General features: G+C 68.7%; 56 protein-coding genes (2 of these 56 cut by a window edge). 30 read left to right on the top strand and 26 right to left on the bottom strand.

The annotated features are described in order from the left end of the window. From LZ686_RS10480 to LZ686_RS10440, 9 genes are all read right to left on the bottom strand, one after another. Window positions 1–97: the 5' end (the start) of an alpha-1,4-glucan--maltose-1-phosphate maltosyltransferase gene (locus tag LZ686_RS10480; protein ID WP_349547823.1), read on the bottom strand. It extends 1871 nt beyond the left edge of the window; 97 of the gene's 1968 nt are visible here — the first part of the coding sequence; the start codon lies at window positions 95–97; the stop codon falls past the left edge of the window. A gap of 205 nt (window positions 98–302) precedes the next feature. Beyond that, entirely contained in the window at window positions 303–509 is a 207-nt protein-coding gene (locus tag LZ686_RS10475; protein WP_349547730.1) for a hypothetical protein, read from the bottom strand. Between the two features lie 10 nt (window positions 510–519). Then, window positions 520–1377, bottom strand: coding sequence for an SDR family oxidoreductase (locus LZ686_RS10470; protein ID WP_349547729.1), 858 nt, complete (start codon window positions 1375–1377; stop codon window positions 520–522). Window positions 1378–1457: 80 nt separating this feature from the next. Then, window positions 1458–2021, bottom strand: a complete 564-nt coding sequence (locus LZ686_RS10465; protein ID WP_295169313.1) for a response regulator — start codon at window positions 2019–2021, stop codon at window positions 1458–1460. Window positions 2022–2137: 116 nt separating this feature from the next. Further along, complete coding sequence (locus LZ686_RS10460) at window positions 2138–2884, bottom strand: DUF2243 domain-containing protein (RefSeq protein ID WP_349547728.1); 747 nt, start codon at window positions 2882–2884, stop codon at window positions 2138–2140. Beyond that, on the bottom strand, window positions 2881–3852 hold the full coding sequence (locus LZ686_RS10455) for an NAD(P)/FAD-dependent oxidoreductase (RefSeq protein WP_349547727.1): 972 nt from the start codon (window positions 3850–3852) through the stop codon (window positions 2881–2883). The genes LZ686_RS10460 and LZ686_RS10455 overlap by 4 nt, the downstream gene beginning before the upstream one ends. Before the next feature lie 210 nt (window positions 3853–4062). Beyond that, window positions 4063–4887 (bottom strand): manganese catalase family protein, encoded by an 825-nt coding sequence (locus tag LZ686_RS10450; RefSeq protein ID WP_045981831.1) that lies wholly within the window; start codon window positions 4885–4887, stop codon window positions 4063–4065. A gap of 55 nt (window positions 4888–4942) precedes the next feature. Then, window positions 4943–5434, bottom strand: coding sequence for a YciE/YciF ferroxidase family protein (locus LZ686_RS10445; protein ID WP_046001510.1), 492 nt, complete (start codon window positions 5432–5434; stop codon window positions 4943–4945). A 75-nt stretch (window positions 5435–5509) separates the two neighbouring features. Then, window positions 5510–5767 (bottom strand): hypothetical protein, encoded by a 258-nt coding sequence (locus LZ686_RS10440; protein WP_349547726.1) that lies wholly within the window; start codon window positions 5765–5767, stop codon window positions 5510–5512. Window positions 5768–5935: 168 nt separating this feature from the next. Here LZ686_RS10440 and LZ686_RS10435 point away from each other — a divergent pair, with 168 nt between their 5' ends. Beyond that, window positions 5936–6385 carry a DUF892 family protein gene (locus tag LZ686_RS10435; RefSeq protein ID WP_045981834.1) on the top strand — a complete coding sequence of 150 codons (450 nt, stop codon included), beginning with the start codon at window positions 5936–5938 and terminating at the stop codon, window positions 6383–6385. 163 nt (window positions 6386–6548) lie between these two features. Further along, entirely contained in the window at window positions 6549–7340 is a 792-nt protein-coding gene (locus LZ686_RS10430; protein ID WP_349547725.1) for a hypothetical protein, read from the top strand. Between the two features lie 107 nt (window positions 7341–7447). Here LZ686_RS10430 and LZ686_RS10425 read toward each other — a convergent pair whose 3' ends face one another. Further along, a complete protein-coding gene (locus tag LZ686_RS10425) occupies window positions 7448–7921 on the bottom strand; it encodes a sigma-70 family RNA polymerase sigma factor (protein ID WP_349547724.1) in 474 nt (157 codons plus the stop codon). Window positions 7922–8239: 318 nt separating this feature from the next. On the opposite strand from LZ686_RS10425, the gene LZ686_RS10420 reads away from it, so the two are divergent. After that, window positions 8240–8401 (top strand): hypothetical protein, encoded by a 162-nt coding sequence (locus LZ686_RS10420; protein ID WP_349547723.1) that lies wholly within the window; start codon window positions 8240–8242, stop codon window positions 8399–8401. Here the strand turns inward: LZ686_RS10420 and LZ686_RS10415 are convergent. Beyond that, window positions 8398–8820, bottom strand: a complete 423-nt coding sequence (locus tag LZ686_RS10415) for a response regulator (protein ID WP_349547722.1) — start codon at window positions 8818–8820, stop codon at window positions 8398–8400. The genes LZ686_RS10420 and LZ686_RS10415 overlap by 4 nt on opposite strands. 190 nt (window positions 8821–9010) lie before the next feature. On the opposite strand from LZ686_RS10415, the gene LZ686_RS10410 reads away from it, so the two are divergent. Further along, on the top strand, window positions 9011–10255 hold the full coding sequence (locus LZ686_RS10410) for a glycosyltransferase (protein WP_349547721.1): 1245 nt from the start codon (window positions 9011–9013) through the stop codon (window positions 10253–10255). On the opposite strand, the gene LZ686_RS10405 is transcribed toward LZ686_RS10410, so the two are convergent. Further along, window positions 10218–10793, bottom strand: a complete 576-nt coding sequence (locus LZ686_RS10405) for a DUF2585 family protein (protein WP_349547720.1) — start codon at window positions 10791–10793, stop codon at window positions 10218–10220. The genes LZ686_RS10410 and LZ686_RS10405 overlap by 38 nt on opposite strands. A 1-nt stretch (window position 10794) precedes the next feature. Beyond that, window positions 10795–10947, bottom strand: a complete 153-nt coding sequence (locus tag LZ686_RS10400) for a hypothetical protein (protein WP_157001368.1) — start codon at window positions 10945–10947, stop codon at window positions 10795–10797. Window positions 10948–11089: 142 nt separating this feature from the next. Here LZ686_RS10400 and LZ686_RS10395 point away from each other — a divergent pair, with 142 nt between their 5' ends. The 3 genes from LZ686_RS10395 to LZ686_RS10385 all read left to right on the top strand — a co-directional run bounded on the left by LZ686_RS10395 (window position 11090) and on the right by LZ686_RS10385 (window position 13822). Then, window positions 11090–11632 carry a cysteine hydrolase family protein gene (locus tag LZ686_RS10395; RefSeq protein ID WP_045981838.1) on the top strand — a complete coding sequence of 181 codons (543 nt, stop codon included), beginning with the start codon at window positions 11090–11092 and terminating at the stop codon, window positions 11630–11632. A gap of 163 nt (window positions 11633–11795) precedes the next feature. Further along, window positions 11796–12896 carry an HPP family protein gene (locus LZ686_RS10390; RefSeq protein ID WP_349547719.1) on the top strand — a complete coding sequence of 367 codons (1101 nt, stop codon included), beginning with the start codon at window positions 11796–11798 and terminating at the stop codon, window positions 12894–12896. A gap of 83 nt (window positions 12897–12979) precedes the next feature. Next, a complete protein-coding gene (locus LZ686_RS10385) occupies window positions 12980–13822 on the top strand; it encodes a DUF1206 domain-containing protein (RefSeq protein WP_349547718.1) in 843 nt (280 codons plus the stop codon). 16 nt (window positions 13823–13838) lie between these two features. Here LZ686_RS10385 and argE read toward each other — a convergent pair whose 3' ends face one another. Together argE and LZ686_RS10375 are read right to left on the bottom strand one after the other, a co-directional pair. Then, complete coding sequence (argE, locus tag LZ686_RS10380) at window positions 13839–15005, bottom strand: acetylornithine deacetylase (RefSeq protein WP_349547717.1); 1167 nt, start codon at window positions 15003–15005, stop codon at window positions 13839–13841. A 10-nt stretch (window positions 15006–15015) separates the two neighbouring features. Next, window positions 15016–15972, bottom strand: a complete 957-nt coding sequence (locus LZ686_RS10375; RefSeq protein ID WP_349547716.1) for a LysR substrate-binding domain-containing protein — start codon at window positions 15970–15972, stop codon at window positions 15016–15018. 144 nt (window positions 15973–16116) lie between these two features. On the opposite strand from LZ686_RS10375, the gene LZ686_RS10370 reads away from it, so the two are divergent. From LZ686_RS10370 to LZ686_RS10345, 6 genes are all read left to right on the top strand, one after another. After that, window positions 16117–17721 (top strand): ABC transporter substrate-binding protein, encoded by a 1605-nt coding sequence (locus tag LZ686_RS10370; protein WP_304615041.1) that lies wholly within the window; start codon window positions 16117–16119, stop codon window positions 17719–17721. Window positions 17722–17785: 64 nt separating this feature from the next. Further along, entirely contained in the window at window positions 17786–18763 is a 978-nt protein-coding gene (locus LZ686_RS10365; RefSeq protein ID WP_045981844.1) for an ABC transporter permease, read from the top strand. Next, window positions 18760–19674 carry an ABC transporter permease gene (locus LZ686_RS10360; protein WP_148911576.1) on the top strand — a complete coding sequence of 305 codons (915 nt, stop codon included), beginning with the start codon at window positions 18760–18762 and terminating at the stop codon, window positions 19672–19674. The genes LZ686_RS10365 and LZ686_RS10360 overlap by 4 nt, the downstream gene beginning before the upstream one ends. Continuing rightward, a complete protein-coding gene (locus LZ686_RS10355) occupies window positions 19671–20651 on the top strand; it encodes an ABC transporter ATP-binding protein (protein WP_045981845.1) in 981 nt (326 codons plus the stop codon). The genes LZ686_RS10360 and LZ686_RS10355 overlap by 4 nt, the downstream gene beginning before the upstream one ends. Further along, window positions 20648–21649, top strand: coding sequence for an ABC transporter ATP-binding protein (locus LZ686_RS10350; protein WP_349547715.1), 1002 nt, complete (start codon window positions 20648–20650; stop codon window positions 21647–21649). Before LZ686_RS10355 ends, LZ686_RS10350 begins: the two co-directional genes overlap by 4 nt. 16 nt (window positions 21650–21665) lie before the next feature. After that, window positions 21666–23081, top strand: a complete 1416-nt coding sequence (locus tag LZ686_RS10345) for a M20 family metallopeptidase (protein WP_046001500.1) — start codon at window positions 21666–21668, stop codon at window positions 23079–23081. A 334-nt stretch (window positions 23082–23415) separates the two neighbouring features. Here the strand turns inward: LZ686_RS10345 and LZ686_RS10340 are convergent, their stop codons facing one another. Both LZ686_RS10340 and LZ686_RS10335 read right to left on the bottom strand, forming a co-directional pair. Next, on the bottom strand, window positions 23416–24525 hold the full coding sequence (locus LZ686_RS10340) for a ParB/RepB/Spo0J family partition protein (RefSeq protein ID WP_349547714.1): 1110 nt from the start codon (window positions 24523–24525) through the stop codon (window positions 23416–23418). Further along, complete coding sequence (locus LZ686_RS10335; protein ID WP_045981848.1) at window positions 24503–25909, bottom strand: AAA family ATPase; 1407 nt, start codon at window positions 25907–25909, stop codon at window positions 24503–24505. Before LZ686_RS10335 ends, LZ686_RS10340 begins: the two co-directional genes overlap by 23 nt. A gap of 518 nt (window positions 25910–26427) precedes the next feature. On the opposite strand from LZ686_RS10335, the gene LZ686_RS10330 reads away from it, so the two are divergent. Beyond that, window positions 26428–27594 (top strand): replication initiation protein, encoded by a 1167-nt coding sequence (locus LZ686_RS10330; protein ID WP_148911573.1) that lies wholly within the window; start codon window positions 26428–26430, stop codon window positions 27592–27594. On the opposite strand, the gene LZ686_RS10325 is transcribed toward LZ686_RS10330, so the two are convergent. The 7 genes from LZ686_RS10325 to LZ686_RS10295 all read right to left on the bottom strand — a co-directional run bounded on the left by LZ686_RS10325 (window position 27591) and on the right by LZ686_RS10295 (window position 34556). After that, window positions 27591–28664, bottom strand: coding sequence for a Fic family protein (locus LZ686_RS10325; protein ID WP_349547713.1), 1074 nt, complete (start codon window positions 28662–28664; stop codon window positions 27591–27593). The genes LZ686_RS10330 and LZ686_RS10325 overlap by 4 nt on opposite strands. A 69-nt stretch (window positions 28665–28733) precedes the next feature. Next, window positions 28734–29951, bottom strand: coding sequence for a mannonate dehydratase (uxuA, locus tag LZ686_RS10320; RefSeq protein ID WP_349547712.1), 1218 nt, complete (start codon window positions 29949–29951; stop codon window positions 28734–28736). Further along, window positions 29948–31021, bottom strand: coding sequence for an L-idonate 5-dehydrogenase (locus LZ686_RS10315; RefSeq protein WP_349547711.1), 1074 nt, complete (start codon window positions 31019–31021; stop codon window positions 29948–29950). Before LZ686_RS10315 ends, uxuA begins: the two co-directional genes overlap by 4 nt. A gap of 10 nt (window positions 31022–31031) precedes the next feature. Beyond that, window positions 31032–32309, bottom strand: coding sequence for a TRAP transporter large permease (locus LZ686_RS10310; RefSeq protein ID WP_045981853.1), 1278 nt, complete (start codon window positions 32307–32309; stop codon window positions 31032–31034). Beyond that, complete coding sequence (locus LZ686_RS10305; protein WP_349547710.1) at window positions 32309–32809, bottom strand: TRAP transporter small permease; 501 nt, start codon at window positions 32807–32809, stop codon at window positions 32309–32311. Before LZ686_RS10305 ends, LZ686_RS10310 begins: the two co-directional genes overlap by 1 nt. A gap of 51 nt (window positions 32810–32860) precedes the next feature. Then, a complete protein-coding gene (locus tag LZ686_RS10300) occupies window positions 32861–33826 on the bottom strand; it encodes a TRAP transporter substrate-binding protein (RefSeq protein WP_217846402.1) in 966 nt (321 codons plus the stop codon). A gap of 37 nt (window positions 33827–33863) precedes the next feature. Beyond that, entirely contained in the window at window positions 33864–34556 is a 693-nt protein-coding gene (locus LZ686_RS10295; RefSeq protein ID WP_295166549.1) for a GntR family transcriptional regulator, read from the bottom strand. A gap of 118 nt (window positions 34557–34674) precedes the next feature. Between LZ686_RS10295 and map the strand changes: the two genes are divergently transcribed. The 9 genes from map (at window position 34675) to LZ686_RS10250 (ending at window position 45905) form a co-directional block, all read left to right on the top strand. Continuing rightward, window positions 34675–35424, top strand: coding sequence for a type I methionyl aminopeptidase (map, locus tag LZ686_RS10290; RefSeq protein ID WP_349547709.1), 750 nt, complete (start codon window positions 34675–34677; stop codon window positions 35422–35424). 103 nt (window positions 35425–35527) lie between these two features. Continuing rightward, a complete protein-coding gene (locus tag LZ686_RS10285) occupies window positions 35528–36109 on the top strand; it encodes an ANTAR domain-containing response regulator (protein WP_045981857.1) in 582 nt (193 codons plus the stop codon). After that, window positions 36106–37278, top strand: coding sequence for an ABC transporter substrate-binding protein (locus LZ686_RS10280; RefSeq protein ID WP_349547708.1), 1173 nt, complete (start codon window positions 36106–36108; stop codon window positions 37276–37278). The genes LZ686_RS10285 and LZ686_RS10280 overlap by 4 nt, the downstream gene beginning before the upstream one ends. Window positions 37279–37545: 267 nt before the next feature. After that, window positions 37546–38850 carry a CmpA/NrtA family ABC transporter substrate-binding protein gene (locus LZ686_RS10275; RefSeq protein ID WP_349547707.1) on the top strand — a complete coding sequence of 435 codons (1305 nt, stop codon included), beginning with the start codon at window positions 37546–37548 and terminating at the stop codon, window positions 38848–38850. 4 nt (window positions 38851–38854) lie between these two features. After that, complete coding sequence (gene ntrB, locus LZ686_RS10270; protein ID WP_349547706.1) at window positions 38855–39742, top strand: nitrate ABC transporter permease; 888 nt, start codon at window positions 38855–38857, stop codon at window positions 39740–39742. Between the two features lie 11 nt (window positions 39743–39753). After that, on the top strand, window positions 39754–40548 hold the full coding sequence (locus LZ686_RS10265) for an ABC transporter ATP-binding protein (RefSeq protein ID WP_349547705.1): 795 nt from the start codon (window positions 39754–39756) through the stop codon (window positions 40546–40548). A 5-nt stretch (window positions 40549–40553) separates the two neighbouring features. Continuing rightward, window positions 40554–42983: a nitrite reductase large subunit NirB gene (nirB, locus tag LZ686_RS10260; RefSeq protein WP_349547704.1), complete on the top strand. Its 2430-nt coding sequence runs from the start codon at window positions 40554–40556 to the stop codon at window positions 42981–42983. A gap of 10 nt (window positions 42984–42993) precedes the next feature. Further along, complete coding sequence (nirD, locus tag LZ686_RS10255) at window positions 42994–43320, top strand: nitrite reductase small subunit NirD (RefSeq protein ID WP_349547703.1); 327 nt, start codon at window positions 42994–42996, stop codon at window positions 43318–43320. Then, window positions 43317–45905 carry a nitrate reductase gene (locus tag LZ686_RS10250; protein WP_349547702.1) on the top strand — a complete coding sequence of 863 codons (2589 nt, stop codon included), beginning with the start codon at window positions 43317–43319 and terminating at the stop codon, window positions 45903–45905. Before nirD ends, LZ686_RS10250 begins: the two co-directional genes overlap by 4 nt. 4 nt (window positions 45906–45909) lie before the next feature. Here the strand turns inward: LZ686_RS10250 and LZ686_RS10245 are convergent, their stop codons facing one another. Then, a complete protein-coding gene (locus tag LZ686_RS10245) occupies window positions 45910–46545 on the bottom strand; it encodes a TetR/AcrR family transcriptional regulator (protein ID WP_349547701.1) in 636 nt (211 codons plus the stop codon). Window positions 46546–46682: 137 nt separating this feature from the next. Between LZ686_RS10245 and hpbA the strand changes: the two genes are divergently transcribed. The 5 genes from hpbA (at window position 46683) to LZ686_RS10220 (ending at window position 52895) form a co-directional block, all read left to right on the top strand. Beyond that, the gene (gene hpbA, locus LZ686_RS10240; RefSeq protein WP_349547700.1) at window positions 46683–48719 is read left to right on the top strand and encodes an N-methyl-L-proline N-demethylase HpbA; all 2037 of its coding nucleotides are present in this window, start codon (window positions 46683–46685) and stop codon (window positions 48717–48719) included. A gap of 42 nt (window positions 48720–48761) precedes the next feature. Next, window positions 48762–49748, top strand: coding sequence for an ABC transporter substrate-binding protein (locus LZ686_RS10235; protein WP_148911559.1), 987 nt, complete (start codon window positions 48762–48764; stop codon window positions 49746–49748). A 67-nt stretch (window positions 49749–49815) separates the two neighbouring features. After that, the gene (locus LZ686_RS10230) at window positions 49816–50859 is read left to right on the top strand and encodes an ABC transporter permease (RefSeq protein WP_349547699.1); all 1044 of its coding nucleotides are present in this window, start codon (window positions 49816–49818) and stop codon (window positions 50857–50859) included. Further along, on the top strand, window positions 50859–51896 hold the full coding sequence (locus LZ686_RS10225; protein WP_349547698.1) for a quaternary amine ABC transporter ATP-binding protein: 1038 nt from the start codon (window positions 50859–50861) through the stop codon (window positions 51894–51896). The genes LZ686_RS10230 and LZ686_RS10225 overlap by 1 nt, the downstream gene beginning before the upstream one ends. A gap of 48 nt (window positions 51897–51944) precedes the next feature. Beyond that, window positions 51945–52895, top strand: a complete 951-nt coding sequence (locus tag LZ686_RS10220) for a 2-hydroxyacid dehydrogenase (protein ID WP_349547697.1) — start codon at window positions 51945–51947, stop codon at window positions 52893–52895. Here LZ686_RS10220 and LZ686_RS10215 read toward each other — a convergent pair. After that, on the bottom strand, window positions 52892–53830 hold the full coding sequence (locus tag LZ686_RS10215) for a LysR family transcriptional regulator (RefSeq protein WP_139597990.1): 939 nt from the start codon (window positions 53828–53830) through the stop codon (window positions 52892–52894). The two genes, LZ686_RS10220 and LZ686_RS10215, sit on opposite strands and share 4 nt — an antisense overlap. Before the next feature lie 119 nt (window positions 53831–53949). Here LZ686_RS10215 and chvE point away from each other — a divergent pair, with 119 nt between their 5' ends. Both chvE and mmsA read left to right on the top strand, forming a co-directional pair. Beyond that, window positions 53950–55005 carry a multiple monosaccharide ABC transporter substrate-binding protein gene (gene chvE / locus LZ686_RS10210; protein ID WP_084693901.1) on the top strand — a complete coding sequence of 352 codons (1056 nt, stop codon included), beginning with the start codon at window positions 53950–53952 and terminating at the stop codon, window positions 55003–55005. Window positions 55006–55054: 49 nt separating this feature from the next. After that, window positions 55055–55781: the 5' end (the start) of a multiple monosaccharide ABC transporter ATP-binding protein gene (gene mmsA, locus LZ686_RS10205; RefSeq protein WP_349547696.1), read on the top strand. 791 nt of this gene lie beyond the right edge of the window; only the first 727 of its 1518 coding nucleotides appear in the window; the start codon lies at window positions 55055–55057; its stop codon lies beyond the right edge, outside the window.

Here is a 55781-nt window from a genome sequence, read left to right as displayed (position 1 = left end):
GGTCCGGCTGCCCGGCCACGACCTTTGCCGCAAAGCGCCCGCCATCGACCTGATGGGAAATCCCCTCGATCGCCAGACGCGCGGCGGCAAGGCGCAGCAGGGTCGGATCGGCATCGGCCGCCCGTCGCGGCGATCGCCGGGGGGTGCGGGCCTTGGCGGGGGATGGCGTGGCGGGCTGGTCGTTGGACACGGATATGCCTCCTTGGATCGGACAGGAACAGAACAGGCGCCGCCCGCGAATGTTCCGGCAGAAGGCGAAACAAGGGTCGATTTGCCCGCACCAAAGGCAGGAAGGCCGGGCCCTAGTAGGTGCCCGGCGGATCGCTGGCCGGAAAGGATTCGTCCCCGCGTTCATCGACATCGGACCAGTCCGGGGGCGGATCGCGCATCTGGTCGGGCCCGGCAGGACGGATCGCGTCGTCCGCGCCAGGGCCGGATCGGCGCGCCGCGGACCGGACCAGCAGCGCGACCCCCGCAAGGGCCGCGACAAGGGCAAGGGTTCTGGTCATGGCATCCCCCTCAGATGATCGGCTGGCCGCCGGTGACCGCGATGGTCGCCCCGGAGATGTAGCTGGAGGCCGCCTCCGCCAGCATCACATAGGCCGATGCCAGTTCCGCAGGCTGCGCCGGCCGCCCGATGGGATAGTTCTGGCCGAAGGTGGCGACCTTGTCGCCCGGAAAGCTGGCCGGGATCAGCGGCGTCCAGACCGGCCCCGGCGCCACGACATTCGCGCGGATGCCGCGATCGGCCAGCATCTGCGCAAGGCCCGCGGTGAAGTTCTGGATCGCGCCCTTGGTCGTGGCATAGGCCAGCAGGTCCGGGCTGGGCTTGTCGGCATTCACCGACGCGGTGTTGATGATCGCGGCCCCCCGACCCATATGCGTGACCGCGGCCTTGGTCAGATGGAACATCGCGTCGACGTTGGTGGCGAAGGTATAGCGCCACTCCTCGTCGCTGATGTCCTCGATTTTGGCAAAGCTGCGCTGGTGGGCGGCGTTGTTGACCAGGATGTCGATGCGCCCGAACCGATCGGCGGTCTGCGCGATCACGTCGCGACAGTTTTCGGCCTTGGACAGGTCGGTCATGATGACCAGACACTCGCGGCCGGCCTGGCGGACCAGGGCGGCGGTATCCTCCATGTCCCCCTTCTCGTCCAGGCAGACCAGCGCCAGGTCGGCCCCCTCGCGGGCATAGGCGGTGGCCACGGCGCGGCCGATGCCGCTGTCGGCGCCGGTGATCAGCGCCACGCGCCCCGTCAGACGGCCGTTGCCCTTCCAGCTGTCCTCGCCGTGATCGGGAACCGGGTCCATCCTGCGGAAGCTGCCGGGCAGGTCCTGTTCCTGTTCGGGAAAGGGCGGATAGGGATAATCGGTCATGCGCGGTCTCCTGTGGCATTCGGGCCCGTCACGGGACGGACCGGTGCCTGCAACCGGCGACAGGGCGCGATGTTCCCGCCCTAGTGGAAATGGCGGGGCAGGTTCCGCGCGATCTCGTGGTCCATCAGGGCGATCATCAGGCCGCGCAGGGTGCCCGTGACGGCATCGCCCTCGATGGCGCGGATCGCCTGCAGCATCACCCGCTCGACCAGGCGTTCGGCCGCGGCGGCGTCCGAGGCGACCAGGCGGACATAGGACAGCATGTCCACCATGACCTCCTGCACCCCGTCGGCGTCACCGAACCGCAGGCGTTGCGCATGCAACTGCAGCAGAAGGCTGCGCGTCGGGCTGGGCTTGGCGTGGATGACGGTCTGGCTGAACCGGTCCGGGACGTCCCGCGCGGTATAGCCGGTCAGAAAGACGAACGGCACCTCCTGCAGGCTCAGCTGATCGGCGATGCAGAACGACGTCTGCGCGCCCAAGCGCACGTCCAGGATCGCCGCCTCGGCATCCGCGCTGGTCAGGCTGCACATCGCATCGCCGATGTCCGAAAAGGGGCCGATCACGGTGTCGCCAAGATTGCTGATGTCGCGGGACAGCTGTTCGGCGATCAGGAATTCGTCTTCGACCACCAGAATGCGCATGGTCCCCCCGGATCGCCATCGTCAGGCATGACCCTATCCAATCACGCAAAGACTGCCCATTAAACATACCTTAACGGAAGGGCCTGTTTCGGCGAAAACTTGCCTATCGTGCAATATCAGGTTCTGCGCCATCCCAGGCAGCCCGCGGGCAGGCCCCCGCCCGCGACCAGCAGGGCACCCTGTCCGTACAGACGCCATGCGCCGCCGGCGGGCATGTCGACCACCACCAGGGACAGGGCCGCGTCCTGCCACAGGATGGCTCCGCCTGTTGCGGTCAGGCGGTCGCGGATCTGGGCGTCCGTCAGGTCCTTGCGGAACACGACCGAGGCAACCCGGCGGTCGCCGGGCGGCTGTGCGGCCCAGATTCCCATCCCGACGGTCAGCGCCAGCAACGCGGCCGTGATGCCCCCGATGCGACCTTCGGGACCGCGTGGCCCCATCGCCACGTACAATCCCGCGGCCGCGGGCAGGATGCCGAACCCGATCAGCCAGCCCGCATCCCACAGCAGCGGGGCCGGGCTGTCATCCCGGATGCGGTGGATGCCCAGCACCCAATGCGACAGCACCGCATCGATGCCGTGCCACAGTCCGAAGCCGACCGGCAGCATGGCCCACAGCCGGCGGCGCGGATCGGCGCCGATCACCGACCGGTGGCGCCACAACGCCGCCAGCCCGACCAGCGCGACCGCGTACATGGCGGCGTGGAAATAGCCGTCCCACAGGATCTGCAGCCGCAGGCCGTCCATGCCCGGCACCAGGCTGAGAAGATGGTGCCATTGCAGGATCCGGTGCAGCAGGACCCCGTCAAAAGAGCCGCCCAGGGCAAATCCCAAGATCACCGCGGGCAGCCACGCCCGCATCATCCGCCCTCCTGCGGAACGGGGGCCAAGGCACGCCCCTCGGCGCTGCGCAGGATGCTGTGGATGCGGCTGGCGGCGATCTGGGCCTGGCCCATCGCGGTGCCGATCTGGTTCAGCCCGGTCGTCAGATCGCCCACGGCGAACAGGCTCGGCACCGTCGTCTGCTGATGATCGTCCGTGGGGATTCGGCCATCCGGCGCGGGGATCAGGCCAAGCCGGGTCGCCAGTCCCGCCTGCGCCACGGCCCCCAGGCCCGACCAGACCGCCTCGACCCGCAGCGGGGGCGCGTTCGGGCGGATCAGCGCGACCCCCGGCCCGGACAGGTCCCAGGTCACGTCCGGCGACGTGTCGACCGCGACGCCCGCATTCGTCAGGCTGCCGTGATCGTCGGGCGACAGTCGCAGCGGCGCGCCAAGCGTCAGCAGGGTGACCTGCCGGGTGTAATGGGACAGGAACAGCGCCTCGGCCGCGGCATGGGCGTCGGCGCCGATCACGGCCACCGGCCTGTCCGTCGCCTCATAGGCATCGCAGACGGGACACAGGCGCAGCTGGCCGGTCAGGATCGCGGCGCGGGCATCGGGGATCGGCGGCAGCCGGTCGACGGCCCCCGTGGCCAGGATGACATGCCGCGCGATGTGCAGGCTACCCGCCAGAACCTCGAACCCGCCATGCGGCAGGGGGTCCAGGCGCACCACGCGTCCCCGGATGATGGGAACGCCCAGATCGGTCACCTGCTGGCGCATCCGCCCCAGCAGGCGACCGCCCCGGATGCCCGTTGGATAACCCGGATGGTTCCAGGTCCGCGGGATCAGCGCGGCGCGGCTGGCACCTGCATCGATGACGACCACGCGACGCCGGAACCGGGCCAGATGGATCGCCGCCGTCAGCCCGGCCGGACCCCCGCCGATGATGACGCAGTCCAGCATCACGCTGGCGCCCGCGCCGGCGTGACCGGAAATGGACTGTCTCATGATCGCGTCGGCATCCGGCCGGGGATGGGCGTCGCGCAACGACCGATCCGCCGTTCCGTGCGAACGGCTGTCGCCAGGTGCGACCTGTCGCAAGGCGCCGAAAGACTGCGGCGCCCGATTCCAGGTACGGTGGCGGCGGATAGGTTGTCGGTCATGGGCATGTCCTGGCACGAGGGCGTGCCGGCGACCCCAGGGCCGCCGGCACGGATGCTACATCTGTTCGGTCTGCGCGCCGCTGCCGGTGCGGGCCGGGCCCAGGTCGGGCTGCTGACCCATCGCGGTCGTGGGCTGGGACGTGAACTGGCCCTTGCCGTCAACGGACGGACCCTGCGACCAGCGGCCGTCGACCGGCGCGCTGCCATCCGCCTGGAACCCCAGGAAGGCATAGCTGAATTCGGACTGCTCCTCGGCCTGGGGAAAGCTGTTGGGGATCGGGAAAGCGCCCTGCGCGCCGCCCAGCTCCTCAAGTGCGGCCATCCACTGGTTCTGGTGCATCGTGTCCCGCGCGATCAGATAGGACAGCATGTCCTTCATCCCTGGGTCGTCGGTCATGTTGTACAGCCGCACAGCCAATGTGCGCCCGGTGGATTCGGCGGCGATGTTGGCGGTCATGTCGGCGGCGATGTTGCCGCTGGCATAGATGTGGGACATGTCGAAGGGCACGCCGTCGCTGTCCACCGGCATCGCCGACAGACCCGCCGACAGCAGGTTTTTTAGGTTCATGCCGCCCATCACGGCCTCGACCGCCTTGTCGCGGGCGCCCTCCTCCTGCATCGCCAGGGGCGCGCCTTCCAGGTTCAGGGCGACCGCGGTGGCCAGCATCTCGATATGGCCCAGCTCCTCGGCGGCGGTGTTCATCAGCAGGTCGCGGAACCGGGCGTCGCCGCGCGCGCCGCAGGCCTGGAAGAAGTACTGCATCGCCACGCGGATCTCTCCCTCGACGCCGCCGATGGCCTGCTGCAGGGCACGGGCGAACAGCGGGTTCGGGGCATCGACGCGGACGGGATATTGCAGCTTGTTGTCGGTATAGAACATGGATCTCTCCGATTTGGGGGACCGGCGCCGCGCGATGCGGGCCGGTGGGGTCGGGTCAGCCCTGGGCGGCGGCGTTGATGACGGTCTCGGCCAAGCCTGTCAGGATCTCGTCGGTGGCCGTCTCCTCCTGCAGGGTCTGGTCCAGCAGGCGCTCGGCATCCGCCAGGCCCAGCTGCGCGGCCCAGGCCTTCAGCGTGCCATAGCGGGCGATCTCGTAATGCTCGACGGCCTGGGCCGCGGCCAGCAGGCCCGCATCCAGCGCGGGGCTGCCCTTGAACTCCTCCATGATCTCCTGTGCCTCGGCGATGATCCCCTCGATCGCGTCGCAGGTCTTGCCGGTCGGGCGCTTGCCCAGGGCATCGAACACCTCGGACAGGCGCTCGTACTGGGCCTGCGTCTCCTGTTCGTGGGTCTGGAAGGCGGCCTTCAGCTCGGGGTCCTGGGCCGCACGCGCCATCTTGCGCAGCGCGGTGCCGATCTTGCGTTCGGCGTAATAGATGTCCTTCAGCGTTTCATGAAACAGCGTGTCCAGTGTCTGTTCGGCCATGGGTGCTCTCCTTGACGTTTTGGGGCCGCTGAACCGGCGGTTGCGGCGAATGTTCCAGCGCGCCGACCGAAAAACTCACAGCGCGATCAGCAGGACGACGGCGATCCCCACGATCACCGCCAGCGGGATGGCGATGGTGCCCAGCAGCATCATCGCCCCCGACCTGGCGGGGACGCGGTAATAGGCCATGTCGGCGGGCTGGCCGCTTTCGGCGGCGGATTCGTCGATCCTGGCGGACGGGGGCGCGGTGCCGTCGGTCTGGGCGCCAGGTCGATCGGCGGGTCGTTCGGCGGGTCGTTCGGCGGGCGACGGGCGTTCGGGATCCTGGGTCATGGGCCTCTCCTGTTGGGGCGGGGCGTGCAACCGGGACGGGGCCGCGATGTTCCCGCCCATCGTCGCGGCGGGCGGATCGGGTGCCGTCGAACGATGCCCTGGAACAAACCGGCGATCCGCCGGTTGCACGCCCCCAAATCCGGAACGTCCCACAGAAAGGACCCTCCCATGGCCACCACCGTCGGCACCGAAGACACGATCACAGACCTGGTCACGAACCTGATCCTGCTGGAGCGCGATGCCATCGCCGCTTACGAATCCACGATCTCGCGGCTGTCGGACCCGGCTTTGTCGCAACAGGTCGAGACGTTCCGCCAGGATCACCTGCAGCATCTGGAGGTGCTGAACCAGATCGCCGCCGAGACGGGCGCCGATGCGCCGGCGGAAGGCGACATGAAGCAGATGCTGACCACGGGCAAGATCGCCCTGGCCGGGCTGATGGGCGACGGCACGATCCTCAAGGCCATGCGCACCAATGAGGAAGACACCGTCACCGCCTATGAACGCGCGTCGAGCCACCCCTCGGCGCTTCCCAAGACGCTGGCCTTCTTCCAGAAGGCCTTGGCGGACGAACGTCGGCACCGCGACTGGATGCAGCGGACCGCCGACATGCTGTGAAGGACGCCCAACTCCCCCGGGTCGTCCTTCGGGACCGGCGCTGTGCCCGAGCGCCGGTCCTTTTTTCGTCTCACGCAGGCGTGCGGGAACATCTGCGGGTGGCCCCGGTTGGGACCGTCCAAGCGCATGACCACGGCGCATCATCATCTCCGGAGGAGACATCATGACCTGGACATTGACACAGACCAGCCGCGCGGCCCTTGTCGCGGCGACCCTCGCCCTGGCACTGCCGGGCGCGGCTCTGGCCCAGACCACCGCACCCGACAGTGCAGGCGGCGGCGCGGCGGCGGACGGTGCCGTCCTGGGCGGCGGCGGGGCCCCGATGACCGGCACGGAGGATGCCGGGGCCGAAGGCTCCAGCACCGCCGACATGAGCACCACGACCGGCAGCGGTCAGAATACGGGATCGGCCGCGCAATCGGGCGGTTCGGCCGACATGTCGCTGACCTATGAACGCGTCGTGGCCGACCTGCAGTCGGGCCGCGACTACGGCGACCAGCTGGAGGGGATGGATGCGGACACGACCGTCACCGTCATGGGCCTCAGCGAGCTTGAACAGGTGGGCGGCGGCGCGGTCTCGACCGCCGAGGAGGGAACGCCCCCGATGACCGGCGGCCAGACCACGATCGACACGAACGGCTCGGCGGCGATGCAGTCGGACACCACCTCCGGCGCCTCGGCTGGCGGCGCGGCGGATGCCCCCGCAGGCATCGCGGACGGGATGGCGACCGGAGGCGGAACCCAGACCAGTGCCGTGACTGAAAGCACGCCGGGCGATGTCGACGCAGCGCTTGAGCAGGCCCAAGACAACCTGACCACCCTGCGGGAAACCCTGTCGGAAAACCAGGCCGTCACGGACGCGCTGGAGGCCGCCGATCACACCACCGACGACGTGATCGCCCTGCATCGCGATGGTCAGGAACTGACGGTGATCGTCGACGACCGCGACGAATGACGATCTGTGCGGGGCCCGATCATCGGGCCCCCTTCACCCGGCGCAGGGACATTACGCGATGTCATCGAAACTGCGGTCGCTGACCGGGCCTGACGCATGGGGACGCGTCAGAACTCCGGTTCCAACGCCCGTTTCAGCATCGCCCGCGCCCGGTTCACGCGGCTCTTGATGGTGCCGATGTCGCATTCCAGGATCTCGGCCGCGCGGATATAGCTTTCGCCCAGGACCGACACCAGAACGATGGCCTCGCGATAATGGACGGGGATCCGGCCCAGCTGGTCCCACACCTCCTGATGGCGCAGGTGCCATTCCTGCGTGGCTTGCGATATCGGCCTGTCGGATACGCAATCCTCGGACCCGGTGCGTTCGCGGGCCGACTTGCGGACGTTGGTATAGAAACGGTTGCGCATGATTGTGAAAAGCCAGGCCCGCATATGGGTGCCCGGCTGGTACTTGTCGGCATGTTCTATGGCCCGCAACAGGGTCTCTTGGACCAGATCGTCGGGATCCTCCTGTTGCCCGCACAACGAGCGCGCATAGGCACGCAGGGCAGGAATGTGGTGAAGTACATTGTCGGACATGGTCGGCTACGCCTGTTCCCAAAGCAGAACGCTGAACAAATGCGTACATACCGATCTGGTTCCGAAAACGTGATCGGCCGGCCGTTTCCCGCCTGTTTCGGCGATGCGCGCGTCTTCGGGAACATCCCAACGGTTTGCAGGTTCAGCGGACGGACATCACGGGGGGTGCCTGCGCCGTTTTCGCAACGATGCGTGACCGTCGGGGACGAATTCGCGGTGCCACGGCAAATGTGAACTGTCACCGACCCCGCGCCGTGGTATCTGCTGAAGGCAATGGAAGACGTGTTTGGCAGGCCGCCAGGCGCTTTTGAGGTCACGATGAGCAAGACGGATCCCCGCCCGCCCCAGGACGAAATGGACGACAGCATGAAGGACCTGCTGATCGAGATGGAAAAGGTGGCCGTGCCGCCCCGGCTACAGGAACTGGCACGCCGTCTTGAGGCCGCCATCGCGGCGTCCAAGGCGCGCCGGGACGGCTAGCCCCCGATCACGCCGCGCCGGCCCGACCGGACGCGGCATTGCGGCCCGAACACGCGGGTCCGGCGCGCCGCGTCGGCCAGGGCCATCACCGCGTCGATGCAGGCATCGCCGATGATCGGCTTGACGAAATGCGGTACCGCGTCAAAGCGTTCGGGCATGTCCTCCCTTTCGAAACTGGTCACGAAGATGAAGGGCACCCCCTGTTCCGCCAGCGCGTCGACCAGGGGAAAGGCCAGCTGGGTGCGCAGCTGGACGTCCAGGATCGCGGCATGCGGACGCCGCCGGGCGGACATCAGCGCGACGGCCAGGGGGATCGACCCGGTCGGACCCAGAACGGTCGCCCCGCGGTCGCGGACCGCTGTCGCCAGGTGCAGCGCGGCCCAATAGTCGTCCTCCACGATCAGTATCCTGCAGGTCATGGCCGTTCCTTTCGTTCCGCACGGGCGGCGCAACCGGCAAGTCGGGACCATGTTCCTGACGGTGCGGAACAAACCGCCCCGATCGCGGTTCAGCCCGCCACGAAGGCCCGATCCGTCGATGGTGCATTGTCGGGGACAAAGTTTTGCAACGATTGCCCCAAGCCGTCGTTGGGCCTGCAAGAGGACGATGATGGTACAATACGACCGGCTTGCCGCCCGCATCCTGATGATCTGCCCGCCCTATCCCAGCCATCGCCAGGCCTTCGCCGCGCTGGCCGAGGAGCTGCGCGCCCGCGGCCACCATGTCCGCTTTCTGGCCGGCGACACGGTCCGCTCCAGACCCTGCCTGCCGCCCGACAACCGCCCCCATTCGGCGCGCCTGCACGGAGAGATCGCCGCGGGCGCCGCGCGCACGCAGATGCTCTGCCGGCTTGGTCCGGCGGCCATCGCCGCCTATCGGCCCGACCTGATCCTGGGCGACCAGACAGAGCCGGCGGCGGGCCTGCTGTCGCGCCACATGCGCATCCCGATGGTGTCGATCGCCTGCGCCCTGCCCTTCGACGACGAACCCGGCGTGCCGATCCCGTTCCTGGGGTGGCGCCCCGACCACAGCGAGCGGGGGATCGAACGGCTGCGGACCGCGCGGCGGATCGCGCAATGGGTGATGCGGCGGCAGTCGCGGGTGATCCAGACCATCGCCCTGCACTGGGACCTTGGGCCGCTGCGCGATTTCACCGATTGCGTGTCGCCCCTGATGACGCTGGCGCAGGCCGTGCCGGGGTTCGACCACCCCCGTCCCGTGACCGGCGGGCGGGTGCGCCACATGGGCCTGTTCCGCGCCCCCGTCGCCGAGCCGCTGCCCTGCGACATCCGCCCCGACCCGGATCGACCGCTGGTCTATGTCAGCCTGGGCACGCTGCAGGGGCACCGGCACCGCCTGCTGGCGCGGATCGCGCGGGCCTGTCGCCGGGCCGGGGCGCAGGTGCTTGTCTCGCTTGGCGGCCAGTCGGCCGAGGGCGCGCGCGATATCCCCGCGGATTGGGTCCGCAGCTTTGTCCCGCAGCGCGCGATCCTGGAACGCGCGCAGGTCTGCGTGACCCATGCGGGCATGAACACGGTCATGGAGTGCCTGGAACAGGGCGTGCCGATGCTGGCCCTGCCCTTGACCAACGATCAGCCGGGCGTCGCCGCCCGCATCGCCCGGACCGGGACCGGCCTGCGCTTGTCGCCACGGTGGGCGTCCGAGGCACGCATCCACGACGCGCTGTGCCGCCTGCTGGACGACCCGTCGTTTCGGGCGAACGCCCACGGCTTTGCGCAGGACGCACAGCATTGGCCGCGCGCCGCCGGGGCTGCGGACGCGATCGAAGGCGTGCTGGGCCGACGCCCGACCCTGGTCACAGCGCCTGCTGCAGCGCGCGAATGGCGGCGATGACGAAACCGTCCTGAATCCACAGGGACAGCGCGATCTCTGTCCCGACCGCCACGGCCAGCACAACCCGCGCCGATGCGACCCGCGCGAACAGCGCACCGGCAACCGCGCAGGCCGTGTCGGCGAACGCGTTCAGGCGACTGTCGCCGTGATAGGCCAATGGGTCCGCCGAGTCATAGCCGAACAGGCGGATGCTGACGGGCAGATTCTCGATTACCTCCCAAGTCGTGCTGCTGGCGACGACGACGGCTAGCAGCGCCCAGAGGCCCAGATCGGGCCGCAGCCGCGTGACCAGCAGGACCAGCAGCGCGCCTGTCACCGCATGCAGCAGGGAATAGGGGTCCAGAAGGGTCTGGGAATTCAGCGCCGGATCGCCGGGCATCGCCCAGATCCGGCCGCAGTCGCAGCCCCAGGGACGTTCCAGCGCCGCAAAGACCGCCAGCTTGACGGCGGTCGCGATGACGATCACCGCGACCGCCCGTGCGGCCTGTCGCGACCCCTGATCGTCGGGGGTCGCGGCCGCGTCGGGATGCGCCGTCACGTCAGGATTTGGACGGGGTTTCGTCGGCGGACGGCTTGTCCATCTTGGCCGGGTTCATCACGTCGAACTCCTTGGGGTCGTGGGGTACGCCCTGGCCCTGGCCCTGGCCGTTCTGGCGGGGCACGACGGGGTCGGATTTCTTCTTGTCGTCCATGGCGCGGTCCTTTCGTCGGTCATGTCCGCATCAACATCCCGCCGCGGGCGATGTTCCGTCCGGATCGCAGGCTTTGCGCCATGACCCCTATCGCGATGCGGGGCATCCGGTGCACCATGCCCCGACTGACAGGAGGAACCCCATGTCCAAACGCGCCATTCTGGTCGTCGATCTGCAGAACGAATACTGGCCCGACGGCAACCTTCCCCTTCACGGGATCGAGGCCGCCGCCCACAACGCCGCCCGCGTGATCGCCCATGCCCGTTCCAGGGGCGATCTGGTCGTGAACATCCGCCACGAGATTCCCGGCGGCCCGATCTTCGTCCCCGGCAGCGCGGGCGCCCGGATCAACGACGTCGTGGCCCCCGCTCAGGACGAGGCGGTCATCACCAAGAACCACCCCAACTCGTTCCGCGAGACCGGGCTCAAGGATCTGCTGGACGAACACGGCGTCCGCGACGTGGTCGTCGTCGGCGCCATGAGCCACATGTGCATCGACGCGACCACGCGCGCCGCCAACGACCACGGCTTTGCCACCACCACGATCCACGATGCCTGCGCGACCCGCGACATCGAGTTCGGCGGCCAGACCGCCCCCGCGGCGCATGTCCACACCGCGATCATGGGCGCGCTGGCGTTTCTCTATGGCGATGTCATCAGCACCCAGGATTTCCTGAAGACCTGACGGCCCCGGCCCGATGCGCGGACCGCGCGTCGGGCCGCTGCTGAGGGATGAACACCGCACAGGCTGCAGGGGCCCGCCGCGGGCATATCCCGGAATGCCCTTTCATCTGCCCAAATAATGGACATAGTGACCGCGAAACGTGCAGTTGACCGGGACCGTGACCATGCGACCACTGATGATCAGCGCACTGCGCGCCTTGGGCCCGTCGGTCGCCTCGACCCCCCTGCCCGAGGCGGTGCGGGCGGGCATCGGGGCCGTCGCGGGCCTGATCATCGCCGGGCTGTTCGTGCTGTCTCCCGCGGTCGACAGCCAGCTGGGCCTGTACCTGATCGCGCCCTTCGGGGCCAGTTCGGTCCTGCTGTTCGCGGTTCCGAACAGTCCGCTGGCGCAGCCCTGGGCCGCAATCGTGGGCAATACGGTGGCGGCGCTGATCGGTGTCGCGGTGTGCCTGCATGTCGCCGATCCCGCGCTGCGGATCGCGGTGGCGGTGGGCCTGGCCATCACCGCGACGATCCTGTGCCGCGCGTTGCACCCCCCTGCCGGGGCCGTCGCCATGACCGCCGCGATGAGCCCCGACGCCATCGCGGACCTGGGCTATCGCTTTGCGGTGACGCCTGTGGCGGCGGGGACGGTGCTGCTGGTCGTCGTCGCGGCGGTCTATGCGCAGCTGACCGGGCGCCGCTATCCGATGCGCCAGGTGGACGACCGCAACGCCCACCGCACCGCCGACCCGGACCCCGCCGCGCGCATCGGCCTGTCCGAGGATCAGCTGACCGATCTTCTGGAACGCTATCGGCAGAACTTCAACCTGGGCGCGGGCGATCTGGCCCGCCTGGTGGGGGCGGCCGAACTGCAGGCGGCGGCGCAGCGTGTCGGGCCAGTCACGGCGGGTACGATCATGTCGCGCGACCTGGTGACCGTCGGCCCCGACGCCCCGGCCGAACGGGTGGCGGCGCTGTTCCGGCGCCACCGCTTCACCTCGATCCCGGTCACGGGGCCCGACGGACGCTATCTGGGCATGATCTTCCAGATCCACATGATCGCGACCGATGCGCGGCCCGCGGGCCGGGCGGCGGCGCTGATGCGGGCCGACATGCCCACCGCGCGGGCCGACACGCCGCTTGGCGATCTGCTGACACTGATGGCCGAGGGCGACGTGGATGCCGTCCCGGTCCTGTCGGGGCCGTCGCTGGTGGGGGTGGTGACGCGCACCGACCTGATCAGCGCCTTTGCCCGACACGATCCGCGCGGGCCGGGGGGCTGAGGGCTGGTTTTCGGGCCAATCGCTTGACGCGGCCGCCCGGACCTGCGGTAGGTTCGGCACAAACCGGAACGGGAACGACGAACATGACCGAAAGCAAGCTGGGCTGGGCCGTGCCGCTGATGCGGGCAGGCTATATCGGCAAGGGGCTGGTCTATCTGGCCGTCGCGGGGATCTCTCTCTATTCGATCTGGCGGGGGGGCAGCGCGCAGGACACGTCCTCGGCCCTGGGATGGCTGGACACGACCTGGGGCGGCGGCGTGCTGCTGTTCGTCATCTTCATCGGCATGCTGGCCTATGCGCTGTGGCGGGTGCTGGACGCGGCCTTCGACCTCGAAGACTACGGCAGCGACACCAAGGGCATCGTCGCCCGCATTGGCATGCTGGTGACCGGCGCGATCCACCTGGGGATCGGCGCGACCGTCTTTCCGCTGCTGTTCGGCGGCGGCGCAGGGGGCGGCTCGGGCGAGGGGTCCAGCATTCCCGGCCATGTCCGCACCGTCATGGAATGGCCCGGCGGCCGCTGGCTGATCGGGGCCGCGGCGATGCTGATCATCGGGGCGGGCGTGCATTACATGCGCCAGGGCTGGACCAACGAATACCGCCAGCACCTGCGCGCCAACCCGGTCACCACCCGCTGGAACCCCGTGCTCAAGGCGGGGCTGATCGCGCATGGCGTGGTGGTCGGCGTGGTGGGCCTGCTGTTCGGCTTCGCGGCCTGGCAGGCCAACCCCCAGCAGGCCGGCGGCACCGGAGAGGCGTTCTCCTGGCTGTCGGGGCAGGTCTATGGCCAGATCCTGGTGACGGGCGTCTGCCTGGGGCTGCTGGGATTCGCGCTGTTCTGCTTCGTGAACGCGGCCTATCGGATCGTGCCCAAGGTCTCGGGGCCGGACGTCCAGACGCTGGCCGCCAAGCTGATGCCGCGCTGACGGCCAGCGGGCGGCGTCACGCCCCTCGCGTCGCCCAATCGGCCAGCCGCCCCAGGAAGGCGTCGCAGGCGTCCATCTGGGACCGCTCGATGTATTCGTCGGGCTTGTGGGCCTGGGCGATCGCGCCGGGCCCGCAGATCACCGTGGGCACCCCCAGCATCTCCGCAAAGCGGCCGCCCTCGGTACCGAAGGCGACCTTGGAATGGCCGTTGCTGCCGGTCAGGCGCTTGACCAGGGTGACGGCCTCGGCGTCGGGCGGGGTCTCCAGGCCGGGGAACTGGGCAAAGACCTCGATCTTGATCCCGGCCTCGGGGGCGATGCGCCGCATCATCGGTTCCAGCTCGTCGCGGGCGTAATCACGCAGCTCCTGGACCAGGGCGTCGGCATCCTCCTGCGGCAGCACCCGGAACTCGCAGTCCAGCGTGCACAGGTCGGGCACGATGTTCAGTGCCGTGCCGCCGCGGATGGTGCCGGTATGGGCGGTGCTGTGGGTGATGTCATAGTCGGCGTCGCGCCCACCTTCGGTCGCCAGCCGGGCCGCGATGTCCTGCATCCGCACCACCAGCCGGGCCGCGTAATCGACCGCATTCACCCCCTGCGGTGCCAGCGAGGAGTGGCACCCCCTGCCCCCCACCGTCACCCGCATCGAGCGTTTGGCCTTGTGCCCGATCACCACCTGCATCGAGCTGGGCTCTCCGACGATGCACAGGGCGGGGCGGAGGCCCTCGTCGCGCAGCATCTCCAGCAGGCCGACCACGCCCACGCAGCCAACCTCCTCGTCATAGGAAAACGCCAGATGCACGGGCCGCGCCAGATCGCGCGCCACAAGGTCCGGCACGGCGGCCAGCACGCAGGCCAGGAACCCCTTCATGTCGCAGCTGCCCCGCCCGTACAGCCGCCCGTCGCGCGCGGTCAGCGCATAGGGGTCGCTGGCCCAGTCCTGGCCCTCGACCGGCACCGTGTCGGTATGGCCCGACAGGATCACCCCGGGGCGGTCGGCGGGCCCGATCGTCGCCCACAGGTTGGCCTTCTGCCCGGTCGCATCCATGACCAGCCGGCTGTCCACCCCATATTCCGCCAGATAGGCCCGGACATGGTCGATCAGCGCAAGGTTGGAGCGGTGGCTGGTCGTGTCGAAGGCGATCAGCTGCGCCAGGATCTGCTGGCTGGTGGGGGTCTGCATCAAGATTCCTTTATCGCAGGGCGGTGGGGGTCGGATAGGCGGCGCGGTCCAGGCTGTCGGTGACGTCCTGCATGAAGGCCCGCGTCACCGCGGAGGGCGCCCGGCTGGCCGGCAGCAGGAAATGCGTGCTGTAGCGGATCGCGGGCAGGAAGGGGCGCATCGCCACCTGATCGGCCATCTGGTGGACCAGCGGGAACGGGTTCAACAGCGACACGCCCAGACCCTCGCGCACGAACTGGATGACGGACACGTTGGTCGACGCCTCCAGCTCGATCCGCAGGGCCAGGCCCGCGCGGTCGAACAGGCGGTCGATGGCGGCGCGGCTGGAATGGCGGCGCGACAGGGCGATGAACGGCTCGTCGTGCAGATCCTCGGGGCGGATCACCTCGAACGCGGCCAAGTGATGGTCGCGCGGCAGGACACAGATTGCCTGCGTTTCCAGCAACAGCTCGGATGTGATGCCTTCATGGGCAACGGTGCTGTCGCTCATCCCGACATCGAACCGACCCTCGGCGATGCCGGTCAGCAGGCTGTCGCTGGCCAGCACGTCGAAGGTGATCTGGCAGCCCGGATTGGCCTGCTTGAAGGCCGCGATCCGGCTTGGCAGGAACCGGTGCGCGATGGTCGGCGGGGCCACGATGGACAGCGTCCCCTCGTGTGCGCCCTGAGGCCGGTCGGCGCGATGGACCAACCGGGCTAGCGTTTCCAGCACCGGCGCCAGCTGCTCGCTCAGCGACAGGGCCTCGATCGTGGGAATTAGGCGGCCGTTGGTGCGCAGGAACAGCTTGAAGCCAAGCCGCTCCTCCAGCTGCGCCAGCCTGCGGCTGACCGCCGACTGAGAGATGTCCAGCCGACGCGCCGCGCTGATCGCGGTGCCATTGGCCACCAGCGCCTGCAGAACCTCCAGTTCGCGCAGGGATATTCCCGACCGGCGATCCCGGTCGGCGGCAGTGTCATCCGGTTCCATCGCCACCCTATGAGAAAAACGCATCGATATTCGCGATTGACATCTGATTATCGCATCATACCCTGATCGCCAAGCGGGATTGCATCACCGGGGAACAACTTCGGGGTGACCGATCCACGCATCACCAGCAGAGAGGATATCGCGATGAAAGCATTCGGCTTGCCCCTGGCCGCGGGCATCGTCCTGGCGGGCCTGGCCCCCGCCGCCGCCCAGACCCTGACCATCGGCCTCAAGTCCGAGGCCACCTCGATGGACCCGCTGTTCCACCAGCTGTCCACCAACATCCAGGTCTCCAAGAACATCTTCGAGGCGCTGACCACCCAGGACGCGCTGCAGATGGTCACCCCCGGCCTCGCCGAAAGCTGGGAGGCGGTGGACGACACCACCTGGCGGTTCAAGCTTCGCCAGGGCGTGAAATTCCACGACGGCGGCGACTTCACCGCGCGCGACGTGATCTATTCCTTCTGCCGGGTGCCGCTGGTCCAGAACTCGCCCTCGGCCTACACCATCTTCACGGGCGGCATCGCCGACATGGCGGCCGAGGACGACCACACGCTGACCATCACCACCAAGGCCACCAATCCCCTGCTGCCGGTCGACCTGTGGAGCCTTGCGATCCTGTCCGCCGATGCGCTTGGCGCCGACGACCAGGTGACCTACGGCCCCGACGGCACCTGCGAGGGCATGGGCGACGTGCCCCAGGCCCCGGCCTTCAACGACCCCGCGGTCGCGGTGGGCACCGGCCCCTATGTGCTGGACCGCTATACCCGCGGGTCCGAGGTCGTGGTGACGCGGTTCGACGACTACTGGGGCGGCACCCCGCAATGGGAAAGCGTCACCATGCGCCCGATCACCAGCGACGGCCCCCGCGTGGCGGCCCTGCTGGCGGGCGACGTGGACATGATCGAATCGCCCCCCATCCAGGACATCCCGCGCATCGAACAGGGCGGCTTCACCATCGTCGACGCGCTGTCCAACCGCGTGATCTATCTGCACATGCTGCAGCAGCCCGACGCCCCCGGCATCGGCGGCACCGACGGGGAAAACCCGCTGATGGACGCGCGGGTGCGCAAGGCCATCTCGATGTCGATCAACCGCCAGGCCATCACCGAACGGATCATGGGCGGCTATGCCCAGGCCGCGGGCGAACTGCTGCCGCCGCCGATGTTCGGCACCTCGGACCGCCCGGTCGAGGCCTATGACCCCGACGCCGCCCGCGCCCTGCTGGCCGAGGCGGGATACCCCGACGGGTTCTCGCTGACGCTCGGGACGCCGAACGACCGCTACATCAACGACGAACAGGTGGCGCAGGCCGTGGCCCAGATGATGGCCCAGATCGGCATCCGCGTCAGCGTGGACGCCAGCACCGCCAGCCAGTTCTTCTCGCGCCGGAACGCGCTGGAATTCCCGATCTACCTGGCGGGCTGGGGCGCGTCCTCGGGCGACATGTCGTCCCCGCTGAAATCGCTGGTGGCCACCTATGACGAGGCGACGGGCATGGGGCCGACCAATGCCGGCCGCTATTCCAACCCCGAGATGGACGCGCTGCTGACGACCGCGATGGCCACCATCGACGACGACGCGCGCGACCAGATGCTGCAGGACGCCCAGACCCTGGTGCTGGACGATACCGGGATCATCCCGCTGCATTACGAACAGACGGTCTGGGCGATGAAGCCCGACCTGACCTACGAACCCCGCGTCGACCAGTACACCCTGGCCGCCGAGGTCAAGCCAGCAGCCGAATGATGCGCCCCTCCGGCACCTCGCGTCGCGGGGTGCCGGACCCCAGCCCCATCACAGGGACCCCGTCATGATCGTCTATCTTGTCCGCCGCGTGGGCCAAAGCCTGCTGGCCGTCATGGCCATGGCCGTTCTGGTCTTCCTCGGCGTCTTCTTCATCGGCAATCCCGTCGATGTGCTGGTCAGCCCCGAGGCGAGCCAGGCCCAGATCGCCGCCACCGTCGAACGGTTGGGCCTGGACCGGCCGCTCTATGAACAGTTCGGGATCTTCGTCTGGAACGCCCTTCACGGCGATCTGGGCACCTCCTTCGTCTACGGTCGTCCCGCGCTGGAGATCATCCTGGACCGCCTGCCCGCCACGCTGGAACTGGCGCTGGTCGCGCTGGCCCTGTCGGTGGGCATCGGCATCCCGCTTGGGGTCTGGGCCGGGCTGCGGCCCCACGGCATCGCGGGGCGCACGATCATGGGCGGGTCCATCCTGGGCTTCTCGCTGCCCAACTTCTGGCAGGGGATGCTGCTGATCCTGGTCTTTGCCGTGCTGCTGGGCTGGCTGCCCGCGGGCGGGCGCGGCGAGACCACCGAATTCCTGGGCATGCAGGTCAGCTTCCTGACCTGGGACGGGCTGTCGCACCTGATCCTGCCCGCCATCAACCTGGCACTGTTCAAGATGTCGCTAATCATCCGCCTGGCCCGCGCCAACACGCGCGAGGTCTGCATGCAGGATTACGTCAAGTTCGCCCGCGCCAAGGGCCTGTCGCCGCGCCGCGTGGTGCTGGTCCATGTGCTCAAGAACATCATGATCCCGGTGGTGACCATCATCGGGCTGGAACTGGGCTCGATGGTGGCCTTTGCCATCGTGACCGAAACCGTGTTCGCCTGGCCCGGCATGGGCAAGCTGCTGATCGACAGCATCAACCTGCTGGATCGCCCGGTGATCGTGGCCTACCTGATGCTGACGGTGCTGATCATCGTGGGCATCAACCTGCTGGTCGACGTCATCTATTCCGCCTTGGACCCCCGCATCCGCCTGTCGGAGATGAAGGGATGACCGACATCGCACCCCCCTCCCCCGCCCCGGTCCGCATCGACAGCCCCGCCAAGCGCATCGCCAAGCAGTTCGTCGAGGACCGCATCGCGGTCCTGGGCCTGGTCCTGTTCGTGGTGATCGCGCTGATCGCCATCGCGGCCCCCTGGATCGCGCCCCAGAACCCCTACGACCTGATGCAGCTGAGCATCATGGACGGCGGCCTGCCCCCCGGAGAGGTCAGCATGGCCACCGGCCAGACCTTCTGGCTGGGCACCGACCAGCAGGGCCGCGACATGCTGTCGGGCATCATGTACGGGCTGCGCATCAGCCTGATGGTCGCGGTCGTGTCGCTGACCCTGGCCATCACCATCGGCACCATCGTCGGCGTCGCCGCCGCCTATTTCGGCGGGCGCTTCGACAGCCTGGTGATGCGCATCGTCGACCTGCAGCTGTCCTTTCCCGCCATCCTGATCGCGCTGATCCTGCTGGCGCTGCTGGGACGCGGGGTGGACAAGGTGATCCTGGCGCTGGTCATCGTGCAATGGGCCTATTACGCGCGCACGGTGCGCAGCTCGGCCATGGTGGAAACCCGCAAGGATTACATCGACGCCGCCCGCTGCCTGGCCCTGTCCAATCGCCGGATCATGTTCCGCCACCTGCTGCCCAACTGCGTGCCGCCCCTGATCGTGGTCGCCACCGTGCAGATCGCCCAGGCCATCGCGCTGGAGGCGACGCTGTCCTTCCTGGGCGTGGGCGTGCCCATCACCGAACCCTCCCTGGGGCTGCTGATCGCCAACGGCTACGACTACCTGCTGTCGGGCCGCTACTGGGTCAGCGTCTTTCCCGGCATCGCCCTGGTCGTCACCATCATCGCCATCAACGTCGTGGGCGACCGCCTGCGCGATGTCCTGAACCCGAGGTTGCAGACATGACCGCCCTGCTGGACGTCCGCGAACTGCAGACGCATTTCATGACCCGCGACGGCACCGCCCGCGCCGTGGACGGGGTCAGCTTCACGCTGGAGCGTGGCCAGATCCTGGGCCTGGTGGGCGAATCCGGGTCCGGCAAGTCGGTCACCGGCTTCTCGATCCTGGGGCTGGTCGACCCGCCCGGCCGGGTGGCCGGGGGCCAGGTCGTCTTCGACGGCACCGACCTGATCGCGGGCGGGGAAAAGGCCATGCGCCCCCTGCGCGGCAAGCGCATCGCGATGATCTTTCAGGACCCGATGATGACGCTGAACCCGGTCCTGCGCATCGACACACAGATGATCGAGACGGTCCGCGCCCATGAAACCGTCTCGCGGGCCGAGGCCCTGCGCCGCTGCCGCGAGGCGCTGGTCCAGGTCGGCATCTCCTCCCCGGACGAGCGGCTGAAAAGCTATCCGCACCAGTTCTCGGGCGGCATGCGCCAGCGCGTGGCGATCGCCATCGCGCTCTTGCACAAACCCGACCTGATCATCGCGGACGAACCCACCACCGCGTTGGACGTGACCATCCAGGCCCAGATCCTGTCCGAGGTGCAAAAGCTCTGCGCCCAATCGGGCACCGCCTTGATCTGGATCACCCATGACCTGGCCGTCGTGTCGGGCCTGGCCGACCGCCTGGCGGTCATGTACGCGGGCCGCATCATCGAGGAAGGGCCCACCGCCGCGATCATCGCCAACCCCCGCCACCCCTATACGCGCGGCCTGATCGACAGCGTCCCCCACGGCAAGCGCCACGGCGCGATGCTGACCCAGATCAAGGGCATGACGCCGTCGCTTCTGAACCTTCCAAAGGGGTGCAAGTTCGCCCCGCGCTGTCCGCGCGCCGATGCCGCCTGCCAGGTCGAACCCGCCCTGACCGCCGCCGGCCCCGGCCGCCAGGTGCGCTGCCACCACCCCCATGCCGACGCAGAGGCCACCCCGTGACACCACAGCCCATCCTGCAGATCGACGGCGTGTCCAAGCGGTTCACCAAGGACCTGGACATCGCCGAACGCACCGCCCGGACCCTGGGCGCCCGCATCGCCCCGGTCACCGTCCACGCCGTCGACGGCATCGACCTGTCGGTCCGCCGCGGCGAGGTGCTGGGCCTGGTCGGCGAATCCGGCTGCGGCAAGTCCACGCTTGGCCGCATGGTGGCGGGGCTGGCCCGCCCCAGCCAGGGGCGCATCCTCTACAACGGCCAGGACGTGGCGACCCTCAAGGGCGCCGCCGCCCGCGACGCCGCGCTCAAGATCCAGATGGTGTTCCAGGACCCCATGTCGTCCCTGAACCCCCGCCTGCAGGTCCGTGATATCGTCGGAGAGGCGCCACGCGTCCACGGCATCGTGCCCCGCCGCGACATCCCCGCCTATGTCGAGCGGATGCTGGAGCAGGTGGGCCTGGACCCCAGCATGGGCAAGCGCTATCCGCACCAGTTCTCGGGCGGACAGCGGGCGCGGGTGGGCATCGCCCGCGCGCTGGCGGTGCGCCCCGATTTCCTGGTCTGCGACGAATCCGTGGCGGCGCTGGACGTGTCGATCCAGGCCCAGGTTCTGAACCTTTTCGTTCAGTTGCGGCGGGATTTCGACCTGACCTACCTGTTCGTCAGCCATGACCTGGGCGTGGTCGAACATATCTCGGACCGGATCGCGGTCATGTATCTGGGCCGCCTGGTCGAACTGGGCGAGGCCCAAGACCTGATCGCGCGTCCGAACCACCCCTATACCCAAGCCCTTGTCAGCGAGATCCCGACCTTCGAGACCGGCAAGAAGACCTATCATGCCATCAAGGGAGAGATCCCCTCGCCCCTGAACCCGCCGCCGGGGTGCCATTTCCACCCCCGCTGCCCCCATGCCCATGACCGCTGCCGCCTTGAGGTGCCCGCGCTGCGCGAGGTTGCCCCCGGCCGCCTGTCGGCCTGCCACCTGAACGACCAAGCCTGACCAAAGGAAAAACCCCATGCGAAACGACAACCCCCTCTGGCCGCTGGTCGATGCCCGCGCCGCCCAGTTCACCGGCCTGGCCGATGCCGTGTTCGACACGCCCGAACTGGCCTATGGCGAGGTCAAATCCTGCGCCGCTCACACCCGGATGCTGCGCGATCAGGGCTTCCGCGTGACCGAAAACCTGGCCGGCATCCCGACCGCCGTCATGGGAGAGGCGGGCACGGGCGGCCCGGTCATCGCCATCCTGGGCGAATACGACGCCCTGCCCGGCCTGTCCCAGGAACCCGGCCTGGCCGAGCCGCGCCAGATCGCCGATCACGGCTTCGGCCATGGCTGCGGCCACAACCTGCTGGGCTCGGCCGCGCTGTCGGCGGCCACCGCCGTCAAGGACTGGCTGGAGGCCAACGGCGTGCCCGGCCGCGTCCGCTACTACGGCTGCCCGGCCGAGGAAGGCGGCGCCGCCAAGACCTACATGGTCCGCGACGGGCTGTTCGACGACGTCGACATCGCCATCACCTGGCACCCGGCCAGCTTCAACGCGGTCGACGACATGCGGTCTCTGGCCAACACGCGCATCGACTTCACCTTCCACGGCAAGGCCGCCCACGCGGCGGGCGCGCCGGAACTGGGCCGGTCCGCCTTGGACGCGGTCGAGCTGATGAACATCGGCATCAACTACATGCGCGAACACATGCCCGACGCGGCGCGGGTCCATTACGCCTATCTGGACGCCGGCGGCATCGCACCCAACGTCGTCCAGGCCAAGGCGACCGTGCGCCAGCTGATCCGCAGCCCGGACCTTGCAGGCCTGTCGTCGCTGGTCGACCGCGTGCGCAAGATCGCCGACGGGGCGGCGCTGATGTCGGGCACTACCGTGACCTCGCGCGTGTTCTCGGCCGTGTCCAACCTGACCGAGAACCTGCCCCTGTCCCGCGCCATGCAGGCCCAGTTCGAGGCCCTGGGCCCCGTCCCCTTCGACGCGGATGACACGGCCTTCGCCACCGCCATCCGCGAAAGCCTGTCGCGCGAGGACATCGCCGACACGTTCAAGCGGCTGGCGATGAAGCCCGACTACGACCTGCCGCTGTGCAACTTCATCGCCCCCCTGGACCGGCCCTTCATGGGCGGCATGGGTTCGACCGACGTGGGCGATGTCAGCTGGGCGGTGCCCACCGTCCAGGCCCGCGTCGCCACCTGTGCGGTGGGCACCGCGCTCCACAGCTGGCAGCAGACTGCCCAGGGCAAGGCCCCCGCCGCGCACAAGGGCATGCTGCACGCCGCCAAGGTCATGGCCGCCACCGCCCATGCGGCGCTTACCGACCCGGCGCTGATCCAGGCGGCCAAGGCCGCCCATGCCGACCACCTGGCCCAGCACCCCTATCGCTGCCCGATCCCGCCCGAGACCCGCCCCCCGGTCGAAGGCCTCTGACGCCAACCGCCGCCTCAGAACCGGCGGCGGCAGCGACCCGTCATAATCTTCACCCCGCCGGTTCCCGACCAGCGGGGTCAAGACACATGGGAGTAAGGGTTGAAGCACCGTGGCCGGTGAACGCGGCGAATGACACTGTTCGCTCTGCGTCACGACACCGTGCCGTCGAAATGGGATCCGTCACCGATAATTCAGCGCTTTTACAACGCCCTAGGGACACAACCCCGCGGCGACCTGAAGTCTTGCCCGTAAGTACCCACTGCCCCGCAGCCGTACCCCCCTGCCCTACCGCGATTGCGCGAACTTCCGGCCGGCCGGTTTCGCCACGAAACCGTCAGCGCTCTAGCAGCGCCCGTATCTCCAGCATCAGGCTGTCCACCAGTTCGGTGGTCAGGGCAGCCCCCTCCAGGCGCAGCAGGTGCCCCCTGCTGTCGCTGGACCGCCGGATCGTCACCCCGCTGGATGTCCGCAGGGTCTTGTCGTCCAGCCAGCCATGGGCCGTCGCAGGGCGCTTGGGGCGCCCTCCCCGTCCCGGGTCGCGGACCCCCTGATCCTGCTGCCGGATCACCGGTTCGATTACCGCCCATTCTGAATCCGCATCTTCGGGGGCAGCATGGGACAGAGCCTGGCGAACCTGGCTCTCGGCCCCTTGGCGCAGCGCGGTCGCCAGCTGCAGCCCGCGACGCTCGGTCAGCTGCTCAGGGAACTGCAGCATGTCTCCAAGCTCTTCAAATATAAGGGAAAAAGATCGAATCTTGGACCGTTTTGCCTTCGATCCGCTGCCGAACAGCTTGTCGACGGCATCTTCGGTATTGGCAAAGGCTCCATGGTTCGCCGCGATGACCGCAATACGCCCCCGCTCGAAATGGCTCAGGTTTTCGCGGACCTCGTTCTCCTCGATCATCTGGACAAACGCGTTGCCTGCATCGGCGCGGGGCCGGACGATCGCCCGGATGGTCGCGTACTTGTCCGCCTGCGTCAGGTCGCGCAGCCCCCGCGTGGCCAGCAGCCGGCGATAGCCCGACAGAAGACCATAGCGCTGGCCTGCCCTGCCCTCCTGCTCCAGCGCAAAGACCTCGATCGGCAGCCGCAGCCCGTGCGAGGCGATCGACTGGCGCAGCTCCAGCATCTCGGCCTCGCCCATGGTCATGCGGTCGCGGATCATCGCGTCCTCGTCGATCTGCTCCAGCGGCAGGTCGACCATCAGCAGGCCGCTGTCCTGCGCCGCATGCAGGCGCGCGGCGTCGGCCTCGGCGCGGGCACGCGCGGCACGGCTGTCCGCCCCGTCAGGCTGGAATTGGGACGCGCTATCGGCCGCGACCTGGGCGATCGGCGCGATGCCCCGGACCGAGGCGGCGCGGTCGAAGGTTTCGCTGCGAAACTCTGCCTCGATTCGGGTCAGGTCATCGGTGCTGGGGGCTTCAAGACGTCTGCGCTTGACCATCGGTCTGCTCCTGTTCCTGCTTTTCCATCTGAAGATCGCGCCACCAGGCCCCCAGGATCAGCTCCTTCACCTCGGCCCAGGTGCGGTCGAACGTCTCGCGGCCGCGGACATAGGTGTCGCGGTTGAACTCTCGGTAGTCGGCCTCGTAGATGCCATTCACCTGTTCCCCGGCCTGGCCCACCATGGCGGTCAGCTCCTGACGATAGGTCGTCATGAAGTCGCCGAAATAGGCCTGGATCACGTTGGCCAGGTCGGTCTGCTGACCGGCCTCGAAACGGGTGATGATGGCGCGGACCGCGTCCCATTCGAACCGCATCTCGGGCAGTCCGTCGCGGCGGCGGGCGGTGTTCTCTCCATCCTCAACGCTGGCGAAGGTCGAATAGAGCATGTCGAAGAACCGGCCCGTCGAATCGAACTCCAGGAAGGTCGCGCCCAGGGGCACCAGCAGGATGTCGGCGGCCGCCAGCGCGTTGATCGTCAGATAGCCAAGGGCAGGGGGCGTGTCGATGATGATGATGTCATAGTCATCCACGACCCCGTCATGGGTCAGCCCGTTCGACAGCGCGTCCCACAGCGGCCAGCCGCGCAGACCCATCCGCCAGACAGGCACCTGGAATTCGGCCCAGTACAGGTTCAGCTGCGCGCCTAGCAGGTCGATATTGGGCCAGTGGGTCTTCTGGATCAAGTCGCGGGCGCCGATCTTCAGCGCCTCGGTCAGGGTCTCGTCGAAGGGCAGGGGGGGCTGGCCGCGGGCCTCGCGGACGCGGTTCTCGTCCTGCAGGGCCAGGGCATAGTCCTTGGCCAGCAGGGGGAAGGCCGTGGACCATTCGTCCGTCACCTGCCCACCCATGATCGAGGTCATGCTGCCCTGGCTGTCCAGGTCGATCACCAGCACCTTGTAGCCGTCCAGCGCCGCCGACATGGCCAGATGCGCCGCGGTCGAGGTCTTGCCCACGCCGCCCTTGAAGTTCGCCACCGCCAGCACCTTGGCCGGCAGGCCCTCGGGGCGCCAGGGGCGGTATTCGCGGTCGGCGGCCCCCTCCTGGGCAAAGTGGTCGCGCAGACGCAGGACGTCGTCCAGGGTGAACCACTTGGAGTTGCCCTCGCCGACGCCCTGGGGCAGGTCGGGGTTCTTGCGCAGCACGCGGCGGAAATGGGCGGTCGCGACGGGGATGAGATAGCGGCAGATCTCCCAGGTGGAAAAGCGGCGCAGGCGCTTGCGTCCGTCGGGGGCATAGCCGCGCTCTGCCAGGTCCTGCCGTCCGCGGGCGGCGAAGGCTGCGGCCTTGGCGAATCGGGCGGTGCCGATCGGCTCCGACAGGCGCTTGGCGGCACGGGCGGGGTCTATGCTGAAATAGGGGGGAAGCGGCTCTTTGCCTGACATCTCGTTCCTGCTGCGATGTATCGTGTTCCGAGGCGTACTGCACTTTCTATCGCACATCATCCGTTGGTTGGGAACAAAATTGCCCGGTTTCGCCGCGAAACCCTTCTCAAACCAGAAAAAGCAGCCCCCTAAAGCTTGTATCTTGTTTAGAGATTTTAGAGTCTTTGCGGTAAGGAAATATCGTACTTTCAATGACCTGAAGGCAGTTCGGGACCCGTATGCGGGACGAAGAGGACCCTTATCCGGGATGACGGGTGCCCGGGAACAGGGGGAGGGGCGCCGATTCTCGGGTTGAGGGGTGCCGAGGAACGGGAGGGGCCTGTTTGGGGCAAAAAAAGCCCACGGAGCATGGTTCGCCAGGGGTGTCCGTCCCGGAAACGGGTGCCTTAGCGCGGGGCCGGCGATGCAAGGTGCCCGTCTTCGGGATCGCGACAGTCGCGGCAAGGGTGCCTGAAAGGCTGTTGCCGCAGGGTGCCTTTTGCGGCAGCATAGGGACAGGCAGGACAATGGCAGACCTCATGGACGACATCCCCCGCGACCAGCTGTCCGGCGCGCTCAGGCGCGGTGCGGTCAAGAAGCATGTGGCGGCGATCCACGTGTCGGGCAAGCTGACGCTGCTGCAGCGCAAGCTGTCCAACGTGCTGCTGCTGAACGCCTATGACACGCTGATGTCGAGGCCCAGCCACCAGATCGACGCGCGCACGCTGTGCCTGATGATCGGGTACAACAGCAACGACATGGACACGCTGAAGCAGTCGCTGCGCGGGCTGGTCGAGACCGTTGCGGAATGGGACATGCTGGACGACAAGGGGCGTCAGGAATGGGGCGTGTCCAGCCTGCTGAGCTATGCCAAGCTGAAGGGCGGGATCTGCGAATACGCCTATTCCCCGGCCCTGGCCGAGAAGCTGCACGATCCCAAGGTCTTTGCCCTGATCAACCTGAACATGCAGCGGCGGTTCACCTCCGGGCATGCGCTGGCGCTGTACGAGAACTGCTATCGCTTCGTGCGGACCGGCTCGACGGGGTGGTGGCCCTTGGACCTGTTCCGGCGGCTGATGGGGGTCGAGGGGTCGGCCTATTACGAGGTGTTCAAGCAGCTGAACGCCAAGATCATCAAGCCCGCCGTGACCGAGGTGAACAAGACCTCGAACATCATCCTGACGCCCGAGACCAAGAAGCAGGGCAGGGCGGTCACCCATATCCGGTTCCTGATCACCGAGAACCCGCAGCTGGCGATCCTGGACATGGACGACGGCGAGGGGGCGCGGCATGGCGCCGTCTATGGCCGGCTGCGCGCGCTTGGGGTCAGCGACCGGCTGGCGCGGCAATGGCTGTCGGCGCATGGCGAGGAGGTCGTGTCGGCCAAGCTGGATTACGTCGAGGCGCGGCGGAACGTGGTCAGCAAGGTGGGCTATCTCAGCGCCGCGCTGGACGGCGATTTCGGCACGCCCGATCCGGTGACGGTCGAACCGCCCAACCCGCAGGCCGAACGGCTGCGCCGCATCCTGGAGGTGATCCGCCAGCGCACCCCGACGCAGCGCGACGCCGACCGGCGGCTGTTCCTGAGCCAGCTGACCGACCGCGCCGCGCGCGCCGATTTCGAGCGCCACGGCTGGATGTCGCCCCTGAACGCCGCCCGGATCGGGGCGTTCTGGGAGGACATGTCGCCGGGCCTGTTCGGCTAGGCCATCACCAGAAGATAGCGGGTCGACCGGCCGCCCTCGGGGCCGCGGCGCAGGATTCCGGCGGCCTCCAGGTCGGTCAGATCGCGCGTGGCGGTCGCGGCGGAGACGCCCGCGATGCGCCCGTAGGGGGCGGCCGAGATGCCCTGGGCTACGCGGGCCGGGCCTTCGGCGAACAGGCGGCGCAGCACGCGTTCGGCGCGCGGCGGGGGGCGGTGGCGCAGGAAGAAGGCGTTGCGCGCCACCAGGAAGCGGGCGTCGGTGACCGCATCGTCGACCCCCGCGATCAGCCGGTCCATGAACCACAGCACGAAGGGCGTGGCGTCGATCGCCGCGCCCACCACCTGCCGCCCGGCCTGCAGCGCCGCGTAATAGCCGCGCTTGTCGGCCTCGATCTGGCGCGACAGCGAGAAGGGCAGGGCGGCCCCGTCGCGGGCGAAGACATGTTCGACCAGCGCCCGGCCAAGCCGCCCGTTGCCGTCCGAGAAGGGGTGGATGGATTCGAACCACAGATGCGCCAGCGCCGCGCGGATCGGCGCGGGGCGGTCGTCGGTCTGCAGGGCCGTCAGAAAATCGTCCATCATCGCGGGGACGCGGTCGGCAGGGGGCGCGGCATAGAGGACCTCGTCCCGGCCGGCGGTCGCGCTGCGTGTGATGACCATGGCAAAGCGACGCCAGCGGCCCTTGTCCTCGACCTCCAGCCCGTGGAACAGCAGGCGGTGCCAGTGCCACAGGGTGGGCGTGTCCAAGGGCGGCCCACCCGCGCGGGCCTGCAGCATCAGGTCGGCGATGGCGTCGCTGCGCCGCACGGGTTCGGCGCCCCGATGCGCCATCGAGGCCACGACCGAGGCCTGGACCTGGGCCGCGGGCAGGCTGGCCCCCTCGATCGCGAAGGAGGACACGGCCTCGGTCGTGACCGCGCGCAGGAAGGCCTCGCGCCGTTCGTCGGGGGTCAGGGCGTGGTGCAGGCCGGTGATGGCGCCGAGGCGTGCGGAAAACGCCGCCAGCCGCCCTTCGGTCAGGGAGGGGTCGTGGCGGAAATTGGGCCAGGCAGGGCTTTCCCAGATCTGCATGAGGGGATTATGGCGGCTATTCGCATCATGACAAGGCGTTTCATGATGCGAATAACCCGTCCAATCACCTCAGCCGCGCTGCGTCACCAGCGGATGGGACAGCGCCGTCTCAATTCCGCGCAGTTCGGCCAGGCCCTTGAGGCGGCCGATGGCAGGATAGCCGGGCTGCGCCTTGCGGGACTGGTCGTCCAGGATGTCCTGGCCGTGATCGGGGCGGAAGGGGATCTGCCAGTCGTCGCGGCCCTGTGAACGGCGGCGGCTCTCCTCCGCCAGGATGGCGGCGATCATCGCGACCATGTCGGTGTTGCCCTCCAGATGCGCGGCCTCGTGGAAGGACCCGCCCAGATGGGTCTCCTCCAGCGCGACGTTGCGCAGATGCAGGAAATGCACCCGGTCGCCCAAGCGCGCCATCATGCCCGGCAGGTCGTTGTCGGCGCGCGCACCGAGCGATCCGGTGCACAGCGTGATGCCATTGGCGGAGAGGTCCACCGCATCCATGACGGCGCGATAGTCGGCCTCGGTCGACATGATGCGGGGCAGGCCCAGCAGCGGGAACGGCGGATCGTCGGGGTGGCAGCACAGGCGCATGCCCAGCTCCTGCGCCAGGGGCGTCACCTCGGCCAGGAAATCGACCAGATGGGCGCGCAGGCGGTCGGGGCTGATGTCGTCATAGCGCGCCAGGTGGTCCTTGACGTCGTCCAGGGTCATGCGTTCGGCGGCGCCCGGCAGGCCGAAGACCACGTTGCCGGTCAGCTGTTCGCGCCGGTCGTCCGACATGGTGGCCAGCCGCGCGCGGGCAGTTTCGGCGATCTGCGGGGCATAGTCGTCGGCCGCGCCGCGGCGCTGCAGGATGAACAGGTCGAAGGCCGCGAAATCGATCGCGTCATAGCGCATGCAGGTCGCGCCGTTGGGCAGCCGATAGACCAGATCGGTCCGCGTCCAGTCCAGGATCGGCATGAAGTTGTAGCAGATGACCTGCAGGCCCGCCGCGTGCAGGTTGCGCATCGAGGTCTTCCACGCCTCGATATGGGCCCGCCAGTCGCCGGTCTGGCGCTTGATGTCCTCGGATACGGGCAGGCTCTCGACGACCTCCCATGCCAGGCCCGAGGGCGCGCCGTCCCGCATCACGGCCAGCTGGGCCTGGCGGTCCGCGATCTGGTCGGGCTGCCAGACCTGTCCGGTGGGGACGTGGTGCAGGGCGGTCACGACGCCCTGGACGCCCGCCTGCAGCATGTCGTCGACGGACACCAGGTCCTTGGGTCCGAACCAGCGCCAGGTCTGTCTCATGATTGGGTCTCTTCTTCAGCAAAGGAAAGTTGCACCTTGACCGACCGGGCGCGGTCGGCGGCGGTCCGGAACGCCGTTTCGGCGTCGCTCATCGGAAAGGTGGCGGTGATGATCGGGCGGGGATCGATGGCGCCGGTGCCGATCAGCCCCACCGCATCGGCGAATTCGGTGTCGAACCGATGAGAGCCCGCGAACAGGATCTCCTTGCCGACCATCAGGTTCAGGGGCAGGGGTGTTGGCCCCGCGACGCCGACCTGGACCAGCGCGCCAAGCGGGCGCAGGCAGGCCACCGCGTCGCGGATGGCCGATGCCGCCGCCGAGCATTCGAAGACCAGATTGACCCGGCCCTTGTCCTGCTGCCATTCCGCCAGGCCATCGGGGTCGGCCACGGGGTTCACCGCATGGTCGGCGCCCATCCGGCGGGCGACGGCCAGGGTGGCGTCCTGGATGTCGGTCACGATGATCGTCGCGGCCCCGCGCAGGCGGGCCACCGCCACGCAGAGCGCGCCGATCGGCCCCGCGCCCGTGACCAGGACGGTCTTGCCCGCCAGCGGTCCGGCGATCGCCTCGGCGCGGTTGGCGGCGTGCAGGCACACGGCCAGCGGTTCGGCGCAGGCGGCGGCGCCGGGGGTGACGGTGTCGGGCAGGGGGTGGCACTGCGCGGCGCCGATGGTGATGCCGTCGCGGAACATTCCCTGTTCGTGGGGCAGATACATCGCCGAGCCCTTGAACCGCATCGCCATGCAGTGATGCGGCAGCCCTGCCTTGCAGAAATCGCAGGTCCCGCAGGGATGCGAGGGGTTCATCGCGACCAGCTGGCCCACCCGCAGGTGGGTGACGTCGGGGCCCACGGCCCTGATCCGGCCGGCAGCCTCATGGCCCAGGATGATCGGTTCGCGCACGCGGATCGTGCCGATGCCGCCCTCCTGCCAGTAATGCAGGTCCGATCCGCAGATGCCGCCCGCCAGGACGGCGACGCGGACCTGCCCCCGGTCGGGGGCGGGCAGGTCGGTGGCGGCGATGGTCAGGTCGTCCTGGCCGTTCAGGCGGACGCATCGGGTCTGGGTCATGGTGACCTCCTTACGGCATCAGGCGGTTGGGCAGCCAGGTGGACAGCGGCGGGAAATAGCTGACCATCAGCAGCATGATCAGGTTGGTGACGATATAGGGCGTGATCGCCCGGATCACCGGCGACAGCGGCAGGCGCGCGATGTTGGCGGCCACGAACAGGCACACCCCCACCGGCGGCGTGGTCAGCCCGATCATCAGGTTCATCACCGCGAAGACCGCGAAATGCAGCGGGTCGATGCCCACGGCCAGGGCCAGCGTCTGCAGCGGCACGAACAGGATGATCAGCGCCGCGATGGTTTCCATGAACATGCCGACGAACAGCAGGAGCAGGTTGATCAGCAGGATCACCACGAACTTGTTGTCGGTGATGGACAGCACCCCGTCGGCCAGCATCTGCGGGATGCGTTCCGACACCAGGATCCAGCCGAAGACGTTGGCCGTGCCCACCAGCACCAGGATGCCGGCCGAGCTGATGGCGCTGTTGGTGATGATGCGCGGGATCGCGCGCCAGGGCAGTTCGCGATAGATGAACAGGCCCACCAGCATCGCATAGAGACACGCCACGATGGCGGTTTCGGTGGGCGTGGTGATGCCGGTCAGCAGGCCGCCCACGATCAGCGCGGTCATGGCGATGGCCCAGATCGCCCCGGTGAACGAGGTGAACAGTTCGCGCAGCCCCTGCCAGGGTTCGCGGGGAAAGCCGTGCTTGCGGGCCAGGATGACGGTCGTGATCATCATCGCCACGCCCATGGCGATGCCCGGAATGGCCCCGCCCAGGAACAGCTTGCCCACCGACATGCCCGACAGCGAGCCCACGATGATCATCGGCACGCTTGGCGGGATCATCGGGCCCACCGTCGACGACGCCGCGGTGACCGCGGCCGAGAACGCACCGGGATAGCCCGCGCGCTTCATCCCGGGGATCATCATGCCGCCGACCGAGGCGACGTCGGCCACCGCGGTGCCCGAGATGCCGCCGAACAGCATGGAGGCCGCGATGTTGGCCTGGGCCAGCCCGCCGCGCATCCACCCGACCAGCGCATTGGCAAAGCGGATGATGCGTTCGGTGATGCCGCCCGAATTCATCAGGTTGCCCGCCAGGATGAAGCCCGGGATGCACAGCAGCACGAAGCTGTCCATGCCCGCATACATCTTTTGCGGGATCACCACCAAGGGGATGTCCGCGAACAGCAGATAGGCCATCGACGACAGGCCAAGCGTCACCGCCACCGGCAGGCCGATGGCCAGTCCCAGCACGAACACGCCCAGAAGCAGGGTCAGTCCCATCACAGGTCCTCCGATATGGGGATGGCGCGTCCGTCATGGCGGCCGCTCAGCATCTCGAAGATGCGCATCAGCGCCCACAGGCCAAGGGTGACGAACAGGATCAGCATGGTGACATGCAGGAAATCCATCCGCCATCCCAGGGAGGGCGCGGTCTGGCGCAGGCCCACGCGGGTGTATTGCCACGCCGCCGCCAGAAGGCCGCCGGCGAACAGCGCGGTCAGCACCGCGCTGACCAGCCGCAGCCGCCACGGCCAGCGGCCCGGCAGGCTTTCGCACAGAAGGTCGACGTTCACCATGTCGCCGCTGCGCAGCGCCAGACCGGCGCCCAGGGCACCGATGTAGATCAGGCAGAACCGGGTCAGCTCCTCGGTCCAGACGGGGGCGGTGGACAGGAAGGTGCGCGCAAAGACCTGCAGCAGGACCGATGCCGACAAGAGCAGGAACGCCACGAGGATCAGAAGGCGGCACAGCCCCTCCAACCCCTTGAATGCCTGTGTCATGGGATGTCTCCGGGGGACGGGCGGGGCAGGGTGCGCCCCGCCGCCCTGCCATCAGTTGTTGAAGATCTGTTCGGCCAGCGGGCGGATGTCCGCGTCCACGGCACCGATCACCGCATCGCGGGCGGCATCGGCGAAGGCCTGCTGGTCGACCTCGACGAAGGTTACGCCCGCTGCCTCCAGCTCTGCGACCAGCTCCTGCTCGTCGGTCAGGAACAGCTCGCGCTCGAAGGCCTGGGTGCTGTCGGCGGCGGCCTGCACGGCGGCCTGGTCGGCCTCGGACAGCTTGTTCCAGGCGTTCTCCGAGATCGTCAGATAGATCCAGGACCGGACATGCTCGGTCAGGTTCACGGTCTTCTGCACCTCGTAGAAGCCGCCGGACTGGAACAGCGCCAGCGGGTTCTCCTGCCCCTCGATCGTGCCGTTCTGCAGCGAGGTGAAGACCTCGGAGAAGGCCATCGGCGTCGGGTTCGCGCCAAGCGCCTGCCAGGCGGTCACGAACAGCGGCACGTTGGGCACCCGCAGCTTGAAGCCGTTCAGCTCGTCCGGGGTGGTGATGGGACGGTTGGCCGACAGGTTGCGCGGGCCGCGCGCGAAATAGGTCAGGGGGCGGATGTCGGCATTGGCGATGATCTCGGCCTCGATCTGGTCGCCGATCTCGCCCGAGGCGACCTCGTCCATGTGCTCCAGCGAGCGGTAGGCATAGGGCAGCGCCAGCAGCGCGGCCTTGGGCGCCCAGTTCTGCAGGCTTTCGCCGGTGATGGTCATGTCGGCGGTGCCCAGCTGCATGCCGTTGATGACGTCGATCTCCTTGCCCAGGGATTCGTTCGGAAAGACCTGGACCTCGACCCGGCCCTCGGTCCCGGCGGCGACCTCCTCGGCGAAATGCAGGGCGGCCTTGTGCCAGATGTTCTCCTCGTTGGCCAGGTGGCCCAGCTTCAGCGTGACGTCGGCGGCCATCGCGGTGCTGGTGGTCAGTGCGGCGGCCAGGGTGATGGCGATCATGCGGGTCGGTGTCATGGTGTCCTCCTCCAAGGATTGTCCGGCGGGGCCGGGATCAGGTGAAATAGTCGGGGCAGTCGGCCCGGATGACGGGCAGGTCGTCCAGGATGCCGCGCAGATGGGTGCGGATCGCCCCTTCGGCGCGCGGCGCATCGCCCGCCCGGATGCCCGCGACCAGCGCGCGATGCTGGTCGATCAGGCGGTCGACGGGGAAATGCCGGCTGGACAGGAACCGCACGCGGTCCATCTGTGCCTTCATCTCGACCACGACGCGCCAGGCGCTGGCCTTGCCCGCGCCTTCGGCCAGGGTGCGGTGGAACAGCTCGTCCGCGTCGATGAAATCGCGGGCCGATCCGCCGATCAGGTCCATCTGGCGGGTCAGCTGGGCGTCCAGGTCCGCGATCAGCGCGGGGTCCGGGTCGGCGGCCAGCAGCTTGACGATGTCGGCCTCGATCGCCTCGCGCACGAAGCGCGCGTCCATCACCGCCGCCAGCGAGATGCGCGTGACGAAGGTCCCCCGCTGCGCGCGCACGTCCAGCAGGCCCTGACCCGCCAGCGCGATGAACGCCTCTCGCACGGGCTGGCGGCTGACGCCGTATTGCTGGGCGGTCTCGACCTCGGACAGGCGGGTATCGGGGGGCAGGCTGTTGTCCATGATCGCCGCGCGCAACCGGTCGGCCAGCTGCGACGCCGCGTTCACGCGGGTCTGGGGCAGCGGCTCGGGGCGGGTGCGGAACGGCGTGGCCATGGTGATCTCCTCGGTCGCAACCACTACACTATACTACCATACCAGTAAAGTGCCTTTTCGGGATGCCGGGTGTGGGTGCAGGCGCTATGCTGGACCGGCACCAAGGGCGGAGGGCGCGATGACGGTCACGAATCAGGCGGAGCTGGAGGGGTTGCAGGCCATCGGCCGGATCGTGGCCACGACCCTGCAGGCGATGGCCCGCGCGATGGAGCCGGGCATGACCACGCGCGAGCTGGACGGGATCGGCCGCGCCCTGCTGGACCGCGCGGGCGCGGTGCCTGCGCCCGAGGACAGCTATGGCTTTCCCGGCGCGACCTGCATCAGCGTCAACGAGGAGATCGCGCACGGCGTCCCCGGCGACCGGGTGATCGCCGCGGGCGATCTGGTCAACATCGACGTGTCGGCCTCCAAGGACGGGTTCTTTGCCGATACCGGGGCCAGCTTTGCCGTGGGCGTCGTGGCGCCCGCCATCGAGCGGCTGTGCCGCGACGGCCGGCGCGCGATGGAGGTCGGCATCGCGCAGGTGGGCGCCGACAGGCCGCTGGACGGGATCGGCAACGCCATCGGCCGCTTTGCCGCGGCGCGCGGCTATACGCTGATCCGCAACCTGGCCAGCCACGGCGTGGGCCGCGCCCTCCACGAAGCGCCCGAGGTCATCGCGACCTGGCCCACCAAGGGCGACCGCCGCCGCATCGACCGCGGCCTTGTGCTGACGGTCGAGCCGTTCCTGTCGCGCGGCGGTGTGCGCGCCGCCGAGGGGCGCGACGAATGGACCCTGTTCAGCCAGCCCCGCGCGCCCGTCGTGCAGTACGAACACACCGTCGTCGCGACCGAGCGCGGCGCGATCATCGTCACCCTGCCGCACTGAGCGTCCCCGACCGCTGCCCACGGATCGGGCAGTTCGCGCCGGCAGGCCCCGGCGGGGGCGGGCGGGGCTTGCCATCGCCCCGCGCGCGGTCGTCAGTGGCGGGATGGAGCGGCTGTCAATCATCGTGGTCGAACGCGACCGGGACCGGGCGATCAGGATCGTCGACGGGCTGCGCGCCTCCGGCGACCACCAGATCACCGTCATCGCCGAGGAGACGGGCCTGGCGCGGCGCATCGCGCAGGCGCAGCCCGACATCGTGCTGATCGACGTGGCCGACCCGTCGCGCGACGTGCTGGAGGAGCTGGCCCTGGCCTCGGGGCCGCTGGACCGGCCGGTGGCGATGTTCGTGGACCGGTCGGACGAACAGCTGACCCGCACCGCGATCGAGGCGGGCGTGTCCGCCTATGTTGTGGACGGGCTGCAGCGCGACCGGATCAAGCCGATCCTGGACGCGGCCATCGCGCGGTTCCACCTGTTCCACAAGATGCGCGCCGAACTGGCCGCCACCAAGGCCGCGCTGGAGGAGCGCAAGATCATCGACCGCGCCAAGGCCATCCTGATGAAGGCGCGCGGCATCGACGAGGAGGCGGCCTATGCCCTGCTGCGCAAGACCGCGATGGACCAGAAGCGCCGCGTGGCCGACATTGCCCAGCAGCTGGTGATGGCGGCGGGGCTGCTGACATGACCGACCGCCTGCGCCTTGGCTATGTGCCGCTGACCGATGCCGCGCCGCTGATCATCGCCCGCGAGCTGGGTTTCGCCGCCGAGGAGGCGCTGGACCTGGACCTGGTCCGCGCCGGCAGCTGGGCGCAATGCCGCGACATGCTGGGCACTGGGGCGGTGGTCGCGGCGCATATGCTGGTGCCGCTGCCCATCGCGCAGGGGCTGGGGCTGGGTCCGGCGTTCCCCGACTTGGACCTGCTGATGGTCCTGTCGCAGGGCGGGCAGGCCATCGCCGTGTCGCGGGCCATCGCCGCGCGGCTGCGCGATCAGGGCCACGGGTTCGATTTCCGCGATCCGCGCGCGGCGCGCGATGCCTTGGCGCGCGCGCATCCGGGGCCGCTGCGGGTGGGGGTGCCGTTCCCGTTCTCGACCCAGGCCGAACTGGTGCGGCACTGGCTGGACGGGACCGGGCTGGCCGCGCGGCTGTCCATCCATACCGTGCCGCCGCCCCTGATGGCCGATGCGCTGGCCGCCGAGGAGGTCGATGCCTATTGCGTCGGAGAGCCCTGGGCGTCGCGTGCGGTGGAACGCGGCGTCGGCGCACTGCTGCTGCCGGGGTCCGCCATCTGGGCTGCGCCACCGGAAAAGGGGCTGGTGATGACCCGCGCCTTTGCCGAAGGCCATCCCGACCCCACGGGCCGGCTGATGCGGGCGCTGTGGCGGGCGGGCCGCTGGCTGGACCAGCCCGGCAACCGCGGAACCGCGGCCGAGATCCTGTCGCGCCCCGACTGGCTGAACCTGCCGCCCGAACTGTGCGAACGCGGGTTGCTGGGCCGCCTGCATGTCACGCCCGAAGGCGATCTGCGCGATTGTCCGGGCTTCATCCGCTTTCACGCGCAAGGCGCGACGTTCCCGTGGCGCAGCATCGCCGCGATGCTGGGCGCGCGCCTGGCCGCGCGGCACGGGCTGGACCCCGAATGGGCGATGGCGCGGGCGGCCGCCTGTTTCCGCACCGACCTCTATCGCCGCCACCTGCGCGAGGCGGGGGCCGACCTGCCCGCGGCATCCGCCAAGGTCGAGGGCGCGATGGTCGCCCCGACCCCGGTGGCCACCGAACAGGGCCGGATGATTCTGGGCGCCGATGCGTTCTTCGACGGCCACCGGTTCGACACGGCGTTCGCGCGGCGCTGAATTCGCGGGCAGGCTGGCGCAATTCGCGGCGGTGGGCGGGGCAGGGGGGGCGGACGCGCCCCGCAGGCTTGACCGAGGCCCCGGCGCCGCGAATGATCGGGGAAAGGCGGATGCAACGGCGCACCGCGTTTGACCCCCGGCCGCAAGGATGCGGTTCCCCATCTTTCGGCAATGACGCCATCTGATCGTGCCCTGTCCGCAGGGCCGCGGCAGGTGGCCTTTCGTGTTCGTGCGCCCTGCTGCGCGCCAGTCCAAGGACCAGCCCCCATGACCCAGATCACGTCCCTGATCACGCCCCCCTCGCGCCGCCGTTTCCTGCAGGCCACCGGCGCGATGGCCACGATGGCCGCCGCCCGCCTGGCCCTGCCCGCCGGGGCATGGGCCGCCACCCCCGGCACGCCCGAGGTCACCGGCTGCACCCTGGGTTACATCGCCCTGACGGACAGCGCGCCGCTGATCATCGCGTCCGAAAAGGGGCTTTACGCGAAATACGGCATGCCCGACGTGCGGGTCGAAAAGCAGGCCAGCTGGGGGGCCACGCGCGACAACATGGCGTTGGGGTCGGCATCGGGCGGCATCGACGGCGGCCACATCCTGCGCCCCAAGGTGCACCTGTACTCCACCGGCAGCGTGATGCAGAACGGCCAGCCCCTGGCGATGTACACACTGCTGAACCTGAACGAGGACGGGCAGGGCCTGTCGGTGCGCCAGGACTATGCCGACAGCGGCGTGGGCATCGACAGCAGCCCGCTGAAGGAGATCTTCGCCGCCCGCCGTGCCGCGGGCGAGGACATCCCCGTCGCGATGACCTTCCCCGGCGGCACGCATGATCTGTGGATGCGCTACTGGCTGGCGGCGGGCGGGATCGACCCGACCCGGGACGTCGACCTGATCGTGGTGCCGCCCCCGCAGATGGTCGCCAACATGAAGGTCGGCAACATGGAAGCCTTCTGCGTCGGAGAGCCGTGGAACGAGCAGCTGGTGAACCAGGGCATCGGCTTTACCGCCGCCACGACCGGGGAACTGTGGGCGCGCCATCCCGAGAAGATCCTGGGGATGCGGGCGGATTGGGTGGACGCCAACCCCAATGCCACCGTCGCGCTGATGATGGCCGTGATGGAGGCCCAGATGTGGTGCGACCTGCCCGAGAACAAGCAGGAGATGGCCGAGATCATCGGCCGCCGCCAATGGTACAACGTCCCCGTGGCCGACATCGTCGGCCGCATCCAGGGCCAGATCAACTATGGCAACGGCCGCGACGAACTGCGCCCCGAGCTGGCGATGAAGTTCTGGGGCCGGAACGGAGAGACGTCCTATCCCTGGAAATCGCTGGATGCGTGGTTCGTCACCGAAAACAAGCGGTGGGGATACCTGCCGGGGGATCTGGATACGGCAGCCCTGGTGAACGGCACCAACCGCAGCGACCTGTGGCTGGCCGCCGCCGCGGGCCTGGGCCTGACGCCCGATTTCGGCGACAGCCGCGGGGTCGAGACGTTCTTCGACGGCAAGGCCTTCGATCCGGCGAACCCCGACGCCTATCTGGACGCGCAGTCCATCAAGGCGATGGTGTGATCCGATGAACGTCACAGCCCTCAAGCGCAAGCTGGACCTGACCCCGAAACCCGCAGCCCCCGTCGTGGCGCTGCCCCCCCGCAGCACCCCCCGCCGGGCCGCCTGGCGCAAGCGCGGCCAGGCGCTGGCCGCCGGCGTCCTGCCCCCCCTGGCCGTGCTGGTCGTGCTGCTGACGATCTGGCAGGTCAGCGCATCGGGCGAGGGCAGCGGCCTGCCCACGCCGGTCCAGGTCTGGATCGACAGCGGCTTTCTGATCCTGGAGCCGTTCTACGTCTATGGCACCCAGGACATCGGACTGGGCTGGCGCGTGCTGACCTCGCTGGAGCGGGTGGCCTATGGCTTTGGCCTGGCCGCGGTGGTGGGCGTGCTGACCGGCGCGGTCATCGGACAGTCGGCGCTGATGATGCGCGGCTTCGATCCGATCTTTCAGATCCTGCGCACGGTGCCGCCCCTGGCCTGGCTGCCCATCAGCCTGGCCGCCTTCATGGACAGCGGGCCGTCGGCGATCTTCGTCATCTTCATCACCGCGATCTGGCCGGTGATCATCAACACCGCCGCGGGCGTGCGCGCCATCCCGCAGGATTACCGCAACGTCGCCGCCGTGCTGCGCCTGAACCAGATCGAGTTCTTCTGGAAGATCATGGTCCCCGCCGCCGCCCCCTACATCTTTTCGGGACTGCGCATCGGGGTGGGCCTGTCCTGGCTGGCCATCGTCGCGGCCGAGATGCTGACCGGCGGCGTGGGCATCGGCTTCTTCATCTGGGACGCGTGGAATTCGTCCCGCCTCAGCGACATCATCGTGGCCCTGGCCTATATCGGCGGCACGGGCTTCATCCTGGATCGTCTGGTCGGCTGGATCGGACGCGTCGTCTCTCGCGGCACGGCCGCGTAAGGGGAATGACCATGAAATACCTGTCCATCGAACACCTGTCCAAATCCTTTGTGAACGGGTCCAGGACGGCGCATGTGCTGTCCGACATCACCCTGACGATCGACAAGGGCGAATTCGTCAGCATCATTGGCCATTCCGGCTGCGGCAAGTCGACCCTGCTGAACCTGGTCGCCGGCCTGACCGACGTGACCCGCGGCGCGATCACCCTGGACGGGCGCGAGGTCAACGCGCCGGGCCCCGACCGGGCCGTGGTCTTTCAGAACCACAGCCTGCTGCCGTGGCTGACGGTCTATGACAACGTCAAGCTGGCCGTGACCAAGGTCTTCGGCCGCACGAAGACCCGCGCGGAACGCCACGACTGGATCATGCAGAACCTGGACCTGGTCCAGATGAGCCATGCCGCCGACAAGCGCCCGGCCGAGATCTCGGGCGGGATGCGCCAGCGGGTCGGCATCGCCCGCGCCCTGGCGATGGAGCCCAAGGTCCTGCTGCTGGACGAACCCTTCGGCGCGCTGGACGCGCTGACCCGCGCGCATCTGCAGGACGCGGTGATGGAGATCCACGCGCGGCTTGGCAACACCATGATCATGATCACCCATGACGTGGACGAGGCCGTGCTGCTGGCCGACCGCATCGTGATGATGACCAACGGCCCCGCCGCCACCATTGGAGAGGTCGTCACCGTCGACCTGCCCCGCCCGCGCGACCGCATCCGGCTGGCCAGCCAGCCCGATTACGTGCGCGCCCGGGAATCGGTCCTGCGGTTCCTGTACGAACGCCACCGCTTTGTCGAAGCCGCGGAGTAGGCATCATGGCACGAAAATTGGTCGTCATCGGCGCGGGCATGGCCTCGGGCCGGATGCTGGAGCATCTGTTCGACATGGCCCCCGGCCAGTGGGACGTCACCCTGTTCAACGCGGAACCGCGCGGCAACTACAACCGGCTGATGCTTTCGCCGGTCCTGTCGGGCGACAAGACCTATGACCAGATCGTCACCCACGACGACGCCTGGTACGCGGCGCAGGGCGTCACCTGCCGGTTCGGCGAAAGCGTGACCGCCATCGACCGCGACGCGCGGGTCGTGCAGGGCGCGAACGGGCCCGTGCCCTATGACGCGCTGGTCATCGCCACCGGGTCGGCACCCTTCATCATCCCGCTGCCGGGGCACAAGCTGTCCGGCGTCGTCGCCTATCGCGACCTGGAGGACACCAACGCGATGATCGCCGCCAGCCGCCCCGGTGCCAGGGCAGTCGTGATCGGCGGCGGTCTGCTGGGGCTGGAGGCCGCCGCCGGCATGGCCGCGCGCGGCGCGGAGGTCACCGTGATCCATCTGATGGGCCACCTGATGGAACGCCAGCTGGACCCCGCCGCCGCCTATCTGCTGCAACGCGACCTTGAGGGGCGCGGCATCCGCGTCCATTGCAAGGGCGCGACCAAGGCGATCCTGGGGACCGATCGCGTGGAGGCCGTGCTGCTGGAGGACGGGACCGTCTATCCCGCCGATCTGGTCTGCATGGCCGTGGGCATCCGCCCCGAGACGCGGCTGGCCAACGATGCGGGTCTGGAGGTCGCGCGCGGCATCACCGTCGACGACCACATGCGGACCAGCGATCCGGCGATCTTTGCGCTTGGCGAATGCGTCGAACATGACGGGCAGCTGTTCGGCCTGGTCGCGCCGCTTTACGATCAGGCCCGCGTTCTGGCCGCGACGCTGGCGGGGCAGGATGCCGCGTTCCAGCCCGTCCAGACCGCGACCAAGCTGAAAGTCACCGGCTGCGACCTGTTCAGCGCGGGCGATTTCGCAGATGCGCCGGGACGCGAGGACATCGTGTTCCGCGACCCCGGCCGCGGCATCTACAAGCGCCTGATCCTGGAGGGTGACCGCCTGATCGGCGCCGTCATGTATGGCGACACGGCCGACGGGGCATGGTTCTTCGACAAGATCCGCAGCGGGGCCGACATCACGGCGGATCGCGATACGCTGATCTTTGGTCCCGCATTCGCCGGGGGGGCCCAAGCGGACCCTCTGGCAGCCGTTGCAGCCTTGCCGCCTGAGGCGGAGATCTGCGGCTGCAACGGCGTCTGCAAGGGACAGATCACCAGGGCGATCGAGGGCGGCGCGCACAGCCTGGACGCGGTGCGGGGCCTGACCAAGGCCAGCGCCTCATGCGGGACCTGCACGGGGCTGGTCGAACAGGTCATGGCGCTGACCTTGGGCTGCGGCTTCGCGGCGAACGCCAACCCGCCGATGTGCAAATGCACCGACCACACGCATGAGGACGTGCGCCGCCTGATCAAGTCGATGGGCCTGAAATCCATCCCGGCGGTGATGCAGGACCTGGGCTGGCGCACGGTCGGCGGCTGTGCCTCCTGCCGCCCGGCGCTGAACTATTACCTGATCGCGGATTGGCCCACGGAATACCGCGACGACCGGCAGAGCCGTTTCGTCAACGAACGCAACCACGCCAACATCCAGAAGGATGGCACCTATTCCGTCGTCCCCCGCATGTGGGGCGGCGTCACCACCAGCGCGGAATTGCGCGCCATTGCGGACGCCGCTGACCGATACGCGGTGCCGATGATCAAGGTCACCGGCGGCCAGCGCATCGACCTGCTGGGCGTCCGGAAGGAGGATCTGCCCGCGATCTGGGCCGATTTCAACGATGCCGGGATGGTGTCGGGCCATGCCTATGCCAAGGGTCTGCGCACGGTGAAGACCTGCGTGGGCGAACAGTTCTGCCGCTTTGGCACGCAGGATTCGACGGGTCTGGGCATCCGGCTGGAGAAGCTGCTGTGGGGGTCGTGGACGCCCGCCAAGGTCAAGCTGGGCGTGTCGGGCTGTCCCAGGAACTGTGCCGAGGCGACCTGCAAGGACATCGGCATCATCTGCGTCGACAGCGGGTTCCAGATCAGCGTGGCGGGCGCCGCCGGCATGGACGTGCGCGAGACGGTGCCCCTGCTGACGGTCGCGACCGCCGACGAGGTCTGCGACGTCACCGCCGCGTTCGTGCAGCTGTACCGCGAGAACGCCCGCTATCTGCACCGCATCTACAGATGGGTGGACAAGGTGGGGCTGGACTGGTGCCGCGATCAGGTGGCGGATGCCGGGACGCGTGCCGCGTTGGTGGCGCGGTTCGCGGAAAGCCAGGCGATCTATCAGACCGACCCCTGGGCGGATCACGCCGCCCGTCCCGCCGAATGGGCCCCCGTGGCCGACCTGACCCTGAAGGCCGCCGAATGAGGACCGTCGCATGAGCATGATCGACATCGCCGCACTGGACGACATCCCGCCGCAGGGCGCGCGCGTGGTCCGCACCCTGCACGGTTGCGTGGCGGTGTTCCGCACCGCCGACGACCGGGTCTTTGCGCTGGACGACCGCTGCCCGCACAAGGGCGGCCCCCTGTCCGAGGGTATCGTGCATGGCACACAGGTCACCTGCCCGCTGCACAACTGGGTGTTCGACATGGCCACCGGACAGGCGCAGGGCGCGGACGAGGACCGCGTCGTCACCCATCCCGTCCGGGTCGAGGGCGGGCGGATCTGGCTGGATGCCCACGCGCTGAGGCGGGCGGCATGACGATCCGGACCACCTGTCCCTATTGCGGGGTCGGCTGCGGGGTGCTGGCCACCCCGGACGGGCAGGGCGGGCTGACGGTCCGGGGCGACCCGGACCACCCCGCGAACCGCGGCCGCCTTTGCGTCAAGGGTGCCGCCCTGGGCGAGACCGTCGCCACCCAGGGCCGCCTGCTGACCCCGCGCATCGACGGGATCGAGGCATCCTGGGACCGCGCGCTGGACCTGGTTGCCGACCGCTTTGCCGCGGCGGTGCGCGATCACGGGCCAGATTCGGTGGCCATGTATGTCTCGGGCCAGTTGCTGACCGAGGATTACTATGTCGCCAACAAGCTGATGAAGGGTTTCATCGGCAGCGCGAATATCGACACCAACAGCCGCCTCTGCATGGCGTCCAGCGTCGCGGGACACCGCCGGGCCTTTGGCAGCGACACCGTGCCGGGCCTTTACGAGGATCTGGAGCTGGCCGATCTGGTCGTGCTGACCGGGTCGAACCTGGCCTGGTGCCACCCGGTCCTGCACCAGCGGCTGATGGCCGCCAAGGCCGCGCGACCCGACATGCGCATCGTCGTCATCGACCCGCGCCGCACCGCGACCTGCGAGGGGGCCGACCTGCATCTGGCGATCGGGCCGGGGGCGGACGCGCATCTGTTCAACCTGCTTCTGTGCCATCTGTTCGACACGGGCCGGATCGACGCAGGGTTCATGCCCCATGTCACGGGGCTGGACGTGGCGCTGAGCGCGGCACGCCGCGCCGACCCGGCCGCCACCGGCCTGGAGCCGTGTGACCTCTCCGCGTTCCTGGAGATGTGGGCGGCGACCAACCGGGTCGTCACCGTCTATTCCCAGGGCATCAACCAGTCCGACACCGGCACCGACAAGGTCAATGCGATCCTGAACTGCCACGTGGCGACGGGCCGCATCGGGCATCCGGGCATGGGCCCGTTCAGTGTCACCGGCCAGCCCAACGCCATGGGCGGGCGCGAGGTCGGCGGCCTGTCGAACATGCTTGCCTGTCATTTGGAGTTGGAGAACCCCGACCACCGCGATGCCGTCCGGGCATTCTGGGACGCGCCACGGATGGCCGCGCGTCCGGGCCTGAAGGCCGTCGACCTGTTCCACGCGGTCGAGGAGGGGCGCATCAAGGCGCTGTGGATCATCCACACCAACCCTGCCGTCACCATGCCCGACGCGGACCGCGTGGCCCGCGCCATCGCCGCCTGCGATTTCACCGTCGTCAGCGAGGCCTGGCCCGACACCGACACCGCGCGGCTGGCCCATGTGCTGCTTCCGGCGACGGCATGGGGCGAAAAGGACGGCACGGTCACCAATTCCGAACGCCTGATCAGCCGCCAGCGCGCCGCCCTGCCGGCGCCGGGGCAGGCGCGGCCCGATTGGTGGGCGGTGGCGCAGGTGGCGCACCGTATGGGGTTCCGCGGCTTCGGCTGGACCGAGCCTGCGCAGATCTTTGCGGAACATGCCGCCCTGTCGGGCGTGGCGGGCGCCCTGGGCTGTGATTTCGACATTTCGGACCTTGCGGGCGCGGATTACGAGGCGTTGGCGCCCGTCCACTGGCCCCAGGGGCCCGCGCAGCGTGCGGGGCGGTTCTTTGGCACGGGGCGGTTCCACACGCCGGACGGGCGGGCGCGGATGGTGCCGGTCACGGCCCGGCTGCCCGATCACCCCGTGGGCCGGATGCTGCTGAACACCGGGCGCACGCGGGACCAGTGGCACACGATGACCCGGACCGGCCTGTCGCCCCGCTTGGCGCGGCACCTGGCGGAACCGTATCTGCAGCTGCATCCGGACGATGCGGGCCGCCTTGGTCTGGCCGCCGCCGATCTGACGCAGGTGGACAGCCCGCAGGGCCGCGCCATCCTGCGCGTGATGATCAGCGACGCCGTGCGCCCCGCCCACCCCTTCGCCCCGATCCACTGGAGCGGGCAGAGCGCATCGGCCGGGCGCATCGACGCGCTGGTCGCGGGGCAGGTCGATCCCGTCTCGGGCCAGCCGGCCAGCAAGGCGGCGGCGGTGACGGTGGGGCGGTTCGCGGCCGCGTGGCACGCGTTCCTGGTCAGCGACGCGCCGGTTTCGCCGGACTGCGCCTATTGGGCGCAAAGCCGTCTGCCCGGCGGCTGGCAGGTCGAGATGGCGGGCACCCGCGCCCCCGACGACTGGCAGGACTGGGCGCAGCGGCTGCTGGGCTTGGGCGCGCCGGCCCAGCAGATGGGCGATCCGGCGCGCGGTCTGCACCGGATGGCCTTTCACCGCGACGGCCGGCTGGCGGCGGCGCTGTTCGTCGGCCCCCGGCCCGTCGCGCTGTCGCGGTCGCACCTGGCCGCGATGCTGGGCGGGGCCCCGGCGGGCGCGCTGGCCGGGCGGCCCCGGTCGGACATGCCCGATCCGGGCGCGATCGTCTGTGCCTGCCTTGGCGTGGGGGTGAACACGATCCGTCAGGCGATCGGGCAGGGATGCGCCGGCGTCGCGGCCCTGGGCCAGGCCACCGGTGCGGGCACGAATTGCGGATCGTGCCGCCCCGAACTGGCGGCCCTGCTGGCCGGCGCGGCGCGGCTGCAGGCGGCGGAATAGCCGCCTATGCCGCCCCGTCGCGTCGGAGCCGCGCGTTGAAGCGGGCGATCTCGCGCGGTTCGGGGGCGGCGCCGGTATAGATCTGGACATAGGACGGGATGCGCGACAGGCGGGTTTCGATGTCCTCGGACGACTGCATCGAGATGTAGCCGATCTGGACCAGATAGATGGTGCGCGCGCGGACATCGGCCGACATCGGGTCATGGCCCCAATGCGCCATCATCCGCGTCAGCGCGGCGATGCGCGTGGCATCGGCGACCGTGACGCGGTCGGCCACCGACTGGTCCTGCAACGCCCAGCTGCGCACCGCGAATTCCAGCCGCGAATCAAAGACGCCCGGTGTCAGGAAACAGCACAGGACGTTCAGCATCGCCTCGGCCTGGGTCTCGGCATACTGGCGCGTTGCCGCGATCAGGGGCACCGTGGTCCGTGCGTGCCAGCCATCCAACAGGGCCGCCAGCAGCGCCTCGCGGTCGTGAAAGAACCAGTAGAAGCTGGTGCGCGACAGGTTCAGCTGGCGTGCCAGAGGCATGATCTTGACCGCGTCCACGCCGCCTTCGATCAGCGCGCGATAGCCCGCCTCCAGCCAGCCGTCCCGCGATCCCCGCCAGCCCGCGCCGGCCATTTCCTGTGCATCCATGCGGGAACCCTAGGCGGTGGCCGCAACCCCTGCAAGACATCACTCCGCCCAAAGTATGCAGTGCTGTCTTTTTATTTGACACAGGTGAACATTTTGCGCCGTATGACCCTGATCGGTTTCCCCAACGGCAGGCACGGATGTCCCAAGACCCCCTTCTGCAGCCCTATCGGCTGAAACACCTGACCCTGCGCAACCGGATCATGATCACCAGTCACGAACCGGCCTATCCCGAGGACGGGATGCCCAAGGATCGCTATCGCGCCTATCACGTCGAACGGGCCCGGGCGGGGGTGGCGCTGACCATGACGGCGGGGTCGGCGGCGGTGTCGCGCGACAGCCCGCCGGTCTTCAACAACATCCTGGCCTACAAGGACGAGGTCGTCGGATGGATGCGCAAGCTGGTCGATGAATGCCACGACCACGGCGCGGCGGTGATGATCCAGCTGACGCATCTGGGCCGGCGCACCCGGTGGGACAAGGGCGACTGGCTGCCCGTGGTGGCCCCCGGCCACGAACGCGAGGCCGCCCACCGCGCCTTTCCCAAGCGGATCGAGGATTGGGACATAACCCGCATCACCCGCGATTTCGCGGATGCCGCCGAACGGATGCAGGCCGCGGGCGTCGACGGGATCGAGCTGGAGGCCTATGGCCACCTGCTGGAACAGTTCTGGTCGCCCCTGACCAACGACCTTGAGGCACCGTGGGGCGGCAGCCTGGAGAACCGCCTGCGCTTCACGATGCAGGTGCTGGGCGCGATCCGCGACCGCTGCGGGCCGGATTTCATCGTCGGCCTGCGCTATACCGGCGATCAGGTGCTGGCCGGCGGCATGGGCGCCGAGGAGGGGTTCCGGGTGTCGCATCTGCTGAAGGACAGTGGGCTGGTCGATTTCCTGAACGTGGTGCGCGGCCATATCGACACCGATGCCGGGCTGACCGACCTGATCCCGGTGCAGGGCATGCGCAACGCGCCGCATCTGGAATTTGCGGGCCGGATCCGGGCCGAGACGGGGTTTCCGACCTTTCACGCCGCCAAGATCCCCGACGTCGCGACCGCGCGTCACGCCATCGCCGCGGGCTTGCTGGACATGGTCGGCATGACGCGGGCGCACATGGCCGACCCGCATCTGGTGCGCAAGATCATCCAAGGCCGCGAGGATGACATCCGCCCCTGCGTCGGCGCCAACTATTGCCTGGACCGCATCTATCAGGGCGGGCTGGCCTTCTGCCTGCACAATGCCGCGACCGGGCGCGAGGAGACGATGCCCCACGACATCCCGCCCGCATCCGACAGGCGCCGCGTGACCATCGTGGGCGCCGGTCCCGCCGGGCTGGAGGCGGCGCGCGTGGCCGCCGAACGCGGGCACGCCGTGACCGTCTTCGAGGCCGCGGACAAGCCAGGCGGCCAGATCCGCCTGACCGCCCAGCAGGAGCGGCGGCGCGAGATGATCTCGATCATCTCGTGGCGGATGGCGATGTGCGAAAAGCACGGGGTGTCGTTCCGCTTCAACAGCTATGCCGAGGTGGACGACGTGCTGGCCACCGACCCCGACGCGGTGATCGTGGCCACCGGCGGGCTGCCCCATACCGAGGTGCTGGGCGCGGGCAACGACTTGGTCTGTTCGGCCTGGGACATCCTGTCGGGCGATGTGAAACCGGGCCAGGACGTGCTGATCTTTGACGACGCGGGCGACCATGCGGGCCTGCAGGCCGCCGACGTCATCGCCGCCACGGGCGCGCGGGTGGAGATCGTGACCCCCGACCGCGCCTTCGCCCCCGAGGTCATGGCGATGAACCTGGTCCCCTACATGCGCAGCCTGCAGCGCCGGGACGTGACCTTCACCGTGACCTGGCGCCTGGTGTCGGTGGTGCGCGACGGCAATCGCCTGCGCGCCACGCTTGGCAGCGACTATGGCGACATGACCCGCGAAAGGCTGGTCGATCAGGTGGTGGTGAACCATGGAACGCGGCCGCTGGACGATCTGTATTTCGACCTCAAGCCCCTGTCGCGCAATCTGGGCGCGGTCGATTACGACGCGCTGATCGCGGGCGGGGCGCAGGATGTCGCCGCGAACCCCGACGGGCGGTTCCGCCTGTTCCGCATCGGCGACGCGGTCGCCGCCCGCAACACCCATGCCGCGATCTATGACGCGCTGCGGCTGGTCAAGGACCTTTGACGGGCCATGGCGCCCCAACCGACATCAACCGGGAGACTGACGATGAGACATCTTCTATCCATGACGACCCTGGCCCTGGGTACCGCGCTTGCGGTGCCCGCCGCGGCGCAGGACGCACCGGGGACCTGCGGTGATCTGTCGATCGCGCAGATGGGCTGGACCTCGGCCGAGATCATCACCGAGGTGGCCAAGTTCCTGCTGGAGCAGGGCTATGGCTGCGACGTGACGCTGGTCAAGTCGGACACCATCCCGGCCATCACCTCGGTCGCCGAGAACGGAGAGCCGGACATCGTCACCGACCTGTGGCTGAATTCGGCCGGAGAGGCCTATACCCGGCTGGAGGCCGAGGGCACCATGGTGACGCTGGCAAACGTCCTGGACCCGGGCGGGATCGAGGGCTGGTGGATCCCCACCTATCTGGCCGAGGCGCATCCCGAACTGACCACCATCCAGGGCGTGCTGGACAATCCCCAGCTGGTGGGGCGGTTCAACAACTGCCCCGAAGGCTGGGGCTGCCGCGTGGTCAGCGACAACCTGATCCGCGCGCTGGACCTGGAGGGTGCGGGCATCGAGGTGTTCAACCACGGCTCGGGCGAAACGCTGGCATCGTCGATGGGATCGGCGGTCAGCGCGCAAGAGCCTTGGTTCGGCTATTACTGGGGCCCCACCGTGCCGCTTGGCAAGTACGACATGACCCGGATCGATCTTGGCGGTTATGACGAGGCCAAGTTCACGCCGCTGCAGAACCCGAACGCGCCCGACCCGCAGGTGTCCGATTTCCCCGAGGCGCCCAGTGTCACCGCCGTCACCGCCGCCTTGGTGGACGAGCAGCCCGAGGTGGTCGAGTTCCTGCGCAAGATGACCTTCAAGACCGACGAGCTGAACACCCTGCTGGCCTGGCAGGACGAGAACAGCGCATCGGCCGAGGAGGTGGCGGTCCATTACCTGACCACCAATACCGACGCCTGGTCCGGCTGGCTGTCGGACGAGGCCAAGGGCAAGCTGTCGGCCCTGCTGGGCCAGAACTGACCGGCGGGCCGGGCCCGGGGCGATCCCCGGCCCGGCCTGGCGGACGCGCATTCATCGGGGGACTGACATGGCGACCTATGACGGGCTGTTCGACGCCCTGGGGCTGAGGGCATGGTGCGACGCGGGCGGCGGAGGGGGCGGGCCGATGTCGATGGCCGACCTGATGGCGCGGGCATCGGGCGGTTCGGCCGCGCCGGCGGGATCGTGGTGGGACCTGCCGCTGCCGTCGCTGAACAACCTGCACGCGGCCTGCGGTGCGATCTGGCAGACGCGCGACCTGACCCTGGGTCTGGAACGTGCGTTCCTGTCGGCGCGCGACGCGCTGCGCATCGTGCTGGACCCGGTGACCCAACCGCTCAGCTGGATGCTGCGCCAGATGATCTGGCTGATGGTGGCGACGCCGTGGTTCATCATGCTGCCCCTGCTGCTGGCCGTGACCTGGGCGGTGGCGCGGTCCTGGCGCGTGGTCGGGCTGGTGGCGCTGTCCCTGGGGTTCCTGGCCTTCGTTGACCATTACACCGAGGCGATGCAGACGCTGGCGATCATCTTCGTCTGCGCCTTCATCTGCGTGCTGATCGGGGTGCCGGTCGGCATCGCCATGTCGCGCAGCGCCGCGCTGCGCGGGATCGGCACGCCGGTGCTGGACATGCTGCAGACGCTGCCGGCCTTCGTCTATCTGATCCCGCTGATCTTCCTGTTCAGCGTGACCGAACCCAAACTGTACGGCATCGCGATCATTCTCTATGCCATCGTTCCGGTCATCCGCCTGACCGACCTGGGCATCCGCCTGGTCGATCCCGACGTGATCGAGGCCGCCGACGCCTTCGGCATGACCCGCGGGCAGAAGCTGTGGCGCGTCCAGATCCCGCTGGCCCTGCCCAACATCATGGCGGGCGTGAACCAGACCATCATGATGAGCCTTGCGATGGTGGTCATCGCGTCGCTGGTCTCGGCGCCGGGCCTGGGCGTGCTGGTGCTGCGCGGCATCCGCAACCTGGAACTGGGCGTGGGGCTGGTGGCGGGCTTCGGCATCGTGCTGCTGGCCATCATCCTGGACCGCGTGACCAAGGCATCGCTGGCGCGCATCGACGTCAGCCGGGACGGCCGCTGATGGATGCCCCGGTCAAGATCCGTATCCGCAATCTGTACAAGATCTTCGGCAGCAGGCCCGCCGCGGTGCTGCCGCAGGTGCTGGAGGGCCTGTCCAAGCCCGACCTGCTGGCGCGCCACAACCACGTGCTGGGCCTGCGCGACATCAACGTGGACATCCGCGAGGGCCAGATCACCGTCATCATGGGCCTGTCCGGGTCGGGCAAGTCCACGCTGATCCGCCACCTGAACCGGCTGATCGAACCCACCGCCGGAGAGGTGCTGGTCGACGGCGACAACATCCTGACCTGGAACGAACGCCGCCTGCGCGACCTGCGGCGGCGGACCATGTCGATGGTGTTCCAGAAATTCGCGCTGCTGCCGCATCGCACGGTGCTGGACAACGCGGGCATGGCGCTGCTGACGCAGGGGGTGCCGCGCGCGGGATACGAGGCCGACGCCCGCGCCTGGCTGGACCGGGTGGGCCTGGGCGGATACGGCGCGCATTTCCCCCACCAGCTGTCGGGCGGCATGCAGCAGCGGGTGGGCATCGCGCGGGCGCTGACCTCGAACGCGGGGATCATGCTGATGGACGAGGCGTTCTCGGCGCTGGACCCGCTGATCCGCACCGACATGCAGAACCTGCTGCTGGAACTGCAGGCGGAACTGCACAAGACCATCGTCTTCATCACCCACGACCTGGACGAGGCGCTGAAGCTGGCCGATCACCTGGTCATCCTGAAGGACGGCCAGGTGGTCCAACAGGGAGAGCCGCAGGGCATCCTGCTGAACCCGGCCGATCCCTATATCGAGGCGTTCATCGCCGACATCAACCGCGCCCGCGTGCTGCGCGTGCGCTCGGTCATGACGGGGCCGGGCGATGGCGCATCGTCGGGTCAGGTGGATGCGGACGACACGCTGGAAAGCGTGATCGCCCTGTCGCGCGGCGCCACGGCGCGGCGTTATCAGGTGATGCGCGACGGGCAGGTGGTGGGCATGGTCGACATGGGCGCGGTCATCCGCGCGCTGGTCCCGCCGCAGCGCATGGGTGGCGATTGACGGCCGCGCGGTGCATGCTGGCGCCCGAACCGCCAGAAAGAGAGCCCGATGAAGCCCGACGTCCTGATGCTGTCCCCCACCCGCCCCGACGCCCAAGCCCGCCTTGAACAGCAGTTTACCCTGCACCGTCTGGACCTGGCCGACGACAGGCCCGCCTTTCTGGCGCGCCACGGCGCCGCCTGCCGGGGCATGGTCGCGATGGGGCACACGAGCGTCGACGCGGCCCTGCTGGACCAACTGCCCGCGCTGGAGATCATCAGCTGCGGGTCGGCGGGCTATGACGCGTTCGACGTCGATGCCATCGCGCGCCGCGGCGTGGCGCTGACCAACGCCTCTCCGGCGCTGGCGCAGGAGGTCGCGGACATGGCGCTGCTGCTGGCGCAGATGGGCTGGCGCAACGTCGTGGCCGCCGATGCCTGGGTCCGCAACGGCGATTGGGCGCGCAAGGGCGCGTTCCCCCTGCAGCGCAGCTTTCGCGGGCGCAGGCTGGGCATCGTGGGCATGGGCACGATCGGCCACAAGATTGCCGAACTGGCCAGCCAGCAGGGGTTGCAGGTCGCCTATTGGAACCGCCGCGACAAGGATGCGGGCTATCCGTTCCAGCCCGACCCGGAACAGCTGGCGCAGGACAGCGACATCCTGATCGCCATCGTGGCCGGGGGGCCGGACACGCAGGGGCTGATCTCGGACCGGGTGCTGCGCGCGCTTGGGCCGGACGGGCTGTTCGTGAACGTCGCGCGCGGGTCGGTGGTGGACGAACCCGCGCTGATCGCGGCGCTGCAGGACGGGGGCCTTGGTGCTGCTGCGCTGGACGTGTTCTGGTCCGAACCCGACCCCGATCCGCGCCTGACCGCGCTGCCCAACGTCACCCTGTCGCCGCATCAGGGGTCGGGCACGGTCCAGACGCGGGACGCGATGGCGTCGCTGATCGTCGACAACCTTGAGGCGCATTTCGCGGGACAGCCGCTGATCAGCCCGGTGGACCTGTCGCGGCCCTAATCGGCGGCCAGGGTCTTTTCGATCACCTTCTGGCGCACGCGCCGCGCCAGCCGCGACAGCGGCCGGCGCCGAAGGTTCAGCAGGTAATAGGGGTCCACGCGGATCTCGCGGGGCTGGGCCAGCAGCGCGAACCCCGCATGGACGGGCGGCCGCATCAGCAGCTGCGCCACCTCCTCCGAGACCGAGGCGATGGCGTCGCTGTTCGCCAGATAGGCGATGGTGAACAGGATCGACGGGCTGTTGACGATGTTGCGCGGCTCGGCCAGGCCCACGGCGGCGAAGGCCTCCATCGTGGCCTCGCGGATGGGGGCGCCGCGGCTTTGCATGATCCATTCGTGGTCATGCAGCTCGGTCAATGTCACCATCGGGGCGCGCGCCATCGGGTGATCGGCGCGCACGCAGAAGGTCACCTTCTCGTCGCGCAGCGGCAGGATCTCGAAATCGCGGCTGTCGAATTCCGGCAGGATCCGGGCCAGCGCGAAATCCATCTGCCCCGTGGTCAGATGGCCCAGCAGTTCGCGCGACGGCATCACGTCGACGGTGATGTCGGCCTCGGGCGTCTCCTTCTTGATTTCGCGGATCGAGGCCATCAGATAGCCGACCGCGGGCCCGGTGACCGCGCCCACATGCACCGACCCCGCCTGGCCGCCGCGCAGGGCGTGGACGTCGGCCGACATGCTGTGCATCTCGCGCAGGATCACGCGGGCGCGGCGCAGGACGGTGCTGCCGATCTCGGTAGGCGACATGCCCTTGGGCTGGCGTTCGAACAGCGGGGCGCCGAACAGGCGCTCGACCTCGGCCAGCATCCGCGATGCGGCGGGCTGGGTCATGGCACAGTTCGCCGCCGCCTGCCGCAGCTGCCCGCTGTCGGCGATCTCCAGGATCAGGCGCAGCTGCGCGGGTTTCAGATAGGACCGTGCGGGAATCTCGGACATGCGTTTTCCGGTATGTTGAAGGTCGCAAATCTCATTTTACTGATAACCCGTCGCTTTGCTATCGTCCTGTCGGGAGCATTCGAGAGGGGCGGCGCCACGGCGCCGAAAGGGAGAATCACATGAGACTGAACACCGCCGCGATCGCGCTGGCGATCGGAACGTCGTGGCTGGCCTTCGGCGCCGCGGCCCAGACCGTGGGCATCTCGATGCCCACGCAATCGTCGGCCCGCTGGATCGACGACGGCAACAACATGGTCCGCCAGTTCCAGGAGGCCGGCTATGAGACCGACCTGCAATACGCCGAGGACGACATCCCCAACCAGCTGGCGCAGGTCGAGAACATGATCACCAAGGGCGTCGACGTCCTGGTGATCGCCGCCATCGACGGCACCACGCTGTCGAACGCGCTGGCCAATGCCGCCGCGTCCGACATCAAGGTCATCGCCTATGACCGCCTGATCCGCGACACGCCGGATGTCGATTATTACGCGACCTTCGACAACTTCTCGGTCGGCGTCGAGCAGGCCAATTCGCTGGTCGCGGGCCTGGAGGAGCGGTTCCCCGACGTGAAACCCTGGAACGTCGAGCTGTTCGGCGGCAGCCCGGACGACAACAACGCTTACTTTTTCTACGACGGGGCGATGTCGGTCCTGCAGCCGCTGATCGACGACGGGCGCATCGCGATCCCGTCGGGCCAGATGGGCATGGACACGGTCGGCACGCTGCGGTGGGACGGATCGGCCGCGCAGGCGCGGATGGATAACCTGCTGTCGTCGAACTATACCCAGGCCACCGTGCATGGCGTGCTGTCGCCCTATGACGGGCTGTCCATCGGCATCCTGTCGTCGTTGAAGGGCGTGGGTTACGGGTCGGGCGATCAGACCATGCCCATCGTCACCGGCCAGGACGCCGAGGTCCAGTCGGTCAAGTCGATCCAGGCCGGAGAGCAGTATTCCACCGTTTTCAAGGATACCCGCGAACTGGCCCGCGTCACCGTGGGCATGGTCGATGCCATGCTGAAGGGCACCGAGCCCGAGGTGAACGACACCGAGACCTATGACAACGGCGTCAAGGTCGTGCCGTCCTATCTGCTGGAGCCGGTGCCGGTCGACGCCTCGAACTGGGAGCAGATCCTGGTCGAGAGCGGCTATTACACCCCCGAGCAGTTGCAGTGACACCAGCCGGACCGTCCCCCGCGGGGCGGTCCCCATCCGGGGCAGGGCCATGACAGACCTTCTGGAAATGCAGGGGATCAGCAAGACATTTCCCGGCGTCAAGGCGCTGGACGATGTCAGCCTGACCGTCGCGCAGGGCGAGATCCACGCCATCTGCGGAGAGAACGGCGCGGGCAAGTCCACGCTGATGAAGGTGCTGTCGGGCGTCTATCCCACCGGCAGCTATGACGGGCGGATCGTCTTCGACGGCCAGCCCGTCGATTTCCGCACCATCCGCGACAGCGAGGATCGCGGCATCATCATCATCCACCAGGAACTGGCGCTGGTGCCGCTGCTGACCATCGCCGAGAACATCTTCCTTGGCAACGAACGCGCCACCCGCGGCGTCATCGACTGGCCCGAGACGTACCGCCAGACCGAGGCCCTGCTGGCCAAGGTCGGCCTGCGCGAGACGCCGGGCACCATCGTCGACACCCTGGGCGTGGGCAAGCAGCAGCTGGTCGAGATCGCCAAGGCCCTGTCCAAGAACGTGCGCCTGCTGATCCTGGACGAACCCACCGCGGCCCTGTCGGAAAGCGACAGCCAGGCCCTGCTGGACCTGCTGCTGGAGCTGAAGGGCCAGGGCGTCACCAGCATCATCATCAGCCACAAGCTGAACGAGGTGCGCCGCGTGGCCGACAGCGTTACCGTGATCCGCGACGGCGCCACGATCAGCACGCTGGACGCGCGTCAGGGCCTGACCGAGGACCGCATCGTGCGCGACATGGTGGGCCGGG

The sequence above is a fragment of the Paracoccus sp. NFXS7 genome, from assembly GCF_040148865.1.
Taxonomy (GTDB): Bacteria; Pseudomonadota; Alphaproteobacteria; order Rhodobacterales; family Rhodobacteraceae; genus Paracoccus; species Paracoccus marcusii.
The sequence above is the reverse complement of the archived record's forward strand: the minus strand, read 5'-3'. Positions and strand labels throughout refer to the sequence as shown.

Bases quoted from the DNA above. Each gene is read 5' to 3' on its own strand.
- LZ686_RS10475 (WP_349547730.1), bottom strand. From the start codon at position 509: ATGACCAGAACCCTTGCCCTTGTCGCGGCCCTTGCGGGGGTCGCGCTG.
- LZ686_RS10470 (WP_349547729.1), bottom strand. From the start codon at position 1,377: ATGACCGATTATCCCTATCCGCCCTTTCCCGAACAGGAACAGGACCTG.
- LZ686_RS10465 (WP_295169313.1), bottom strand. From the start codon at position 2,021: ATGCGCATTCTGGTGGTCGAAGACGAATTCCTGATCGCCGAACAGCTG.
- LZ686_RS10460 (WP_349547728.1), bottom strand. From the start codon at position 2,884: ATGATGCGGGCGTGGCTGCCCGCGGTGATCTTGGGATTTGCCCTGGGC.
- LZ686_RS10455 (WP_349547727.1), bottom strand. From the start codon at position 3,852: ATGAGACAGTCCATTTCCGGTCACGCCGGCGCGGGCGCCAGCGTGATG.
- LZ686_RS10450 (WP_045981831.1), bottom strand. From the start codon at position 4,887: ATGTTCTATACCGACAACAAGCTGCAATATCCCGTCCGCGTCGATGCC.
- LZ686_RS10445 (WP_046001510.1), bottom strand. From the start codon at position 5,434: ATGGCCGAACAGACACTGGACACGCTGTTTCATGAAACGCTGAAGGAC.
- LZ686_RS10440 (WP_349547726.1), bottom strand. From the start codon at position 5,767: ATGACCCAGGATCCCGAACGCCCGTCGCCCGCCGAACGACCCGCCGAA.
- LZ686_RS10435 (WP_045981834.1), top strand. From the start codon at position 5,936: ATGGCCACCACCGTCGGCACCGAAGACACGATCACAGACCTGGTCACG.
- LZ686_RS10430 (WP_349547725.1), top strand. From the start codon at position 6,549: ATGACCTGGACATTGACACAGACCAGCCGCGCGGCCCTTGTCGCGGCG.
- LZ686_RS10425 (WP_349547724.1), bottom strand. From the start codon at position 7,921: ATGTCCGACAATGTACTTCACCACATTCCTGCCCTGCGTGCCTATGCG.
- LZ686_RS10420 (WP_349547723.1), top strand. From the start codon at position 8,240: ATGAGCAAGACGGATCCCCGCCCGCCCCAGGACGAAATGGACGACAGC.
- LZ686_RS10415 (WP_349547722.1), bottom strand. From the start codon at position 8,820: ATGACCTGCAGGATACTGATCGTGGAGGACGACTATTGGGCCGCGCTG.
- LZ686_RS10410 (WP_349547721.1), top strand. From the start codon at position 9,011: ATGGTACAATACGACCGGCTTGCCGCCCGCATCCTGATGATCTGCCCG.
- LZ686_RS10400 (WP_157001368.1), bottom strand. From the start codon at position 10,947: ATGGACGACAAGAAGAAATCCGACCCCGTCGTGCCCCGCCAGAACGGC.
- LZ686_RS10395 (WP_045981838.1), top strand. From the start codon at position 11,090: ATGTCCAAACGCGCCATTCTGGTCGTCGATCTGCAGAACGAATACTGG.
- LZ686_RS10390 (WP_349547719.1), top strand. From the start codon at position 11,796: ATGCGACCACTGATGATCAGCGCACTGCGCGCCTTGGGCCCGTCGGTC.
- LZ686_RS10385 (WP_349547718.1), top strand. From the start codon at position 12,980: ATGACCGAAAGCAAGCTGGGCTGGGCCGTGCCGCTGATGCGGGCAGGC.
- argE (WP_349547717.1), bottom strand. From the start codon at position 15,005: ATGCAGACCCCCACCAGCCAGCAGATCCTGGCGCAGCTGATCGCCTTC.
- LZ686_RS10375 (WP_349547716.1), bottom strand. From the start codon at position 15,972: ATGGAACCGGATGACACTGCCGCCGACCGGGATCGCCGGTCGGGAATA.
- LZ686_RS10370 (WP_304615041.1), top strand. From the start codon at position 16,117: ATGAAAGCATTCGGCTTGCCCCTGGCCGCGGGCATCGTCCTGGCGGGC.
- LZ686_RS10365 (WP_045981844.1), top strand. From the start codon at position 17,786: ATGATCGTCTATCTTGTCCGCCGCGTGGGCCAAAGCCTGCTGGCCGTC.
- LZ686_RS10360 (WP_148911576.1), top strand. From the start codon at position 18,760: ATGACCGACATCGCACCCCCCTCCCCCGCCCCGGTCCGCATCGACAGC.
- LZ686_RS10355 (WP_045981845.1), top strand. From the start codon at position 19,671: ATGACCGCCCTGCTGGACGTCCGCGAACTGCAGACGCATTTCATGACC.
- LZ686_RS10345 (WP_046001500.1), top strand. From the start codon at position 21,666: ATGCGAAACGACAACCCCCTCTGGCCGCTGGTCGATGCCCGCGCCGCC.
- LZ686_RS10340 (WP_349547714.1), bottom strand. From the start codon at position 24,525: ATGGTCAAGCGCAGACGTCTTGAAGCCCCCAGCACCGATGACCTGACC.
- LZ686_RS10335 (WP_045981848.1), bottom strand. From the start codon at position 25,909: ATGTCAGGCAAAGAGCCGCTTCCCCCCTATTTCAGCATAGACCCCGCC.
- LZ686_RS10330 (WP_148911573.1), top strand. From the start codon at position 26,428: ATGGACGACATCCCCCGCGACCAGCTGTCCGGCGCGCTCAGGCGCGGT.
- LZ686_RS10325 (WP_349547713.1), bottom strand. From the start codon at position 28,664: ATGCAGATCTGGGAAAGCCCTGCCTGGCCCAATTTCCGCCACGACCCC.
- uxuA (WP_349547712.1), bottom strand. From the start codon at position 29,951: ATGAGACAGACCTGGCGCTGGTTCGGACCCAAGGACCTGGTGTCCGTC.
- LZ686_RS10315 (WP_349547711.1), bottom strand. From the start codon at position 31,021: ATGACCCAGACCCGATGCGTCCGCCTGAACGGCCAGGACGACCTGACC.
- LZ686_RS10310 (WP_045981853.1), bottom strand. From the start codon at position 32,309: ATGGGACTGACCCTGCTTCTGGGCGTGTTCGTGCTGGGACTGGCCATC.
- LZ686_RS10305 (WP_349547710.1), bottom strand. From the start codon at position 32,809: ATGACACAGGCATTCAAGGGGTTGGAGGGGCTGTGCCGCCTTCTGATC.
- LZ686_RS10300 (WP_217846402.1), bottom strand. From the start codon at position 33,826: ATGACACCGACCCGCATGATCGCCATCACCCTGGCCGCCGCACTGACC.
- LZ686_RS10295 (WP_295166549.1), bottom strand. From the start codon at position 34,556: ATGGCCACGCCGTTCCGCACCCGCCCCGAGCCGCTGCCCCAGACCCGC.
- map (WP_349547709.1), top strand. From the start codon at position 34,675: ATGACGGTCACGAATCAGGCGGAGCTGGAGGGGTTGCAGGCCATCGGC.
- LZ686_RS10285 (WP_045981857.1), top strand. From the start codon at position 35,528: ATGGAGCGGCTGTCAATCATCGTGGTCGAACGCGACCGGGACCGGGCG.
- LZ686_RS10280 (WP_349547708.1), top strand. From the start codon at position 36,106: ATGACCGACCGCCTGCGCCTTGGCTATGTGCCGCTGACCGATGCCGCG.
- LZ686_RS10275 (WP_349547707.1), top strand. From the start codon at position 37,546: ATGACCCAGATCACGTCCCTGATCACGCCCCCCTCGCGCCGCCGTTTC.
- ntrB (WP_349547706.1), top strand. From the start codon at position 38,855: ATGAACGTCACAGCCCTCAAGCGCAAGCTGGACCTGACCCCGAAACCC.
- LZ686_RS10265 (WP_349547705.1), top strand. From the start codon at position 39,754: ATGAAATACCTGTCCATCGAACACCTGTCCAAATCCTTTGTGAACGGG.
- nirB (WP_349547704.1), top strand. From the start codon at position 40,554: ATGGCACGAAAATTGGTCGTCATCGGCGCGGGCATGGCCTCGGGCCGG.
- nirD (WP_349547703.1), top strand. From the start codon at position 42,994: ATGAGCATGATCGACATCGCCGCACTGGACGACATCCCGCCGCAGGGC.
- LZ686_RS10250 (WP_349547702.1), top strand. From the start codon at position 43,317: ATGACGATCCGGACCACCTGTCCCTATTGCGGGGTCGGCTGCGGGGTG.
- LZ686_RS10245 (WP_349547701.1), bottom strand. From the start codon at position 46,545: ATGGATGCACAGGAAATGGCCGGCGCGGGCTGGCGGGGATCGCGGGAC.
- hpbA (WP_349547700.1), top strand. From the start codon at position 46,683: ATGTCCCAAGACCCCCTTCTGCAGCCCTATCGGCTGAAACACCTGACC.
- LZ686_RS10235 (WP_148911559.1), top strand. From the start codon at position 48,762: ATGAGACATCTTCTATCCATGACGACCCTGGCCCTGGGTACCGCGCTT.
- LZ686_RS10230 (WP_349547699.1), top strand. From the start codon at position 49,816: ATGGCGACCTATGACGGGCTGTTCGACGCCCTGGGGCTGAGGGCATGG.
- LZ686_RS10225 (WP_349547698.1), top strand. From the start codon at position 50,859: ATGGATGCCCCGGTCAAGATCCGTATCCGCAATCTGTACAAGATCTTC.
- LZ686_RS10220 (WP_349547697.1), top strand. From the start codon at position 51,945: ATGAAGCCCGACGTCCTGATGCTGTCCCCCACCCGCCCCGACGCCCAA.
- LZ686_RS10215 (WP_139597990.1), bottom strand. From the start codon at position 53,830: ATGTCCGAGATTCCCGCACGGTCCTATCTGAAACCCGCGCAGCTGCGC.
- chvE (WP_084693901.1), top strand. From the start codon at position 53,950: ATGAGACTGAACACCGCCGCGATCGCGCTGGCGATCGGAACGTCGTGG.